Here is a 44194-nt window from a genome sequence, read left to right as displayed (position 1 = left end):
GCTCCTCTCACCGCCCCGTGACCCGGCCCGACACGCCGGATCACCTCTGCAGATCAACCCGTACGCACCTCTGCATCAGAGCCCGTACGCCGACACCTTCGGTGACGCCGCGGAATGCGGCGAGGGCCTCCCACTGGGTGCGGGTGGAGCCGTTGGCCCAGTAGGTGAGGGTGTCGGCGACGAGGATGCCGTGGTCGCCAGTGACGACGGTGGTCCGTTCCTTGAGCGGGGAGACCCAGTTGACCTGGTGGTGGGTGATGGTGCCGTCGGTCAGCTGGCCGAGGGCCGCGAGGAGGTCTTCGTGTGGCCGGCCGAGCCCTTGACCTTGCGGTCGAGCGCGTCGCCGAGGCCGGCGAGGTCCAGGGCGTCGTCCAGGGCAGGGGGTGGCCATGCCTGCCCGGTCGCCGACCACAGGAGCCGCAGGTTGGCCCGGCCGGTGAGGTGAGGCACGAAGGCCGGACCGTCGATGAGGACGCCGACGCGGCTCAGCACGGTCGCCCCCAGGCCGACCGGCTCGCCCAGGACGGTCACGCTACTGCCGTGACCGGAAACGATCACGGGGGTGGCGCTGATTGGCCTCGGGTCGGTTGGATGTGACGTCACGTCCGATTGGCGCGGGGAGACGGGATGGCGCAACCGGTCAGGGTCCGGAGACTGACTGAGCGGGAGGGGCAGAAGCTGCAACGGATTGTGCGGCGGGGCAGCACCAGCACGGTGCGGTGCCGGCGAGCGATGATGCTGCTGGCCTCGGCGGGCGGGGACAGCGTCCCGGTGGTTGCGCGCCTGGTGCAGGCCGACGAGGACACCGTCCGCGATGTGATCCACCGCTTCAACGAGATCGGCCTGGCCTGTCTGGACCCTCAGTGGGCGGGAGGCCGTCCCCACCTGCTCAGCGATGACGACGAGGACTTCGTCATCCAGACGGCCACCACGCGCCCGACCAAGCTCGGCAAGCCCTTCACCCGCTGGTCGATCCGGAAACTCGTCGACCACCTGCGGCGCAACGTCGCGCTCCCATACGCATCGGCCGCGAGGCCCTGCGCTCGCTGCTCGCCCGCCGCGGGATCACCTTCCAGCGCACCAAGACCTGGGAGGAGTCCACCGACCCGGACTTCGACGTCAAGCTCGACCGGATCGAGTACGCCATCAACGAGCGCCCCGACCGCACCTTCGCCTTCGACGAGTTCGGCCCGCCGGACATCCGCCCGACCGCCGGATCGTGCTGGGCGAAGCAGGGCAAGCCGGACCGGCTGTCGGCCACCTTCCACCGAACTCACGGAGTGCGCTACTTTCACGGCTGCTATTCGGTCGGCGACGACACGCTCTGGGGTGTCAACCGCCGCCGTAAGGGCACCGACCACAGTCTCGCCGCGCTCAAGAGCATCCGGACCGCCCGCCCGGACGGCGCCCCGGTCTACGTGATCCTGGACAACCTCTCCGCCCACAAGGGCCGCACGATCCTCCGGTGGGCGGCAAGGAACAAGGTCGAGCTCTGCTTCACACCGACCAACGCGTCCTGGGCGAACCCGATCGAGGCGCACTTCGGGCCGCTGCGGCAGTTCGCCCTGGCCAACTCCAACCACCCCAACCACACCGTCCAGCCCCGGGCCCTGCACGCTTATCTGTGCTGGCGCAACCAGAACGCCCGCCACCCCGATGTCCTGGCCGCCCAGCGGCGCGAACGCGCCCGCGTCCGCAGCGAGAGAGGCATCCGGTGGGGCGGGCGCTCCGCCGTCGTGTGACCGGTCAGTTCGGAAGGGACGGGCCGGTCAGCTGCACGAGCCGACTTCTTTCGGGCCGTAGAGGGCTGCGGCCTCTCCCGTGATCAAAGCCCAGTAGCGGTCCCCGAAAGACCAGTGCCACCATTCCGTGGGGTAGTTCACCATCCCCGCAGCCGTGAGCACCGTGCCCAGCAGCTTCCGGTTGGCGCGGGCCTCCTCGCTGATGTTGGCGGCATGGGTGTAGCAGGCGCCCGCGCTCTCCTCCGGGTCTGCGTTCATGCGTGTGCCCAGGTCCAGCTCGTGCCCATCGGCGCCGGCCAGGGTGAGGTCGACGGCCGCGCCGGCACTGTGCGGAGCGATCTCGGGTGGTGACACATACCGGCTCGCCGACGAGTGGATCTGCTCGGCGGACCAGTCGAAGTGGGCAGCTCGCAGCTGATCGGCGTACTCCTCGAAATACTCCCGCTGCAGGGAAGGAGGCCGGTACCCCTCAACGAACAGCAGCCGCAAGCCCTGCGGAAGCATCATCTGGGCCTTGAGCAGCCGTTCCACCACGCCTTCCCGCAAGTACGCGAAGGTATCTGCCGGGTCCTGCTTGCGCGTATCGACGAGCAACGAGTCGCCGAGGCGGACGTCCACAAGACGTTCACCGCACTCGGCAACAGGTATGGCAGCAACCTTCGGGTCCGACATCAACACGATCTCAGTCATGACGCGATCTTCCCGCAGGGCTCAACCCGGCGAACCTTCCCGGTCACAGCACTACCGATGTCCGGGGAGGACAGGCCGACCAGCATGCGCATCGTGGAGTCTTGCCCGCTCCGTTCGGGCCGAGCAGCGCGCAGATCTGGCCGGCTTCCACGGTGAAGCCGAGCCCGCTGACGGTCTGCCTGCGCCCGTACCGTTTGGACAGCTTATGGGCGCAGATCACCGGTGCTGCTTGTTCATGCATGGTGGACGGTTCCATCGTCACGCCTTTCACCGGTTCGTTCCCGGTCGTCGAAGGCGGACGCCGGCCGCGTCCGAGTGGTGGCGGCGCGGCCCGGAGGACCCTGGGGAAAGCGCGCGAGCAGGAGAGCCGCCGCGATCACAGACGTAGCCGCCCCAGCGCCCAGCGTGAGGGCGGCGAGGGCCGGTACGGATGTGAGTGTTCCTGTTCCGAGCACCGACCACAGGGCGTCGCGGAACGCCGTCGCCACGCTGATCGCGACGCATCCGGCGACCATCGCGGCCTCGGCGATGCGGCGGGTCCGGGTGCGCGGTGGCCGTGTGATGAACCCGGCGATCGCGTTGCTGATCACGCAGAACGCCAGGTCGGAGGTGGTCACGACGATCAGCATCCAGGTGATGAGGAGCGGATCCGTCCAGTGTTCGCCGATGGCCTGGGCGCCGGTGATGGCGGCCGCCGCCAGCGTGCTCACCACGACGAATACCGTCATCGCCCGGCGGCGCGCCCAGTCCACGGCATCCGCGTCGGCCCAGGCCCGTAGCACCGGGATACGCCGGCAGACGAACACGACGTCGCCGAGCCAGTCCTGTCGCCGGCTGCGGGACGAGCCGGGCCGCCGACGACACCGCACCAGCAACAGTACTGCCGGCACGGTGAGTACGGAGTTGACGACCAGCCCGCTGATCAGCACCGATGCCCATCCCGAGAACGAGGACGGCGTACGGGCGATGACCGCGACCCATTCGAACGCCAGCGTGAGCCCGACCAGTGTCGTCATCACCCCCGCCGCACGCATCGTCTGCCACGCCCGGTCGGCACCGCCCGGCGCCCGCCACGCGAGCAACCGAAGCGCGGTCACGAGAGCGAGCATCGGCACGGTGAACTGAGCCAGGGACACCATCACGTCGTACGGATCGTCCTGCCACGGGCTGGCCGCCCTGACCGTCTTGTCCTGGGTCTCCAGCACCGTCAACGCCTCGAACGCGGTGGCGGTGGCGAGGCTCACCCAGACCACGGCCGAGGACACCCGGCCGTTCTTTTCCATGGGTTCCATGAGGCGTCATAGTACGCGCCTCGTACTACGTGACAAGTAGTATCGCGGGTCGTAGTATGGGGTTGGGAGGCAAACAGACCCATGCACAGCAACGACGCCCAGATGCTCGTGCTCACCGTCCTCGCCGACGGCCCACTGCACGGCTACGCCATCAACGCCGCGATCGAGGAACTCGCCGGCCGCAAACTCGGCCCCGGCAGCCTCTACGGAGCACTCTCCCGACTGGAGGCACGCGAGCTGATCCGGCCCGCGGACGAGGCGGCCGAAGCCCAGGAACGCCACCGCACCATGCAGATCACCGACACCGGCCGCGACCAACTTCACACCGAGCTCCAGCAGATGGCCCGCATCTCCGCCGCCGGCCTGCGTGCCCTCGGGATCACTCCGGCATGAACGCGGCCACGCTCCTGACCCGCCTCTACCCACCGGCCGTTCGCGAGCGCTGGGGCGAGGACATCAGCCACGAGGTGTCCGCATCGGGAATCCGCTCCTGGCCCGACACCCTGGCCGGCGCCGCGCGACTCTGGCTCCACCCCGGCGACTGGCCCGAGTCCTTCACCGGCCAGACCCGCCGCGTCCTGACGGTCGCACTCTTCGCGCTCGCCGCGGCAACCGGGCTGCTACTGCGCTCCGCCGAACCCTCCAGCACACTGACGGCCGACGTCCACCACCCCGCCACCAGCCTGTGGCTCGCCCCGATCCTGCTGGGCATCTGCCTCGCCACACCGCTTCCCCCGCTCCGTGGCGACGTACTCCGCCCCCTGACCTCCGCGGCGGTCCGCACCCTGGCGGCCCCGACCGCCGCGTTCCTGGCCATGTGCCTGACGGCATGGAGCGGCGCCGCCGAACACGTCACAGGCGTCGCCGACACCACCATGGTCCTCTGCTACTGGTTCACGCTCGGATTCGCCGCGTTCCGACTGTGCACCCTCGTCGCCCACGTGGCCCGGACCGCCGCCCTGCCGACAACACGCCGCCTGTCCACGGCACTCCTGCTCATCGGCGCAGGACTGACCCTCGCCGCGAGTCAGAACCTGCTCGCCGCCGTCCGGACCGTTCCCCATCCGAGTTCCGTCGTCGAGACCCTGGCGCTGAGCGTCCTGGCCGCAGCGGCGATCAGCGTCGGCCACGATGTGAAGCGGACGAGGGCATAAGCCCCAGCAGAGGCACAGGGCCGGGCCTCCCGTCAATCATCCCGAACATGTCCCCGGACGACGTCGGAACGGCCCGCAACCTGCGCTCCGCGAACGCCGAATGACCGGCACCGGCTCTTCGGGGTGCGGATGCGAGGAGCGGCCTCCCTGACCAACCAGCCGCCGTGCTGCTGAACGTCACAGCTCCAGCGCATGCGTGAGCGATGCGTGAGCGGACAGTCCGGCACGAGGTGTCAGTCGCGGGATTGAGTAGGCAGCCAAGCGGTGCTGACCAGGCAGGACAGCACCACGTGGCAGCGCCGAGCACCACCCGGCAAGGATTCGATCCCACTTGTAAAGCGCAGGATGCAAGCCAGATACGTCATCCTCTGCCTGGCGGAGGCATCTACCTTCGCGCAAGCAATCCGCTCCCCAGCGACAGCAGTGCCCGTGGCAGGTACCACACCGGCGCCTGCAGAAAATCTTCTGGCCCGGGGCCGCATCGCCCCCCGTGCCGCTGTCGCGCCAGATGGACCGACCTTGCAAGTTTGGTCACCACACCGTCTGATGTGCCCCGCCCGGGTGACGACCTCAACGCACGAGGCTCAGTGCCTTTTTGGCCCTGTGATCGCTGGAGACTTCACCGCCGCCTTCGATCGCCGTCATGGTCAGCCCGAAGAGCAGTTTCTTCATCTCCTCTGATGTGACGCACAGTTGATCGGCGACGTCGCTCGGACGCACTCCCTTGGAACGAAGCGATTGGAAGACCTTTGTCAGGATCTGGGAGGTCTCTCGCTTCCTCAAGCCCTGGGACTCGTCGGTTCGGTATCCGCGTGCACTCAGGTCGGCACACGTAGAGCGGTACTGCCAGTCGGTGAGCAGGCCGAGGTCGTGCATCCGGTACGTCAACGCCATGGCCGAGACCTTCCAAATCCGCTTGCCTTCGAGGATCTGATCGACGCGGGCCCCTGCCGGCATGTGCCCCAGCACGCTGGCGGCTGGCATCAGAAAGGCGCTGGCGAAGTCATTCGCCTGGCGTTCGGCTTCCGGCCCCGTGCAAGGGCGCTCACCACTGGCATGCATGATCAGGTGGCCGAGTTCGTGGGCCGCGTCGAACCTGCTCCGTTCGACGGTCTTCAGCGTGTTCAGGAAGATGAAAGGGACGTCGCCCCGCCATACCGCGAAGGCGTCCACCTCCAGCGAGTCCGGCGGCAGGGAGAACATCCGGACGCCACGGGCCTCCAGCAGGTGCACCATGTTCGGTGCCGGCGCGTGCCCCAGGCCCCAGCGGGTGCGCACCATCTCCGCTGCTGTCTCAGGGTCCGGCTTGCCAAGGGAAGGGAGATCCGACTCAGGCAGGCGGAACCTTTCGTCGATCCAGTCGTACAACTGGGCAGCGAGAGTGCCTGCGGCCCTGGCCGAGTCCAGCACGCGAGGTGGCGTCTTGGTCCGGGCTCGCCAAGAAATCCCCTCAGCGGGCAGTTCGTCGACCTCAACCCCGGAGAAGAACGGCTCCGGGAAGTCGAGAGCGGCAGCGAGCCGTCGGATCGTGGGGGGACGTGGCGATGTGCGTCCCGTCTCGTAGTTCGACAGGCTCTGCAGCGACACCCCAGCGCGTTTGGAGAGCTCTGCGAGAGTCAGTCCCCGGCGCTTCCGGGCCAGCGTGATGCGGGATGGAGTCACCATGGTGGACTGCCTCGTATGTCGGTGGTACAGGGTGCGGCACTGACAGAACAGTGCCGCACCAGGACGGACGATCAGCGGAAATCGACGGGGATGTCGATCTCGCCTGGCCCATCTTCGTACGACGGTTCGACTCCGTCCATTTCGAGGGCGGGGAGAGGGATGCGCCGCTTCCACCTTGTGACGTAACCGTTCGCGACCTCGCCGGGTAGCGACAGCTCGTTGTGGATGTGGACCTTCTCGCCGACCTCGGCTCGATATGAGACCAGGAACCAGACCTGGAGCTGGTCGATCTCCTCGGCACTCAGGACGATCTCATCGCGGCGCACGGGGCGAGGGAAGAGTTCGAGCTGGTCGTTTGCGGCGGCAGCTCGCGCCGTGGCAGCACCGCGCTTGCGCAGGTTCCGAGGGAGGTTCGTACGTTCGCCCGTCGCCGCGTCTCCGACCATGACACCTATGGCGATGGTCTTCGCCGGGTTGCAGACCACCTCCAGGTGGTCGTGCAACAGCCGCTTCCAGCCCTCGTGCTGGATATGCATCTCGCGAATGATCCGAACGTGCTCCTGGTAGGCGCGAGTGCCGGCCGTGTTGGCCGGGTGGTTCGGGGTCGCGGAGCGGCGGGCGATCTCCCCCGCCCGCAAGGCCGGGTGCAGGTATTCCAGCTTGGTGCCGAGGGTTGCAAGCTGCGCACCATGGTCATCAGGCTCGGGCGCAGCGACGGAAAGGACTGTCATTCAGCCTCCGGGGCGGTAGACACGACGAGCTCTTATAAGAACGCTACCGCATGCGCGGTTCCATCCTTATAAGCGGCGCACCACAAGTCCGCGTTACACAAGGCAACTTGACCTTCCCCGCCACGGAACCCACATCGTCAGCTTGACCTTTCGTCCCGCCAGCACACGACGGACGACTGCCGCTGGAACCAACGCAACGGGGCGCCGATGGCTACGTCTTCAGTCGTGACCAACGCCCCGGCGACTGGCACCGCCCTCGATCACGTCGGCGACCGCCGCACGCACCTTCCGCTACCCGCCCTGCGCACAGCCGGCGTCAACGGAGACCTAAGCCTCGATCCACCGACGTGTTCTGAAGATGATCTTTTGATCGTTGTGCGAGCTGGTTTCGGTCGGTGGTCGTGGATGGGCAGGTTGTTTCTGCTGGTCTGCCCAGCTTTTCCACGGGTTCGGTTCCGGTCGGGCCCTGGCGGGCGGGTTATCAGGGGGTTCAGGCCGGTGCGGGTGGGTCGTGGACGGTGTCGAAGAGGTGTGTCCAGGCTTGCTGCCAGGGCCAGTTGTAGGGCAGGTGCAGGGTGATACGTCGTGCGGATCGCGCGATCCGGGCCGGGACCTGGACCAGGTGGGTGCGGAGGGTGGCGGTGGTGGCCTTGGTGTGGAAGGGCGAGGCCAGGGAACCTGCGGCCCGCAGCAGGTTGTAGGTCATCGCCCACAGGGTGAGCCAGGCCGCGTTGGCGTGGAAGTGCCCGGACGGCAGATGGGCCAGGGCACCGGCCGGCCTTGCTGTCCGCGATCACCTGCTCGACCACCGCATGGTGCCGGTGTTCCCGTTCGGCCCGCAGCGTTGCGGCAGGCTGATCGGTGAAGAAGGGGTGGTATCGCCAGACGGGAAACAGCTCGCCCTGCTCGCCCACGACGGCGGGTTTGGCCAGGTCACGGACCCGGCGCACGATCAGCCGCGCGGTGACCCGCTCCGCTTTCTTCCGGCTCGCGAACGCGGTGTATTGGGGTATCTCGGCGACTTCGGCGTCCGAGATGAGTTCACCGGTGGCGGGGTCGGGCACCGCGGTCGGGTAACTGATCTGCTGCCAGGCATCGTGGGGAATGCTGTGGACGGCCCGCTTGATGGAGGGGTTCATCCCGGTCGTGATCGAGAAGTGGGCTCCGGCCCGGCGACAGGCGGCGATCACCCCGGCGTTGTAGAACTGCGAGTCGGCCCGCAGGATCCGGGTCCCGGTGCAGCCGGCCTCGACAGCGGTGGCCAGGGCCTCGCTCACGAACTTCGGGGCGCCCCGGGAGTCTGCTGCCTTGCCGCGTCGCATCCGGACCCCGGCGATCACCGGCTGCGCGTGCGGGGTGCAGACCGTGGCGATCAGGGGGTGCAGGGTACGGATGCCCTTGAACCGGCCGTACTCCGCGCCCTGCTTGGCGCTCCCGTAAACGCGTTTGTGGGTGGAATCGACATCGATGAACGCCATCGTGCCGGCGCCGGGCAGCAGCGGGGTGTGGGCGGCCAGTTCGCCGAGGAACCTGCGGTGGACGGCGCGGAGCTGGAGTGCGTGGCCGTGGGTGAACGAACGGAGGAAGGTGCCCAGCGTGGACGGGGCACGGACCCCTCGGAACAGCGTCGCCATCGCCCCGTGCCGCAGCACGCGGAGGTCGTCGATACTGTCCGCGCCCGCCGCCATGCCGGCCACGATGCTGCTGACCTTGGCGTCCGCCGACGCACCCGCGCCGTTCGTCGTCCCAGTCAGCTTCACCTTCGCAGACACCAAGTCCGACAGCCCACACCGTTCGGCCAGCCGCATCACCGGTACCAGCCCGGCATGCGCAACCAGGTTCGGGTCATCGAACACAGCGGACACCGCACGTGACGGCGTGGAAGAATGCATCCCGGAGATGCACCTCCGAACTGGTTGAGTGGAAGCCTAGAGAACTCCTATTTTCCCAGGTCAGAGTGCATCTCCACTTTCATGTCCAGGCACTGGACGAACCATCACCCGGTGGATCGAGGCTAAGGCTGGTTCCGGCCATGCGGGGACCGAGTCGCGATTCCGATACGACAGTCGCCACGTATCGCCGATACGTTCGAGGAACAAGCTCACTTCCCGCACTTCACAATCGCCCGTCCAAAAATCGCTGGCTGCTGGCCACCGGGCGTTCACAGTCGTCGAGTTGGCCGTCCTGGATTGTCAGTGCCGGTCGCTACCGTCGAGTGTTGAGCCGAGGAACACCCGGCCCCGTCTGCGGGGTACTCCCCCCTTCACCGCCGAGGACCGCTCGTGACCTACGTACGCCCGCACTACCGCCGTGACGGCACCTACGTCAAAGGCCACAACCGTCGCAGCCGACCTCGCACTGCCCAGCCCTATACGGCATCCCGACGCACCAACCCGCGTCCCGTTCCCGTGTTGCGGCCGCGGCCAATTCCCACCGGTCCGACGACCCATGTCCGTCCCTACTACCGCTCAGACGGCACTCGCGTACGCGGGCATCACCGGTCCATCAGCCCTCGCGCCCTCGCCACGGCAGCGGGCACCGGAGGAGGCGGTCTCCTGCTGCTCCTGATACTGCTGGCCTTGGCCGACGGGCCGGGGACAGGCAGCAAGGCACCGGCCGGCACGACACCATCGCACTCGGCATCGGTCTCAGCAACGCACAACCCGTAGGCCAGGCCCACACGGCAGTAGGCCCCGCCAGATCTCACGGGGCCTACTGCCGACCGAGATCAGTCACGATGACGACCCGAACCCAAGCAAGAAGGAGCGCACCAGGAGGTCCTCCCCGCGCAGGCGACGTGGCCCGCAGCCGATGTGCCGCTTCTCGCTGACGTACCCGTTCTCCCCGTTGCAGGCGGGAGTCGTTCGAGGGGCGCACGCTGCCGTTCGTTCACAGGAGACCACCGATGCACGAGACCCGCCCACACCGCCCCCTCACCCTGCATAGAGCCGAAAGAGTGGCCGTCGGCACTGGGAGCCCCCTGGGACATTTCTGGGACTTCCGGCCGCATCAACGGGCATGACCGTGAAACAGCCGAAAGGCCATCAGCGCAGGTCAGCGCTCCAAAGCCACCCATCGCAGCAGGTCACAGCGCCCCCTGGTCTCTTCCGGGACATCTGACGGGTGGGTCCGCCGGGTCCCTTGACCTGCATCCATGCAGGTCGGGGAGGGGCCGGCGGTGTCCCTGGGGAAGTGCGAGGTGGCTGGGGGAGATCTCTCGGGGCGGGGCCTCTGCACATCCCGCGTCACCGGCTCGGAAAGGACCTCGGGAGGCTGACCCCTCGGGAGGCTGACCCCTCGGGTGGCCTCCGCCAGGGTCGTCCCCGAGTGGTTGGCCCGGCCGGGGCTTCACCGCAGGTCGAGCTCCGGAACGTCGGCCCCATTGCCGAGCAGCCCCCACACGCGGGCGAGAGGGAGTCGCGCCCGTTCACCGCGGTGCGGGGCGCTCCGGTCAGCGCTGGTGGCCGACGTCGCGGACGAGGTCCAGGCCGAGGACGCGGTCGAGATGGGCGAAGGTCTCGAACCTGGCGCCGGCCGGCACCTCGGACCGTCCCACCAGATCGGCCAGCAGATCCAGGACGGCGGCGACACCGAGGTCGTCGGCGAGCGCCGCGTGCGACTCCCGCAGCAGTTCGGCGGGGATCGGCCTGGACGGCTCCTGTGCCCAGTCCGCCACCTGTCGACGCCACCGCCGCAGGGTCTGCCGGGCGTCGGCCAGCGCTTCGCCGGTGACCGTCACCGGCGCGTCGTAGGGGCGGCCGAGCAACAGCAGACGTACCGCCAGTGGATCGGCGGCCTCCGGCGCGGACACGTCCGGGAGTTCCGGGGCGAGGAGGCGATCGGGGTCGAGGGCGCCCTCCTCCGGGAGGAGCGTGCCGACCTCCCCCACCTCCATCCGGACCCCGCCCGTGGCGTCGCCGGTGTCGGCGCCCCGGGCGGCCACGTGCACGTCGGCCGGGCCGCCGAGAGCCGCGTCGGGACGATGGGCTCCGACGACCACCGGCGGATGGATGCCGAGCACCGCCATCACACGGTCGAGCGCCTGCTTCTGATCATGCGTCAACTGCGGTGCGGTGAGGACCGTGACGACCTGCAGACCGTTCAGCTCCGCGGTACGCGCCAGTACGTCACCGATCAGCGGCACCCGCAGGTGCACCGGGCCGATCCCGGTACCGACGGCGGCCGGCAGATGGACGCAGCTGCGCAGGAGGCGGCGCGGTGCGGCAGGGACCTCCACGAGGTGACCGGTGCGGGTGTCGGTGATACGGAGCATGATGCGGAGGCTAGTCCGGGGTGCCACCGACACGTGGGACAAACCGGGCGGAGCGGTGGTGTCGCGGAACACGGAGCAGCGGGACGGGGCGGGGCGGCGGGCACGAAAGGTCTCAGTTCTCCTCGGTCAGCTGCTCGTCCAGTTCGTCGAAGAGCAGTTCGCTGTGGTCGATCTGCCCGGTCCGGTAGGCGGATCGCGCCACCAGGTGGGCGGCGACCGGACCGGTCATCATCTGGAAGAAGCCGATCAGCGCGAGGGTGGCGAGATCCATGCCGCTGCGCAGCCGCAGGGCCACCCCGCCGAGCACGAGGAGCATGCCGAGGGTCTGCGGCTTGGTGGCGGCATGGCTGCGGGACAGCACGTCCGGCAGCCTCAGCATCCCGATCACCCCGAGCAGACAGATGGCCGCGCCGACGAAGACCAGTACCGCACCGGCCGTGTCGAGGATCTGGAGCCAGAGCTTCACCGGCCTTCTCCCCCGGTGCCGGCGCGTCCGTCGTCCCTCCCGGTCGCCTCCGTGCCATGCCGCGATGCCGGCCGGTCGCGCACGGCGATGAATCGCGCGATGCCCACCGACCCCGTGAACCCGAGGAAGGCCAGCACCAGCATGATCGGAAAATAGAACGGGTCACGCGCGAAGGCGGACTTGGCGCCGAGGCCCGCGATGATGAGGGCGGCGCACACGTCCAGTGAGATGGCCCGGTCCAGCATGGAGGGGCCCCACCAGATCCGGGCGAGAAGCCCCGCTCCGGCGACGACGATCACCACGACGGCCGCGGTGAGCAGCACCCGGTCGATGGTCTCCGGCACGCTCATGCCCGCTCTCCTCTCTCGTGCCCGACCGATGGAGGCGGTTCGGCGACGCGGGCGATCTCGTCCGGGGTGCCGAAGGCTCGGACGGTCAGCCGTTCGAGCCGCCAGACGGAGCGCCGCGCCGCGTCGAGTGCGGCGGGTCTGTCCGCGTCGAGGACGTGCAGGAAGAGGGTGGCCGTGTAGCGGCGCACCTCGACGATTGATCCGCCGGGGACGTTCGACACGGCGACGGCGGTGGCCGCGAGCATCAGGTCGGATCGGCAGCGCAACGGTACGGCGATGACCGCGGCCCGGTGCGGATGGTCGACGAAGATCTGCCGGGTGACCCGTACGCCCGAGGTGTACATGTCGTAGAGCAGATAGCCGGCGAGCAGCAGGATGCCCCAGGGGTGCAGGCGGAGCCCGAGGTCGACCCGGGGCAGCGGGAAGGCCAGGCAGACGGCCACCGCGACGACCGCGCCGGTCAGTACGTTGGCCCAGTGGAGGCCGGACCAGAGCAGTACCCAGATGAACGTGAGCCAGGCGATCAGCGGGAGGTCCAGGACGCGTCGCCGCCGGCCGCCGAACTCACAGCTGAAGGGCGGCAGGTCCTTGTTCCGGAAGGACACTCTGATGCGGCGTTTCACCGGCCGAGCACCGCCTCGACATAGGGGGTACGTGCGATGAGTTCGGCGGCCGCGCGGTCGGTGTAGGAGGTGAGCGGTCCGCCGAGGACGGTGAAGGCGAGTCCGAGCGCGACGGCCGCCGCGGTGGCCGCGGTCATCAGCCGCGGGAGCTGCGTCGTGGTGGTGACGGCGTGTCCGTGCAGGGTGGCCGCCACCGCGCGCCCGGCGGGCTGATGGCGGGGGCGGACCCCTTCGTCGCCACTGCCGGGGATGTGGTCGGGGCCCTCGTCGACGTCGTCGTCCTCGTCGGAGTCGGACTCCAGGACGGTGCCGGCCGCGGTCTGACCGGGCGGCGCGGCCCGCCAGAACGCCAGGTTCCAGACCTTGGCCGTCACGTACAGGGTGAGGAGGCTGGTCACGGCCGATCCGATGACGAGGATCCACGCCCAGACACCGCCGTTGGCGACACCGGCCCGCATCAGCCCGAGCTTGCCGATGAAACCGGACAGCGGCGGGATGCCGGCCAGGTTCATGGCGGGCACGAAGAACAGGACGGCGAGCAGGGGTGATGCCTTGGCCAGTCCGCCGATCCGGGTGAGTTCGTTGGTGCCGCCCCGGCGCTCGATCAGCCCGGCCACCAGGAAGAGCGTGGTCTGGACGGTGATGTGGTGGGCGACGTACACGATCGCGCCCCCGTACGCGTCCCGGGTGGCGAGGCCGATGCCGAAGACCATGAAGCCGATGTGGCTGATGAGGGTGAAGGAGAGCAGCCGCTTCAGATCGGTCTGGGCGACGGCTCCGAGGATGCCGACCACCATCGAGGCGAGCGCGGCGGCCATCAGCAGGTCGCCGAGCCGGTTTCCCGGGAAGAGCAGGGTCTCCGTACGCAGCATGCAGTAGACACCGACCTTGGTGAGCAGGCCGGCGAAGACCGCGGTGACGGGGGCGGGCGCGGTCGGATAGGAGTCGGGGAGCCAGGCGGCGAGCGGGAAGACGGCGGCCTTGATGGCGAAGACGGTGAGCAGCATCGCCTGGATCAGGGTCTGTACCCCGGGCGGGAGTTCGGCGAGCCGGCCGGCCAGCTGGGCGAAGTTGGCGGTGCCGGTGGCCGCGTACGTCATGGCGATGGCGGTGAGGAACAGCATGGACGAGAACAGCGAGATGATCACGTAGGTGGAGCCCGCGCGGACGCGGGGTCCGGTGCCGCCGAGGGTGAGCAGGACGAAGCTGGCGACCAGCATGATCTCGAAGCCGACATAGAGGTTGACGAGGTCACCGGAGAGGAAGGTGCAGGAGACCCCGGCGACCAGGATCAGGTACGCGGGGTGGAAGACCGCCACGGGTGTCTCCTCGTCCCGGTCCGCCATGCCCTGGCCGAGGGAGTAGATCAGCACGCAGAGCGTGACGGCCGAGGAGACCGACAGCATCAGCCCGGACAGCCGGTCGGCGACCAGCGTGATGCCGAGCGGTGGGGCGAAGTCGCCGAGGTGGACGGTGAGCGGGCCGCGGATGTCGGCGACGACCATCAGCGTGAGGGAGAGTCCGAGCACGGCCGTGAGCACGGCGACGCTGACGAAGCGCTGGACCTGCTTGAGCCGGGTACCGACGGCGAGGCTCAGGCCGGTGGCGCAGAGCGGCAGCAGTACCGGCAGGGGGACGAGTGCGTTCATCCGGTGGCTCCCGGGTCGGCGTCGGCATGGTGGGCCTGCTTCTGTGCGTAGTCCTCGGGGTCCGCGCCCAGTACGTCGTGCCAGAGGTCCCCGGTGGCGTCCCTGCCGCGGGCCTGAAGGGCGCGGTCGGCGCGCAGCCTGGCTCGCAGGCGGCGGCGCTGCTCGCGGTAGCGGGCACGGTCCTCCTCCGTGACGTCGGAGGCGGCCCGGTAGCGCTCGCGCAGTTCGTCCCGCTCCCCCAGCACCTCGGAGCGCAGTGCGATGCGTCGGTCCTCGTCGTCGTCGTGGACCTCGTCGGTGCCGGTGAGCTGGTGACTGCGGTAGGCCATGGCGAGGAGGAACGCCGTGGTGGCGAGGGTGATGACGATCGCGGTGAGCGCGATGGCCTGTGGCAGGGGGTCGGTGACCCGGTGCAGCGGGACGCCGTAGAGCAGCGGTTCCCGGCCGGCCGACCCGGTCGCGGCGAGGACGAGCAGATTGATGCCGTTGCTCGCGATCACCGCGCCGAGCAGGATGCGGGTGAGGGGCCGGGTGAGCATGAGGATGCCGCCGACCGCGCACAGTACCGCGGCGGTTGCCAGGAGCGAGGCGCTGACGGTCATCCGGGTGTGCCTCCCGTCCCGGGTTCCGCTCCGGGTGGGGTGCGGGCGCTCGCCGCGGCGGCCTTTTCGAACGCCGCCCGCTCGATCTGCCGGTCGATCTTGGCGCCGAGCGCGCGCACGATGTCCAGCACCACGCCCAGGACCAGGAGATAGACCCCGAAGTCGAAGAGGATCGGGGTGCCCAGGTGGTATTCACCGATCAGCGGCAGTCGGCCGTGGTGGCTCCAGGCGTGCAGGACCGTTCCCTCGGAGAGGCCGAGCAGGGCGACGCCGGTGGAGATGAACAGCCCGAGTCCGGTGAAGAGTCCGGGCTGCAGGGGTGCGGCCTCGGCGAGTTCGAATCGGCCGCCCGCCAGGTAGCGGGTGATCAGGGCCAGCCCGGCGACGAGCCCGCCGACGAAGCCGCCGCCCGGCATGTTCTCGGCGCAGAACAGCAGATACACGGAGAGGACCAGGACCGGGTGGAACAGCAGCCGGGCCACGACCTCGAAGACGATCGAGCGGTGCTCGGGCGCGAGCGTCGAGCCTGCCGCGAGCCAGCCCCGCTCCGGCGCTCCTTCGTCACCGAGCGGCAGTCCCGTCATCTCGGGCGCCGCCAAGGACCACGCGGTACGTCCCCGGACCTCCTCCCGCAGCGACTCCCCCTCGGTGCGGCGGTGCAGATAGATCAGACTCGTCACGCCGATCGCCGCGGCGGCGAGCACGGCGGACTCCCCCATCGTGTCCCAGGCGCGCAGATCGACCAGGATGGTCGCCACCACGTCCTTGAGGCCGTGGTGGGAAACCTCCTCGACCATGGCCGCGCCGGCCGGTGGTGCCGTACGGGCGGCCGCCGCGACCCACACCACCACGCCGAGCGTCGCCGCCGCGGCCAGCGCCACCGGGATGCGCAGGGCACGCCGCCGGGTGCTGACCGACTCCTGGAAGCGCACCGGCATCCGCCGCAGCACCAGCACGAACACGATCATCGACACGGTCTCGACACAGAACTGGGTGAGCGCCAGGTCCGGGCCGCCCTGGACGACGAAGAGCAGCGCGGCCCCGTATCCGGTCAGTCCCGCCAGGACCACGGCCTTCATGCGGCGACTGACGGTGAGACAGAGCAGGGCGGCCGTGCACGTCAGCACGGCGACGGCGCCCTGCAGCGGGACGTCCCAGGCTCGCGGGACGACGGCACCGCGCCAGGGCTGGTCCACCCCCAGGACGGTCAGCTGACCGACGAGCATGACGAGGAGAGTGGTGGCGAGGTAGACGGAGAGCGAGCCGCGCTGGACGAAGCCGGTGAGCTGGAGGGAGAGCCGCTCAAGGCCGAGCAGCAGGTGTCCGAAGACGCTGTCGGCGGTCGGCCACGCGATCCGTCGGGAGAGCCGGGTCACGGTGGCGCGCCCGGCGAAGAGCACCGCACCACCCGCCAGGGCGACGGCCGAGAGCAGCAGGGCGGTACCGAATCCGTGCCAGAGCGACAGGTGGTACGGATGCGCGGACGGGGGGAACGTGTCGGCGTACGCGCTGAGCAGCCGGTCGACCCGTCCGACGCCCGGTCCGAGCACCAGCCCGCAGACCGCGAGCACGGCGGGCGGCGCCAGGAACGCCGCGCCGACCCGGTGCACGGGGGTGTCCTCGACCCCGGGTTTGCGGGCGAAGGCGCCCCAGACGAACCGTACGGTGTACGCGACGGTCAGCGCGGACCCGGCGGCCGTGACGCCCAGTGCCCAGCGGTCCGCGGTGTCGCCCTGCAGCAGCGCCTCGAACGCGGCCTCCTTGGCGGCGAATCCGAGCAGTGGGGGCAGGGCGGCCATGGACGCCGCGGCGAGCACCGCGACCGTGCAGACGTACGGCAGTGCCCGGCCGACGCCGGAGAGTCTGCGCAGGTCCCGGGTGCCGGCCGCGTGGTCGACGATGCCGGTGACGAGGAACAACGGGGCCTTGAACAGGGCGTGAGAGAGAATCATGACCGCAGCGGCCAGTGCCGTGTCCCGGTTGCCGACCCCGGCGAGCAGGGTGAGGAAGCCGAGCTGACTGACGGTGCCGTAGGCGAGGACCAGCTTGAGGTCGTTGAGGCGCAGCGCGCGCCAGCCGCCGAGCAGCATGGTCGCGGCGCCGAGGACGATCACGACGGGCCGCCAGACCGGCACGTCGGCGAAGGCCGGGGCGAGCCGGGCGACCAGATAGACACCGGCCTTGACCATCGCGGCGGCGTGCAGGTAGGCACTGACGGGGGTGGGCGCGGCCATGGCGTTCGGCAGCCAGAGGCTGAACGGCCAGATCGCCGACTTCGACAGGGCGCCGCACAGGATCAGCACCACCGCGACCGAGACGGCGAGGCTCGCCGCGGGCGGGTCGGCGAGGATGGCGGAGATCCGGTAGGTGCCCGCCGACCGACCGATGATCAGGAAGCCGACGAACATCGCCAGGCCGCCGAGGGTGGTCACGGTGAGGGCCTGGAGCGCGGAGCGGCGGCTGTGCTTCCGCTCGCTGTCGTACCCGATCAGCAGGTACGAGAAGACCGTGGTCAGCTCCCAGAACACATAGAGCGAGATCAGGTCGTCGGCCAGGACCAGGGCGAGCATGGCGCCCGCGAACGCGAGGAGGTTCCCGGCGAAGCCGGCCAGTTGCGGGGTCTGGTCGGTGAAGTACGAGGCGCAGTACAGCAGGACCAGCGTGCCGATTCCGGCCGCGAGCAGCACCATCAGCTCGGCGAGCGCGTCGAGCCGCAGATCGACGGTGACGTCGTACGCGGGCATCCACTGCCACGACCAGGTGACCGAGCCGCCGGACGCGGCGGTGTTCCACTGGGTGGCCGCCCACACGGTTGCGGCGGCCGGTGGCAGCGCGAGCACGACGAAGGCGCGCCTGCCCAGGGCCCGTACCAGCGGGCGCGCACAGGCGGCCAGGACGAAATGGCAGACGATGAGCGCGGTCATACGGGCCCGGAGGGCGTCCCGCGCCTGCCCCGGGAGGGCATCGCGGGCCTGGATGATGCATCACGGGCAAAGGGCACCAAATACAGATATATCCCCGAACGCTCTTCACCCGTACGGCGCGCCGCGCCCGGCCCGGCGCGGTGGGTTCGCCCGTGCCCGCCGCGGGCACGGGACGGCCCTCCCGTGCTCGCCGCGGACACCGGGACGGCCCTCCCGTGCCCACCGCGGACACCGGGACGGCCCTCCCCGTGCCCGCCGGGGACACCGTGGCACGCTCGGCCCCGCTCACCCGCGAACAGTTCCGGGGCAGTGAGCCGCTCGGGCAGCGGTTCCTGAGTGTGACTGCGCACGGACACCGCCCACGTCCCCCGCGACCACCCGGCCCGCCACGCGAACCAGTCCGGAATGGGCGATTCCGGATTTCGAATGGCGGAGATGTGCGTGATCAGTGATGCACTTGTGAGCCCACTTTCTTTTCATTTTTGCAGTGTGACTAATATCCATGTGTCGAAGTTCTCAACGGATTTGACCAGTCGTGAGGCTGGCAACATCGTCAAGGAGCACGCCCTGCGCACGCGCGCCTCACGGCGGACCAAATCGACCACCATGTCGCTGCGGACGGCCCTGCTCGTACTGGCCATCGTTCCCGGCGTCGCTCTGGCCGCCCTCTGGGCCGTCACCAGTGGTCAGACCCTGCTCGACTTCCAACGCCAGGCAGCCCAGGGGAAGTTGGCCCAGAAGGCGGGCCAGCCGTCCAACATCGTGTACTACAACCTGCAGGCGGAGCGCCGGCTCAGCGCCGAGGCGCTCGCCCGGCACGAGGGCGCAACCGACGCGCTGCAGCGGCAGCGGAAGCTGACCGACGACGCGATCAAGAGCTTCCGGTCGCTCTCCGACGTGGCGACCGACGACGCCCCCGGCGAGGTCCGCGACGCGGTCCGCAAGGCGCGCGAGGCGATCAACCAACTGCCCGCCCAGCGCGCCCTCGTCGACGACGGCGGCAAGGACCAGCAGAAGGCCGTGTACGGCTACTACACCGATCTGATCGCGGTCGACCTCGAACTCTTCACGGCGCTCAGCCATGTCGACAACGGCAGGATCACCACGCTCTCGCAGCCGCTCGTCGACCTGTTCTGGACCAAGGAGATGATCTCCCGTTCCGACGCGTTGCTGACCCGCGGCTGGTCCAGGGGGAAGCTGAGCGGCGAGGACCTGCGGCAGGTCAGGGAGGCGGTTTCCGGTCAGGCGCTCCAGTACTCCACCAAGGTCGTTCCCTATCTGCCGTCGGACGAGAAGGCCATGTGGGAGGAGATCACCCACAGCCCGGCCTGGAAGACCAAGACACGGGTGGAGAACGAGGTACTGCGTCCGGCCGATGCCGACGCCGCGGGCTTCGTCCGTGTCGGCGCCGAGGAGAAGACCTGGCGCGGCGCGATGGACGAACTCGATCCGCAGATCGAGAAGCTGCTGGAGCACCGCACCGCCCTCGTGGTCGAGGAGGGCAAGGGCAGCGTGATGTCGCTGCTGTTCAAGATGGTCCTGACCACGGTGGTCGGTCTGGTCGCCGTGATCGCGGTCATCTGGACCACCTGGCGCCTCACCCGTAACCTCCGCCGCCGGATCGGCAGCCTGCAGGAACGCGCCGAGGAGCTGGAGAGGGCCCTGCCCGATGTCGTCGAACGGCTGGGCCGGGGAGAGCGCATCGATGTCGAGTCCGAGGCCCGCGCCATCGAGCACGACAACGGGGACGGCGGGTCCGACGAGCTGAGCCGGCTCGGCGACGCACTCAATCTGGCACGTACGAGTGCCCTGGCGGCTGCGGTCCGACAGGCCGACCAGCACCGGGGTTTCGAGCGGCTGCTCCAGCGCATCGCGCGCCGCACCCAGCAGTTGATCGGCCAGCAGCTGAAGAAGCTGGACGAGCTGGAGCGCAAGCACGAGGACCCCGAGGTGCTGGACGGCCTCTTCGACCTCGACCACCTCACCGCCCGACTGCGGCGGTACGAGGAGAACCTGGTGATCCTCGCGGGCGGTTCCCCGCACCGGCGCTGGCGCAAGCCGGTCCCGCTGCTGGACGTGATGCGTTCCGCCCAGGGCGAGGTGCAGGACTACCGGCGTGTGGTGCTGGACCTCGACGGCAGCCCCTGGCTGTCGGAGCGGGCCGTCGGCCCCGTCTCCCACGTGCTCGCCGAGCTCATCGAGAACGCGCTCAGCTTCTCCCGCCCACCGAGCCCGGTCGAGGTCAGGGCCGCCAAGGTGAGCCGTGGTCTGGCCATCGAGGTCGAGGACCGGGGCCTGGGAATGGAGGAGGACCAGCTGGCCGCGGCCAACGAGCTGATGGTCCGGCCGCCCCGCATGGACGTGCTCGCCCACTCCGACGACATCCGGCTCGGCCTGTATGTCATCGCGAGGCTCGCGGACCAGCACAACCTGCGGGTGGAATTCCGTTCCTCGGCGTACGGCGGCACCCGGGTGGTCGTGCTCGTCCCCGACGAACTCACCGTTCCCGAAGCGCACTCCGGTCCGGTCGGCGTACCGTCCCCGGCGCCCGACGCCCCCGCAGCCGCGCCCGCCGCCACGACGGCCGCCGGTGAGCCGCTGCCCACCCGCGTCCAGGGTCAGGCACTGGCCGGGGTCACCGCGCTGAACACGGCGGGCGCTCCCCGCGCCACCGCCGAACAGCCGTACACCGTGGCCGAGCAGCCGTACCAGCCGGCGGAGAACGCGTTCCCGGTCGGCCGGGAACAGCCCGGCCCGGCACCGGAGAACACGGTCCCGGTGCAGCACGAGCCGTACGGGACGCCCACGGGCCCGTACGCCGCACCGGCCGTGCCGTACGGCACGCACGAGGCCCCGTACGACACGGCGGAGCAGCCGTACATGACGGCCGCCGGCCAGTACCCCGTGGACCGGCCGTCGTACCCGGCGCCCGAGGAGACGTACACCGCTCCGCCGCAGGAGCCGTACGCCACTGCGTACCCCTCCGGGGCCGGGGCGGGCGGTCCCGGTCTCCCGATCCCGGGGCCGCGGCACTCCGACAGCGCGCGCCCCGCGCAGCTGCCGGTCTCCGTGCCGGACCACCCGGCGCCGCCGGAGCCGGAAGCCATCCGCCAGGAGAACGGATCCGCACTGCCCGTCCTGCCCGCGCCCGGAGCGGAACCCCCGCTGCCACGCCGGGTGCGGCAGGCCAGCCTGGTGGACGAACTGCGGGTCGCCCCGGCCACCCGGACCGCCGAGCCCGGTCCGCCGAGCCCGAACGGGAACGCGCCGCTGCGACCGGCCCCGCACCGGGCCGGAGCCGCGATCGGAGCGTTCCAGCGCCGGTCCCGTGCCGCCCGGGCGAGCGACGAGACGCCCACGCGGCCGGCACCGCCCGCCACCCCCCTCCCCACGAGAGAAGAACGGTCATGACACGCACAACCGCCACCCACCAGGATCTCGACTGGCTGCTCGACGGCCTGGTCGACTCGGTGGCCGAGACCCTGAACGCCGTGCTGCTCTCCGACGACGGTCTGGTGGTGAGCCACTCGCGCACCATCGACCGTGCCGACGCCGAGCGGCTGGCCGCCATCTGCACCGGTCAGCAGAGCCTCGCCCGCGGTGTCGGGCAGCTCTTCGACGGCGGCGGCGTGCACCAGGTGATCGTCGAGCTGGCGGACCTCTGGCTGTTCATCATCTCGGCCGGCCAGGGCACCCACCTGGCCGTGATCGCCTCCCAGGAGGTGGACGCCGAGATCATGTCGCTCGCCATGCACAACCTGGTGCAGCAGGTCGGCCAGAAGCTCAGCACCCCGGCCCGCGACGACTTCGACGCCTTCGGCACCGGGGGCGGGCAGCGCACGTGACCCCGTACTGGGAGGAGGAGGCCGAGGAGGACGGGGCGGGCACGATGGTGCGCCCGTACACCATCACCCGGGGCCGGACCGCTCCCGAGCGGGACGACTTCAGCCTCATCACCGTGCTGACGACCACACAGGACCCGCGGGACGAGCACGGTGCACCGATCCTGCCGGGGCGGCTCCAGCCGGAGCACCGGCTGATCCTGGAGCGCTGCCGCCGCCCGTCCGCGGTCGCCGAGGTCGCGTCCGGCCTCGGGCTCCCGGTGTCGGTGACCAAGATCCTGCTGGCCGACCTCGTCGCCCAGGGCCTGCTGCTGGCCCGTGCCCCGCTGTCGGTGGCGCGGGCGGCAGGCGGGGCCGACATGGGCCTGCTGGCCGCCGTTCGTGACGGACTCCGGAGACTCTGAACCAACATGACAAGCAGACAGGCGGCGCCCGCCGCCGTCAAGATCCTCGTCGCCGGAGGTTTCGGCGTCGGCAAGACCACCCTGGTGGGCGCGGTCAGTGAGGTCACCCCGCTGCGCACCGAGGAGTATCTGACCCAGGCCAGCGTCGGTGTCGACGACCTGGCCGGTGTCGGCCAGAAGGACACGACCACCGTGGCCCTGGACTTCGGCCGGATCACGGTCAGTCCCGAGCTGGTGGTCTACCTCTTCGGCACCCCCGGCCAGGAACGCTTCTGGTTCATGTGGAACGACCTCGTCAACGGGGCGCTCGGCGGTGTCGTGATCGCCGACACGCGCAGGCTGGAGACGAGCTTCGCCTCGATCGACTTCTACGAGAGCCGGGACATCCCGTTCGTGGTCGCGATCAACTGCTTCCATGGCCACAACACCCGTACGCCGGAGGAGATCAGGGCCGCTCTCGACCTCGATCCCCATGTGCCGCTGCTGATCGGCGACGTCCGCGAGCGGCCGTTCGGCCGGGACGTGCTGCTGGCCCTGGTGGACCATCTGATGAGCCTGCCCGTAGCGGCCGGCTGACCCCCCGTACCCCCCTTACTTTTCTCGCTCTGGAGAGATCTGAGATGGCATCACCTCTGCGCGTCCTGGTTCACGGCGGCGGCATCGGCGGGCTCACGCTCGCCACCGCGCTGGCCCGGCGCGGCCACACCGTCGAGGTCGCCGAGCTCCGCGACGAGCTGGAGGCGCTCGGCGTCGGCATCATCCAGCCGTCCAACGCCCTCCATGTCATGCGGGAGATCGGGGTCCTCGACGACTGCCTCAAGGCGGGCTTCGAGTGGGAGGTCCTGACCATCGCCGACCCGGCCGGCGCCACACTCGCCGAGATACCGCAGCCCCGTATGGGCGACGCCCCCTCCAACAACGGCATCCCGCGTCCCGCCCTGGCCCGGCTGCTGAACGACGCCGCCGGGGCCGTGGTCCGCTTCGGGACCACCATCACCGAGCTGGCCGACGACGGCTCGGGGGTGGACGTCACCCTCTCCGACGGCTCCACGGGCCGCTGGGACCTGGTGGTCGGCTTCGACGGCATCGGTTCGCCGTTGCGCACCCGCCTGTACGGGGACCGCTACACCCCCGAGTACACCGGCTTCGCCAACTGGCGGGTGACCGTGCCCCGGCAGTCCCGGGTAAGGGGAGTCGTGATGGGCACGGCGGGCAAGGAAGCCAAGGCGTTGCTCACCCCGATCACCGAGGAACTGATGTACCTGGGCGCGGTGTTCGCGGAGCAGGAGGACTTCCGGCCGGACCCGGAGCGGGCCCATGAGCAGCTCACGGAGCGGCTGGCGATGTTCTCCGGGCCGGTCGCCGAGGCACTCGCCACCGTCACCGACCCGGCCGCGGTGGTCTACTCGCGGATCTCCCAGGTGACGGTCGAGGAGCCGTGGCACGTGGGCCGGGTCGTGCTGGCCGGTGACGCCGCGCACGCCTCCACGCCGCACATCGCGCAGGGGGCGGCGATGGCCGTCGAGGACGCGCTGGTGCTCGCCGAGTCGCTGGACGCCGAGGCCGACGTGGCCGAGGCCCTCCAAGCGTGGGAGGCCCGCCGCCGCCCGCGCGCCATGTGGGTGCAGGCCATGTCGCGTGCGGTGCTCAAGCAGGAGACGGGCATCGAAACCACGCCCGAGGAGGACGAACTGCTGAAGGTCGGCATTCCGGGCGCGGCGCATGTGCTGGTGAAGCCCTACTGATCCGCGAGAAGCCGACGTGCCGGGCACGGCGTGCCCGGCACGTCCGGCCGCGTTCACGGCAGTACCGCCACCCCGTCGATCTCGACCAGCGCCTGCTCGTCCCAGAGCCTCGCCACCCCGATGACCGCCATCGCCGGATAGTCGCGGCCCGCCAGCCGCCGCCAGATCCGGCCCAGTTCACCGGCCCGGGTCCGGTAGTCGGCCACATCGGTGGCGTACACGGTGACGCGGACCAGGTCCGCCGGGGCGCCGCCCGCCGCACGCAGGGCGGTGATCAGATTGGTGAGCGCCGTCGCGAACTGCTCGGGCAGTCCGTCGCCGACGACTTTGCCGTCCGGGTCGAGGGCGGTCTGCCCTGCTAGGAAGACCAGTTGGCCGCCGGTGGCCGTGACGGCGTGCGAGAAGCCCGTGGGCGGTGAGAGTTCGGCGGGGTTGATGCGGTGGACCGGACTCATGCGGACGCCTCCCGATTCGCGTACAGCTCCTTGGCGATGATCGTGCGCTGAACCTCGCTGGCGCCCTCGTAGATCCGCGGGGCGCGGACTTCCCGGTAGAGGTGCTCCAGGAGGTGGCCGCGGCGCAGGGCACGGGCGCCGTGCAGTTGGACGGCGGTGTCGACGACGTACTGCGCGGTCTCGGTCGCGTACAGCTTCGCCATGGCCGCACGGCGCGGTACGCCGGGCTCGCCCGCGTCGTAGGCCGCGGCGGCCGCGTACACCAGCAGCCGGGCGGCCTCGGTGCGGGTGGCCATCTCGGCGACCTGGTGGGAGACGGCCTGAAGGTCCTTCAGCGGGCCGCCGAACGCGGTGCGTCCGGCGGTGTGCACCACGGTGGCGTCAAGGGCGGCGCGGGCCATGCCGACGGCGAAGGCGCCGACGCTGGGACGGAAGAGATTGAGGGTGTCCATGGCGACCCGGAAGCCCCGGTCCGGTTCGCCGAGCACATCCTCGGGCGTGACCGGGACACCGTCGAACTCCAGGGCCCCGATGGGGTGCGGCGAGAGCATGTCGATGGCGGTGCCGGTCAGCCCGGGGCGGTCGGCGGGCAGCAGGAACGCGGTGACGCCGCGGGAGCCGGCGCCCTGAGTCGTACGGGCGAAGACGGTGTAGAAGTCGGCCTCCGGTGCGTTGGAGATCCAGGCTTTCCGTCCGGTCAGCCGCCATCCGTCGGGGACGGGTTCGGCGTTCAGGGCGAGGGCCGCCGCGTCGGAGCCCGCACCCGGTTCGCTGAGCGCGAAGGCGGCGACGGCGCGGCCGGCCCGCACCTCGGGGAGCCAGCGTTCGCGATGGGCCGGGGTCCCCGCGCGGACCACGGGGTGGGTGCCGAGTCCCTGGAGGGCGAGCGCGGTCTCGGCCTCCGTGCAGCCGCGGGCCAGGGACTCGCGGAGCAGACAGAGGTCGAGGGCGCCGGAGTTCAGCATCCGGTCGAGGAGGCCCGACTCGCCGAGTGCGGTGATCAGGGGGCGGTTGACGTGGCCCGGGTCGCCCTTTTCGGCGAGGGGGCGCAATTGCTGCTCGGCAAGGACTCTCAGCTCCTCGCACCAGGCGGTTTGTGCCGGATCGAGCGAGAATGCCGTCATACCGGCGCCTCTCTTGTCGGTGTCCGAGGCGCCCGGCGGGCGCATCTTGTCTTTCTCGTCTTATCGCGGACCGTTGACTACCGTCACCCAAACGATACGCTCCGGAGGCGACAAGGGGGCGATCCGTCATGGAACCGAAGACCTCAGCGCACCTCGACAGCTTCGCCAGGGAGCACCTGCCACCTCCGGACCAGTGGCCGGAACTGCTCTTCGACCTGCCCGAACTGAACTACCCGGCCCGCCTCAACTGCGCGGTGGAGCTGCTGGACCGTACGGTCGACCGCCTCGGCCCCGAGCGCCCCGCCTTCCGTACTCCCGACGGCGGGGTCTGGAGCTACGGGGAGCTGCGGGAGCGGGTGGACCGGATCGCCCACGTCCTCACGTCGGATCTGGGGGTCGTCCCCGGCAACCGCGTCCTGTTGCGCGGCCCCACCACACCCCACCTGGCCGCCTGCTGGCTCGCGGTGCTGAAGGCGGGCGCGATCGCCGTCACGGTGCTGGACCGGCAGCGGTCCGCCGAGCTCACCACCATCTGCTCGATCGCCCGGGTGAGCCACGCGCTGTGCGACATCCGGGCGATCGACGACCTGGTGAAGGCTCAGGTGCCGGGGCTGCGGATCACGACGTACGGGGGTGACGCCCCGGACGATCTGCTGCGGCTGGCCGAGGCCGAGAGGGGGCCGTACCGTCCGGTGGACACGGCGGCGGATGATGTCGCGCTGATCGCGTTCACCTCGGGCACCACCGGGCGGCCCAAGGGCTGTATGCACTTCCACCGGGACGTGCTCGCCATCGCCGACACGTTCTCGCGCCATGTCCTGCGCCCGACGCCCGACGACGTGTTCACGGGCAGTCCGCCGCTCGGCTTCACCTTCGGGCTCGGCGGTCTGGTGGTCTTCCCGCTGCGGGCCGGTGCCAGTTCCCTGCTGCTCGAACAGTCCGGCCCGGTGCAGCTGTTGCCCGCGCTCGCCGCCCACCGGGTGTCGGTGCTGTTCACCGCGCCGACCGCGTACCGCGTGATGCTCGACCACGTCGACGAGCACGATCTGACCGCGCTGCGGCGCTGTGTCTCGGCCGGCGAGAACCTCCCGGTCGCCACCTGGCGGTCCTGGTACGAGCGGACAGGTCTGCGCATCATCAACGGCATCGGTGCCACCGAACTGCTGCACATCTTCATCTCCGCCGCCGACGACGCGATCCGCCCCGGCACCACCGGAGTTGCCGTGCCCGGCTGGCAGGCCCGGGTGGTGGACGGCGAAGGCCGACAGGTGCCGGACGGCGAGCCCGGACTCCTCGCCGTACGCGGCCCGATCGGCTGCCGCTATCTCGCCGATGAACGCCAGCGGGACTACGTGGCGCACGGCTGGAACATCACCGGTGACACGTATGTGCGCGACCCGGACGGCTACTTCCGTTACGTCGCCCGCGCCGACGACATGATCATTTCCTCCGGCTACAACATCGCGGGCCCCGAGGTCGAGGACGCCCTGCTGCACCACCCCGCGGTGACCGAGGCCGCGGTGGTGGGACGGGCGGACGAGCTGCGCGGCCAGATCGTGGTGGCGTACGTGGTGCTGCGCGAGGGCGCGGAACTGGACGCCGACGAGCTGCGCACGTACATGAAGAGCGAACTGGCCCCGCACAAGTGCCCACGCGTCATCGAGTTCCTGCCCGCACTCCCTCGCACCGCCACCGGGAAGCTGCAGCGTTTTCGGCTGCGGGACGACTGAACCGGAAATGCGCGTGCCTCACTCCACGCACACCCGGCAGGATGAGGCATGACCTGGACCTTCACCGATGACGTCGATGTCTTTCTCGACGCGGCCGGCGCCTCGCTGGCCGCCCGGCCCGTCGAGAACACCCTGGTGCTGACCGTCACCGCGACCCTGCGGCGCAACGGCCCGCACGCCTACGGTGACGCCGACCCGCTGCTGGGCTGGTGGCGCGGGGCGGACGGCGAGGTCGCGGGGACGCTGGTTCAGACCCCGCCGTATCCGCCGGTACTGACAGCCGTCGCCCCGGAGGCGGTCGCTCCGCTCGCCGCCTCGCTCCCCCTGACGGCGGTCAACGCGGACCGGGCCATCGCCGAGGCGCTGGCCGCCACCTGGCCCGGCCACCGGGTCGACCAGGAGCAGCGGCTCTACCGGCTGGGGACGCTGATCCCGGGAGGTGCTGCTCTTCACCGACCTCGCGAACCCGACCAGCAACGGCGTGTACCGGCGCATCGGCTTCCGGAGGGTCTCGGACCGGCTGCTGATCAGTGCGGCGGCGGAGCCCGTCACCCCAGGGTGAGCCGGGGCTTCGGTGCGTCCGTGCGGCCCGTCGGCGGGATGCGGCTGCCGGCGCGGTACGGGAGCGGCCAGGGCGCGCCCGGACCGCTGTACCCCTGCTCGGCCGCCGCGTGCAGCGTCCAGTGCGGGTCGTAGAGATGCGGACGGGCCAGGGCGCAGAGGTCGGCCCGGCCCGCGAGCAGCAGTGAATTGACGTCGTCCCAGGAGGAGATCGCCCCGACCGCGACAACGGGCACGCACAGCGTGTTGCGGATGCGGTCCGCGTACGGGGTCTGGTAGGAGCGGCCGTACTCGGGGTGCTCGTCGGGGACGACCTGACCAGTGGAGACATCGATGGCATCGGCCCCGTGGGCGACGAAGGCGCGGGCGATCTCGACGGCGTCCTCGGCAGTGGTGCCGCCCTCGGCCCAGTCCGTGGCGGAGATGCGGACGGTCATGGGGCGGTCGTCGGGCCAGTCGGCGCGGACCGCGTCGAAGACTTCCAGGGGGAAGCGGAGCCGGTTGCCCAGCGACCCGCCGTACTTGTCGGTGCGGTGGTTGGTGAGGGGCGAGAGGAAGCCGGACAGCAGATAGCCGTGGGCGCAGTGGAGTTCCAGCAGGTCGAAGCCGCAGCGGTCGGCGCGCCGGGCCGCCGCAGCGAACTGTTCGCGTACGGCGTCGAGTCCGGCCCGGTCCAGGGCGTGCGGAACCTGGTTGACGCCGTCGGCGTACGGGATCGGGGAAGCGGCGGTGAGCGGCCAGTTGCCGTGGTCGAGGGGCTGGTCGATGCCCTCCCACATGAGTTTCGTGGAGCCCTTGCGTCCACAGTGGCCGAGCTGGACGCCGATGGCCGTACCGGGGGCGCTCGCATGGACGAAATCGGTGATCCTGGTCCAGGCGGCGGCCTGTTCGGGGGTGTAGAGCCCGGTGCAGCCGGGTGTGATGCGGCCCTCGGCGCTGACGCAGACCATCTCCGTCATGACGAGCCCGGCGCCACCGAGTGCGCGGGCGCCCAGGTGGACGAGGTGGAAGTCGCCGGGGACTCCGTCGACGGCCGAGTACATGTCCATGGCCGAGACGACGACGCGATTGCGGAGTTCGAGGCCGCGCAGCCGCAGCGGGGTGAACATCGGCGGGGTGCCGGGGGCACAGCCGAACTCCTCCTCGACGGCGGCGGTGAAGGAGGCGTCGCGCAGCCGCAGATTGTCGTGGGTGACACGGCGGCTGCGGGTGAGGAGGTTGAAGGCGAACTGGCGGGGTGGCTGGTCGACGTAGGTGCCGAGTTCCTCGAACCAGCGCAGGCTCGCCGCGGCGGCCCGCTGGGTCGATTCGACGACGGGCCGCCGCTCGGTCTCGTAGGCGGACAGCGCGCTCGGCAGATCGGGCTGCTCCTCGATGCAGGCGGCGAGCGCGAGGGCGTCCTCGACGGCGAGTTTGGTGCCGGAGCCGATGGAGAAGTGCGCGGTGTGGGCGGCGTCACCGATCAGGACCGTGTTGCCGTGCGACCAGCGGGCGTTGACGACGGTACGGAAGGTGAGCCAGGAGGAGTTGTTGGAGCGCAGCGGACGGCCGCCGAGCGCCTCGGTGAAGATCTTGGCGCAGCGCAGCGACGAGTGCTCCACGTCGCAGGTGTCGAGTCCGGCGGCGCGCCAGACCTCCTCCCGCATCTCGACGATGACGGTGGAGGCGTCGGCCGAGAAGGGGTAGCCGTGGAGCTGCATCACCCCGTACGCGGTCTCGGCGATCTCGAAACGGAAGGCGTCGAGGGCGAAGTCGGCGGCGAGCCAGATGTATCGGCAGCGGTGGGTGGTGAGACGGGGGCCGAAGGTCTCGGCGTGGGCGGCGCGGGTGAGGCTGTGCACTCCGTCGGCGGCGATCACGAGGTCGTACGCGTCGGCCAGTTCCGCGGCCGGCGGGGCCTCGGTGCGGAAGCGGAGCCGTACGCCGAGGGATGCGCAGCGTTCGTGCAGGATCTCCAGGAGCCGGCGCCTGCCCAGGGCCGCGAAGCCGTGGCCGCCGGAGGTCTGGGTCACGCCGCGGTGGACGATGTCGATGTCGTCCCACCGTACGAATTCCTCCTGGAGCGCCCGGTACACGACGGGGTCGGCGTGTTCGATGCCGCCGAGGGTCTCGTCGGAGAGCACGACGCCGAAGCCGAAGGTGTCGTCGGGTGCGTTGCGCTCCCAGACGGTGATGTCGCGTTCCGGATCGAGGCGCTTGAGCAGGGCCGCGGCGTAGAGCCCACCGGGTCCGCCGCCGATGACCGCGATCCGTTTCACGCCGGTCGGCTTCGTGGGGGAGGGAGGGGCGCCCGGCGCCGTCGCGGCGGTCGGCGCGGAGCCGGTGGCGCTGATGTCGGACGGCATCGCGCTACCGGCCTTGCCACTTCGGTGGCCGCTTCTCGGTGAAGGCGGCGTGGAATTCGGCGTAGTCGTCGCCGTGCATCAGCAGGGCCTGGGTGGCGGCGTCCATTTCGACCGCGGCGGCGAGCGGCATGTCGAGTTCGGCGGTGAGCAGCGCCTTGGTCTGGGCGAGGGCGAGGGCCGGTCCGTCGGCCAGGCGGCGGGCGAGCGCTGCCGCACGTGCGTCGGCCTGGCCTTCTTCGGTCAGCTCGCTGATCAGGCCGATCCGTTCCGCTTCGGGGGCGCGGACCGGTTCGCCGAGCATCAGCAGCCGGGTGGCATGGCCGAGGCCGACGACGCGCGGCAGCAGGTAGGCGGCGCCCATGTCGCCGCCGGAGAGGCCGACCTTGGTGAAGAGGAAGGCGAAGCGGGCGGACGGATCGGCGATCCGGAAGTCGGCGGCCAGTGCGAGAACCGCACCCGCGCCCGCGGCCACGCCGTGTACGGCGGCGATGACGGGGAAGGGGGTTTCACGTAGGGCCCGGACCACCTGCCCGGTCATGCGGTTGAAATCCAGGAGCTGGGCGGTGTCCATGGCGAGTGTCGCGCCGATGATGTCGTCGACATCTCCGCCGGAACAGAATCCGCGGCCCTGACCCGCGAGCACCAGCGCGCGCACGGAACGTTCGCGGGACAGTTCGGCAAGCAGGTCGCGCAGGTCGGCGTAGGCGCCGAAGGTGAGCGCGTTGAGTTTCTCCGGCCGGGCGAGGGTGACGGTGGCAACGCCGTCGTCCGTCGTCAGCCGCAGGTGACGCCAGTCATCCGTATGGGGGGCGGAGCTGGGAAACGGGCTCATGGAGGGGGCTCCCCTTCAGCCGTCGGGCTGCTACCTGCAGCCGAACTTATCACTCGTACGTGACTTCCGTCACGAGCACGCAATAGGTGGAGCGTGAGAGCGTATGCCGAACGTCCCCTTCGTACCGGTCGACAGACCCTTGTCTCTGTTGTTGCACTTCGTAAGGTTGAATCCCGGAAGTACTGCCTTCCAGAAAGCCCACGATCTCCGGAACGGAAACCATGCTGTGCCCACCGATGTCCCCCTTCCCGCCTCCTGGCGGATCGCGCTACCGCACACGACGGCGGCCGTACCGGTGGCCCGCGCCCTGATCCGTACGGCCCTGGCGGACATCGAAGCACCCGCGGATTCGGACACCGCCGAGCTTCTCACCGCCGAACTGGTCGCCAACGCGGTGGAGCACACCCGCAGCGACGAGCCCATCGAGCTGGTGGTGGAGCTGCTGCCGACCGGCTGCCAGGTGGAGGTGCACGACCGCGACCCGGCCCCGCCGGGCGATCTCTCCCACCCGGAGCCGGGCAGCGTGCCGGACCCCTGGCAGGAGCACGGCCGGGGTCTGCTGCTGATCCGTACCCTCAGCTCGTCCTGCGGTCACCGCACGACGGAGCAGGGCAAGGCGGTGTGGTTCACCCTGCCGTCCCGCACGCCTCAGAGCTGACCGGCCCCGTCCCGGCCCGTCCCCGCGGCGGCCAGCCGGGAGCGATTGCGGCCGTAGCAGGTGTACACCCCGGCGCCGACGATCAGGAAGACGGCGAACTGCACCCAGGTCGTCCAGCCCGTCCCGTACATCAGATAGAGGCAGAAGCCGACGCCCAGGACCGGGCCCAGTGGATGGAGCGGCGCCCGGAACGAGCCCCTGACCTCCGGGTTGCGGCGGCGCAGCACGATCACCGCGATGTTCACCGCGACCATGGTGGCGAGCGTGCCGATGGTCGTCAGGTTCACCACCACGTCGAGCGACGAGAAGGCCGCCGGGACCGCGAAGACGACCGCCACGATCCAGGTGTTGGCGACGGGGGTCGCCGTCCGCGGCGAGACCCGCTCGAAGACCCGCGGGATCAGACCGTCGCGGCTCATCGACATCAGGATGCGGGTCTGGCCGTACATCACCGCGAGCACGACGGACGCGATCGCGACGACCGCCCCGAAGGCGATGACCCCGCCGCCGACGGTCGAGCCGGTCACCTGGTTGACGACGATGGAGAGCGCGGCCGGCTTGTCGGCGACGGCCCCCGGGCCGATGGCGCCGATGGCCGCGAGCGCGACGGCGCAGTACAGCAGGGTGACCAGGCCGATGCAGATCATGATCGCGATCGGAACGTTCCGTCGCGGATTCTTGACCTCCTCGCCCGCGGTGGTGATGGCGTCGAAACCGATGTACGAGAAGAACGCCAGCGAGGCACCGGCAGTGACCCCGCCCGCGCCGTGGGCGGCGAACGGCGTGAGATTCCCGTGCTCGAAGGCGGTGAAGGCGATGCCGCAGAACAGCATCAGAATGGTGATCTTGAGAACCGCCATCGCGGCGGTGGCCCCCGCGCTCTCCCGGACGCCGCGCACCAGCAGGGTCGCGGCCATCATGACCACCACGACGGCGGGCAGATTGATCACGCCGCCGTCGCCCGGGCCGGCCGAGAGGGCGAGGGGCAGTTGGAAGCCGAAGAGGCTGTTCAGCAACTCGTTGACGTACTGACTCCAGCCGACGGCGACCGCGGAGACCGAGACGCCGTACTCCAGCAGCAGACACCAGCCGACGAGGAACGCGACGCGCTCACCGAGCGTCGCGTAGGCGAAGGAGTACGAACTGCCGGACACCGGGATGGCGCTGCCCAGCTCGGCGAAGGAGAGCGCGGTGAAGATGCAGGTGACCGCTGCGAGCACGAAGGACAGCACGACGGCGGGGCCCGCCTCGGCGACGCTGTCGGAGAGACCGACGAAGATGCCGGTGCCGACGACGGCGCCGACACCGAAGCACACCAGCTGGAAGAGCCCCATGGTGCGCTTGAGGCCATGCCCCTCCAGGTCGGCGCCGGACTCGGCGATCAGCTGGTGGGGGTTCTTGATGCGTGGGCCGGACGAGCGCGGGGGGCTCGATGGGCGGAGCGGACTCACGGGACGGTCTCTTCTCTGGTGGAGCATGTGGGGGGCGCGTGCCCAGGGCCTGTGGGGGACTCCGGGCGCCGGTGACGCACACGAAAATGGGGTTCGAGCGTGCGAGCTCGAACCCCACCGAGAGGCAACATATTAGTCGCCTCAGCGCATGTTCACCCAATCAGGTGCATGATCATGCAGTGGTCAGCCCGTGGTCGCCGGAGTGGCCAGGGTTGCCACCAGAACGGCCTTGATCGTGTGCATCCGGTTCTCCGCCTCGTCGAAGACGACCGAGTGCGCGGACTCGAAGACCTCGTCGGTGACTTCCAGCTCCGTCAGCCCGTGGGCGGCCTCGATCTCCCGCCCGACCTTGGTGCCGAGGTCGTGGAAGGCCGGGAGGCAGTGCAGGAACTTCACGCCGCCGTTGCCGGTGGCGCGCAGGACGTCCATGGTCACGGCGTACGGCGCGAGGGCCTCGATGCGCTCGCCCCAGACCTCCTTGGGTTCCCCCATGGAGACCCAGACGTCCGTGGCGACGAAGTCCGCGCCCCGCACGCCCTCGGTGATGTCCTCGGTGAGCGTGACGGTCGCTCCGCTCGCCCCGGCCAGCCGACGGGCCTCGGTGACGATCTCCTCGGCCGGCCAGTACGCCTTCGGCGCGACGATCCGCACGTCCATACCCAGCAGTGCGCCCGTGACCAGGTAGGAGTTGCCCATGTTGAAGCGGGCGTCGCCGAGGTAGGCGAAGGCGATCCGCTCCAGCGGCTTCTCGCTGTGCTCGGTCATGGTGAGGACGTCGGCGAGCATCTGGGTCGGGTGCCAGTCGTCGGTGAGTCCGTTGAACACCGGGACGCCGCCGTAGGCCGCCAGTTCCTCGACGGCCGCCTGGCTGTCGCCGCGGTACTCGATACCGTCGAACATCCGGCCGAGGACGCGAGCGGTGTCCTTCACCGATTCCTTGTGCCCCATCTGCGAGCCGGAGGGGTCGAGGTAGGTCGTGGAGGCACCCTGGTCGGCCGCGGCCACCTCGAAGGCGCAGCGGGTGCGGGTCGAGGTCTTCTCGAAGATCAGCGCGATGTTCCTGCCGCGCAGCCGCTGCACTTCGGTCCCCGACTTCTTGGCGGCCTTGAGTTCGGCCGCGAGGTCGATCAGGCCGCGGAACTCCTCGGCCGTGAAGTCCAGCTCCTTGAGGAAGTGGCGGCCTGCGAGGTCTATGGCCATGGGACTGCTCCTGGGTAGGGCGGGGATCGCACGTACGGTAACCCTGGAAGTCTATACGACACCATGCATCGCTATACGAAGCATTCCCCCTGCGCGGGTGCATGCGTCCCGGTCACCGGACCGGGTCGCGCACCACGGGGCAGCTCATGCAGCGGGGGCCGCCCCGGCCACGACCGAGCTCGCTGCCGGGGATCTCGATGACCTCGATGCCCTCTTTGCGTAGATAGGTGTTGGTGGTGGCGTTGCGCTCGTACGCGACGACGACACCCGTCTCGACCGCCAGCACGTTGCAGCCGTCGTCCCACTGCTCGCGCTGGGCCGAGTGCACGTCCTGCGTCGCGGTCAGAACCCGGATGGAGTCCAGCCCGAGGGCGTGCGCGATCGCGTGGTGCATGTGCTCGGGCCGATGGTCGGTGACCTTCAGGTCCCTCGGACCGTCACCGGGTTCGATGGTGTACGAGCGGAGCATGCCCAGACCCGCGTACTGGGTGAAGGTGTCGCCGTCGATCATGGTCATGACCGTGTCGAGATGCATGAACGCCCGGCGCTTGGGCATGTCGAGCGCCACGATCGTGTGTGCCGATCCGGCGTCGAACAGTCCGCGGGCCAGCATCTCCACCGCCTGCGGGGTGGTGCGCTCGCTCATCCCGATGAGTACCGCGCCCCGGCCGATGACCAGGACGTCGCCGCCCTCGATGGTGGAGGGGTAGTCGTCCTGCCCCTCCGACCAGTGGTGGAAGGCACCCGCGTCGGGGCCGGTGAACAGGGGGTGGTGGCGGTAGATCGCCTCGAAGTGGACGGTCTCGCGCTGGCGGGCCGGCCAGCGCATCGCGTTGATGGACACCCCGTCGTATATCCAGGCCGAGGTGTCCCGGGTGAAGAGATGGTTCGGCAGCGGACCCAGCAGGAAGTCGTCCAGGTCCATCACATGGAAGCGGACGGAGGTCGGCTCACTGTGCCGTTCCAGGAACTCCCGCTTGGTCATCCCGCCGACCAGGGCCTCGGCCAGTTCCCCGCTCGGCAACTCCTCGAAGGCGGCCCGCAGATGCTCCGTGGCGAGCGGGCCGTACTCCTTCTCCGCGAAGACCCGGTCCAGGACGAGCCGTCTGGCCACGGGGATCTCCAGCGACTCGCGGAGCAGATCACCGAAGAGGTGCACCTCCACGCCTCGGTCGCGCAGCACGTCCGCGAAGCCGTCGTGTTCCTGGCGGGCGCGGCGCACCCAGAGCACGTCGTCGAACAGGAGCGCGTCCTTGTTGCCGGGGGTGAGCCGCTTCAGTTCCAGATCGGGGCGGTGCAGGATGACGCGGCGCAGCCGCCCGGCCTCGGAGTCGACATGGAATCCCATGACTCCATCCTCACCGTGCGGAGCGCCGTTCACCCGGCGAATCGCCAGCGGGTTTTCCGATGATCGCACCGAAACCCCCGCCGACGACACGACCTACAACCGCGGGTCGACCGGCTCCGACTCCAGGGCCAGCACCGCGAACACCGCCTCGTGGACCCGCCACAGCGGCTCCCCGTCGGCCAGCCGGTCCAGGGCTTCGAGCCCCAGCGCGTACTCCCGGAGCGCCAACGACCGCTTGTGGCCGAGGAACCGGCCGCGCAGCCGCTCCAGATTCTCCGGGCGGGTGTACTCGGGGCCGTAGATGATCCGGAGGTACTCCCGGCCGCGCACCTTGATGCCCGGCTGGACCAGCCTGCCCCTGTCGTCGCGTACGAGCGCGGCGAGCGGCTTGACCACCATGCCTTCGCCGCCGCGTCCGGTCATCTCCAGCCACCAGTCGATACCGGAACGCACCGAGGCCTCGTCACCGGTGTCGACGACGAGCCGGCGGGTGACCTGGAGCAGCCCGGTCGGATCGTGCTCGACCAGCCGGTCGAGCCAGGCCAGCTGCTCGTCGTGCGGGACGGCGGCCAGCGAGCGGCCTCGCACGGCGAGGATCTGGAACGGCGCGAGTCGCACCCCCTCCAGTTCCCGGGTGCTCCAGCAGTAGCGGCGGTAGGCCTCGGTGAAGGCGGCCGCGTCCTCGGCCCGGCCTCGCTGGCGGTCCGCGAGAGCGCCCACCTCCACGCCGCGGGCCGCCGCTGCCGCGAGGGCCGCGCCGGCCGCCGGGAAGACGGCTCCGGATGCCGCGCCGACCGCGGCGTACTGCGAGCGCAGCAGCCCGGCCGCCTTGAGGGACCACGGCATCAGCTCGGCGTCGAGCAGGACCCAGTCGGTGTCCCAATCCTCCCAGAGTCCGGCGGCGGTGACGGCGGTGCGCAGCCTGCCGAGGATCACCTCGGTGAGTGCGGCGTCGTCGAGGAACGGCCGACCGGTGCGGGTGTACAGCGCCCCGGTCGGGCTGCCCGCACCTCCGGAGGCGTCGGAGGAGTCCCCCACCCCGAACCGCTCACGGGCGGCGTCCGCGTCCCGGCAGACCAGCGCCACCGCGCGCGAGCCCATGTGCTTCTCCTCGCACACGACCTCGGTCACGCCGTCCGCCCGGTACTGGGCGAAGGCCTCGGCCGGATGCTCCAGATAACCGTCCACGTGCGAGGTGGCGGTGGGCGCCATGGTCGGCGGGAGGTAGCCCAGCAGCCGCGGGTCGACGGCGAACCGGCTCATGACTTCGAGCGCCGCCGCGGCGTTCTCCTCACGGACCGAGACACGGCCCATGTGCCGGGTCTCCACGATCCGGCGGCCGTGCACGTCCGCGATGTCCAGCGGCCGGCCCTCCCGGCCACCGGGTGCCTCCTGGTGGAGCGGCTTGACCGGCTCGTACCAGACCCGCTCGGCGGGTACGTCGACGAGCTCGCGCTCCGGCCAGCGCAGCGCGGTCATCTTCCCGCCGAAGACCACACCGGTGTCCAGGCAGATGGTGTTGTTGAGCCAGGAGGTGCTGGGCACCGGGGTGTGACCGTAGACCACGGCGGCACGGCCGCGGTACTCCTCGGCCCACGGGTAGCGCACCGGCAGTCCGAACTCGTCGGTCTCGCCGGTGGTGTCCCCGTACAGCGCGTGCGAACGGACCCGCCCGGAGGTGCGCCCGTGGTATTTCTCGGGCAGTCCGGCGTGGCAGACGACGAGTCCTCCCCCGTCGAGCACGTAGTGGCTGACGAGCCCGTCGATGAACTCCCGCACCCGCTCGCGGAAGGCGGGGTCCTTCTCGTCCTGCCGCTCCAGCTGCTCGATCGTCTCGGCGAGTCCATGGGTGTGCTGGACCTTGCGGCCCTTGAGGTAGCGCCCGAGCTTGTTCTCGTGGTTGCCCGGTACGCACAGGGCGTTGCCCGCCGACACCATGGACATGACGCGGCGCAGTACCCCGGGGCTGTCGGGGCCGCGGTCCACGAGGTCGCCGACGAAGACCGCCGTACGCCCTTCGGGGTGCGCGCCGTCGACGTAGCCGAGCTTGCCGAGCAGGGCTTCCAGCTCGGAGCTGCAGCCGTGGATGTCGCCGATGATGTCGAACGGGCCGGTGAGGTGGCGCAGGTCGTTGTAACGGCGCTCCAGCACCACTTCGGCTTGCTCCACCTCCTCCTCGCTCCGCAGGATGTGCACCTTGCGGAAGCCCTCGCGCTCCAGACCGCGCAGCGAGCGCCGCAGTTCGCGGCAGTGGCGCTGGATGACGTGGCGCGGCATGTCTGCTCGGTCGGGGCGGGTCGCGTTGCGTGCGACACAGACCTCTTCGGGCAGGTCGAGGACGATCGCGATCGGCAGCACGTCGTGGCTTCGGGCCAGTTGGACGAGCTGTCTGCGGCTCTCGGACTGGACGCTGGTGGCGTCCACGACGGTCAGCCGTCCGGCGGCGAGCCGCTTGCCGGCGATGTAGTGCAGGACGTCGAAGGCGTCACGGCTGGCGCCCTGGTCGTTCTCGTCGTCGGCGACGAGGCCGCGGCAGAAGTCCGAGGAGATGATCTCCGTGGGCTTGAAGTGCGCACGGGCGAAGGTGGACTTGCCGGAGCCGCTGGCTCCGATGAGGACCACGAGGGAGAGGTCGGTCACCGGCAGTTTGCGCGAAGTACTGGTCATGCGGCTTTCGCCTCCTTCCCGGTCTCGTTCATGGACTCGTTCGTGCTCGGATTCCCGGACCCGTCCCTGCTGCGGCTCGGGGACCCGTCGGCTGCGGTCATCGTGAACACAGCCATCTGTGTGGGCGGCCCCACCTCGGGGTCGTCGGGCCCCACGGGGACGAATTCGGCCCCGTACCCATGTCGCTGCGCCACCTCCCGGGCCCAGGCACGGAACTCGGCCCTGGTCCACTCGAACCGATGGTCGCCGTGGCGCACATGCCCGGCCGGGAGGCTCTCCCAGCGCACGTTGTACTCGACGTTCGGCGTCGTCACGAGCACGGTCCGCGGCCGGGCCGAACCGAACACGGCGTACTCCAGCGCGGGCAGCCTCGGCAGGTCGAGATGTTCGATGACCTCGCTGAGCACGGCCGCGTCGTACCCCTTGAGCCGCTTGTCGGTGTAGGTGAGCGAGCCCTGCTGAAGCGTGACCCGTCCGGCCTGCCGCTCCCCCATCCGGTCCAGCTTCAGCCGCCGCGAGGCGATGGTGAGCGCGCGCATGGAGACATCGACGCCCACGATCTGTGTGAAGCCCGCGTCCTTGAGCAGTGCCTGCACCAACTGGCCCTGGCCGCAGCCCAGGTCGAGGACCCGGTTCGCGCCGGCGGCGCGCAGTGCGTCGAGGATCGCGGTGCGCCGCTGCTCGGCGAGCGGCAGTGGCTGCTCCTCAGTGTCGGTCGTCTCGTCCACGGCGTTGTCGATGCTCTCGACGTCGAGGTCGTCCGACTCGGCGAGCCGCACCAGTTCGAGCCGCTGCATCGCCTGCCGGGTCAGTCCCCAGCGCCGGGACAGATAGCGGCTGGTGATCAGCTTCTGCTCGGGGTGGGCGGCCAGCCAGCCCTCACCGGCCCGCAGCAGCTTGTCCACCTCGTCCGGAGCGACCCAGTAGTGCTTGGCGTCGTCGAGCACCGGCAGCAGGACGTACAGCTGCCGCAACGCGTCCGCCAGTCGCAACTCGCCTTCCAGGACCAGCCGTACGTACCGTGAGTCCCCCCACTCCGGGAACCGCTCGTCCAGCGGCACGGCCACGGCGTCCACGCTCGTCCAGCCGAGCGGCCCGAAGAGCTTGCGTACCAGTTCCGCTCCGCCGCGCGCCGGCAGTGCGGGTACCTCGATTCGCAGCGGAAGCGCCGCCTGCGCACGTTCGGGCCGTGCACGGCACACACCGTTCAACGCGGACTTGAAGACGGCGCTCATCGCCACGGAAAGCAGCGAGGAGGCCGCGTACGGGCGATCGTTGACGTACTGCGCGAGTGCCGCGTCGGGGGCGCCGCCCCGGCCCTTGCCCTTGCCGCGCCGCACCAGCGCCACGGGATCCACCTCCAGCAGGAGCGCCGCGGTGCAGCGCTCGGCGGATGCCTCGGGATAGAAGACATGCGCGGTGCCGTGGGAGGTGGAGAACGTCTGCGCCTTCTCGGGGTGCTTGTGCAGCAGAAAGCCGAGGTCGGTCGCGGGACGCTCCGGATTGCCGGTGGTACTGATCGTCAGGAACACACGTCCGAGTATGGTCCGGTTCACTCGCCCCCCACCAGGTATTTTCGCGTGTCTACGGCTCGGTCGTCCCTCCTCTCCCGTCGCCCTCCGTCGCTCCGCCGAGCAGCCCGGCCAGCTCCGCGACGGTCTCCGGGCCGACTCGGCAGCAGCCGCCCACCAGCCGGGCGCCGGCGTGCTGCCAGGCCCGTACTCTCCCGGGATCGAACGTGGGGTCGCCGACCCACCTCCGGCCCCCGGCATCCCACCGTTCACCGCTGTTCGGATAGACGACGACCGGTTTGCCGGCCACCTCCGCCGCCTGCCGCACCGCCTCGTCCGCATCCGCCGGGTCACAGCAGTTCACCCCGACGGCCAGCACCCGGTCGCGTCCCGTGGCGACGGCGAAAGCCGTCTCCAGCGGCTGCCCCGCCCTGGTCCGGTCCCCCGACACGCTGTACGAGAGCCAGACGGGCAGCCCGCACGCTTCGACGGCCCGCAGCAACGCCTCGGCCTCGTCGATGTCCGGCACCGTCTCCAGCGCCAGCACATCGGGCCCGGCGGCGGCCAATGCCTCGACCCGGGGCCGGTGGAACCGCTCCAGCTCCCGGACGGAGAGCCCGTAGCGGCCCCGGTATTCGCTGCCGTCCGCCAGCACCGCCCCATAGGGCCCCACCGAGGCGGCGACCCAGACCTCCCGCGCCACCCCGCCTGCGGCCCGCCGCGCCAGCCGCACACTGCGGGCGAACAGTTCAGCGGCCCCGGCACGCCCGATGCCCCTTCGCTCGAACCCCTCGAAGCTCGCCTGGTAACTGGCCGTGATGAGCACCTGTGCGCCCGCCCGCACATAGGCCCTGTGAGCCGCCTCGATCTGCTCCGGTCCGTCGGCCAGCAGCCGGGCCGACCACAGGGCGTCGGACAGATCGCAGCCCTGCGCCTCCAACTGGTTGGAGAGACCGCCGTCGAGCAGCACCACCCCCTCGGACAGGGCACGGTCGAGCGCACGGGCAGGCGGGCCATCGGTCGGCGAGACGGGCTCCATGGCCGACTCCCTCCCGAGCCTGGTGTTGAACCGGCTCGCGTGTGCGGCGTGCGGTGGCCGGTCTCCCGGCCCACCGGCTCAGGTGAGCTGGGACTGGACCTGCGAGGAGATCAGCTCCAGGTGTTCCAGGTCGTCCAGGTCCAGGATCTGGAGGTAGATCCGGGACGACCCGATCGCGCCGTAGCGGCCGATCTTGTCGACCACCTCGGCCGGCGAGCCCGCGAGGCCGTTCGCCTTCAGTTCCTCCACTTCACGGCCGATGGCGGAGGCCCGGCGCGCCACCTCGGCGTCGTTCCTGCCCACGCAGACCACCAGGGCATTGGAGTACACCAGGTCGTCCGGTCCGCGGCCGGCCGCCTTGGCCGCCTCCCTGACCCGGCCGAACTGCTTCTCGCTGTCCCTCAGCGACGCGAACGGGATGTTGAACTCGTCCGCGTACCGTGCCGCCAGCCGCGGTGTACGCGTCGCACCGTGGCCGCCGATCAGGACCGGCATCCTGGCCTGCGCCGGCTTGGGCAGCGCGGGTGAATCGGTCAGCTGGTAGTACGTGCCGTCGAAGCTGAACGTCTCGCCGATCCCGGTCCCCCACAGCCCGGTGATGATTTCCAGCTGCTCCTCCAGCCTGCCGAACTTCTCCTTGGGGAACGGAATGCCGTAGGCCTTGTGCTCCTCCTCGAACCAGCCCGCGCCGAGGCCGAGCTCGACACGTCCGCCGGACATCCGGTCGACCTGCGCGACCTGGATGGCGAGCACGCCGGGGAGCCGGAAGGTCCCCGCGGTCATCAACGTGCCGAGCCGGATCCGCTTGGTCTCGCGCGCCAGCCCGGCCAGAGTGATCCATGCGTCGGTCGGGCCCGGCAGCCCGTCCCCGGGTCCCATGCGGAGGTAGTGGTCGGACCGGTAGAAGGCGTCGAAGCCGAGGTCCTCGGTCGCCTTGGCGACGGTGAGCAGGGTGTCGTAGTCGGCCCCTTGCTGGGGCTCGGTGAAGATTCGAAGATCCATGCATCCATCCTGCACCTCCGAACGCCGCTCGCTCCGCCCCTCCCTCCCACCCGCCGCCACCGTGGAAGTCCCGCACGGTCACGCCCCTCCGGTCCGAGACGTCTCGCCCCCGCCCCTGCCGTCGTCGCTTCCGCGGTCCCGCGCCGTCACGGCCGGCCCGCCGCCGAGCCCGCCGGTCCACGGACCGTGTCGTACGGGCCGTCGCGCCCCCGGCCGCGCTCCAGATCCTGCTGCCGTTCCCGGTCCTGCTCGTCGAGACGACGGAGCATTCCGTGCACCCGGTCCATGGACTCGTCGGCCGCGTCGATCGCCTCCATGCACTGCCAGTAGAGCCCCTGCTCGTCGGTCTCGCAGGCCACCCCGACCAGGGCCATCCCCACCTCCCCGAGCAAGGCGCCCAGCCCCGTCAGTGTCGCCCGTGGTTCGACGAGCTCGGAAAGCTGCGCGGCCCGCGCCACCCCGGCCCGCGCCGCCGGGTGGTCCAGCGCGCCACCGCACCTCCCGCCGATCTCGCTGAGTCCCCGTGCCTCGCCCCGTAACTCCTTGGGGCCGTCGGCCGCCAGTCGGCTGCCGATCGCCTGAGCGAGCGCCTGGGCCTGCCATGCCTCCGCGATGATGTCCGGCGTACCCCGGCTCTGCGCCAGAGCGCGCCGACTGACCCCTACAAGCCGCTCCGCTTCCATGCGTTGCCCCCGTCCGTACGAAAAGCCGCTCAACTCATTCATTACCCACAGTGAGGGCGTCGGTACCGAAAAGCCAGGGGAATTCGGAAATCTGTGGACACGAAGCCAACTGTGAATAAGTTGATCACTCCGAAGAGTGACGATCCTCGGATTCACGAGGCTCCGAGCGCTCCGAAACCGGGAATCTGGCCTCATTCCGGTCGATCTTCTCCGACAGCGCCGCCAGCACGTCGATCCCCAACACCTCGCAGAACTGCAGCAGATACGCGAGGACATCCGCGACCTCGTCCGCCACCCGGTGCGCCGTCTCGGGCCTCTCCATCACCCTTGCCGACTGCTCGGGCGTCAACCACTGGAAGATTTCGACCAGTTCGGACGCCTCGACGCTCAGTGCCGCCGCAAGGTTCTTCGGGGTGTGGTACTGCCCCCAGTCCCGTGCGGCCGCGAACGCGGCGAGCCGCTGCTGCAGGGCCCGTACATCAAGTTCTGTCACGGTTCCAGGTCTACCACCGTCACCCCGGGCGTCTCCCGGGCCCGTACCGCACCCGGTTCCGTGATCGTCCCCACCAGCCTGAGGTGCCCGGCCGCCCCGACCGGTACCGCCAGAGCCAGCAGTTCGCGCAACTGCCGTCCGTCCAGGTCACGATCGAGCCCGTCGGCCAGCACGGTGAGGGTCTGCATGGCCGCCGGCACCTCGCCCGCCGCATCCACCGCCAGCACCTCGGGGCCGTTGAGCAGCACCAGGGCCAGTGCGAGATATCTCAACTCGCTGTCGCCGAGCCGGCCGACCGGTGTGACGCCTCCGTCGCCGCGCCCCACCGTCGCGCGCAGCAATCCGTCGGCGAGCCGCTCGACGCCCAGTGCGGTGACCGGCCGCGCACATCCGGCCTGAGCGGCCGCGACCAGCCGGGCATGGCGTTGGCCGCACTGCGTGTACGTACGCTCCAGCACCGCCGCGAGGTTGTCGCAGCTCCGACGCAGCCGGCCGTCGCCCGCAGGGACCGGGGCCCGCATCCGCGGCGGCTGCGGTTCACAGGCGAAGACCGACCGCAGGGCCACGACCATCTGTTCAGCGGCGGCCAGGACCTGTAATTGCCCCTCGGTCCTGCCCGCCACCCGCAGCGGGAGCAGGGACGTTCCGAGGCGGTCGTCCGGCAGCGGGGCGCGTGTCACCGGGACCGCCCCCGCGGTGTACCAGGCCGCCTGGACCATCGAGCGCCCCGGATCGCGCAGGGCGGTCGACAGCAGGGTCTCGCCGCCGCCGGTGAGACGTTCTCCGACGATTCGGAGCGTGGGCTCCGCCTGGACGGCGACATCGAGCCGCACCGGGCCCGCCGGACCGTCCGCCGTGCAGCCGATCCGGAATCCGCGACGGCCCTGCGCATCGGCCGTGGCGCCTTCCGGCACACACCCCGCAGGGTCGGGGAACACCTCGT

The 44194-nt window shown here is 70.3% G+C and carries 35 protein-coding genes and 3 pseudogenes (1 of these 38 only partly in view); 10 read left to right on the top strand and 28 right to left on the bottom strand.

The genetic code is table 11. The features are described 5' to 3' along the window. Positions 1-82: 82 nt before the first annotated feature. A pseudogene (locus ACF1B9_RS23005) lies at positions 83-313 on the bottom strand (gfo/Idh/MocA family oxidoreductase); the annotation flags it as partial. Beyond that, a complete protein-coding gene (locus ACF1B9_RS23000) occupies positions 271-531 on the bottom strand; it encodes a hypothetical protein (protein ID WP_391743402.1) in 261 nt (86 codons plus the stop codon). The pseudogene ACF1B9_RS23005 and the gene ACF1B9_RS23000, both read right to left, overlap by 43 nt. Before the next feature lie 96 nt (positions 532-627). On the opposite strand from ACF1B9_RS23000, the pseudogene ACF1B9_RS22995 reads away from it, so the two are divergent. Beyond that, positions 628-1742: pseudogene (locus ACF1B9_RS22995) on the top strand (IS630 family transposase). Positions 1743-1769: 27 nt separating this feature from the next. On the opposite strand, the gene ACF1B9_RS22990 reads toward ACF1B9_RS22995, so the two are convergent. Both ACF1B9_RS22990 and ACF1B9_RS22985 read right to left on the bottom strand, forming a co-directional pair. Beyond that, positions 1770-2432: a M15 family metallopeptidase gene (locus tag ACF1B9_RS22990; protein ID WP_391743400.1), complete on the bottom strand. Its 663-nt coding sequence runs from the start codon at positions 2430-2432 to the stop codon at positions 1770-1772. 233 nt (positions 2433-2665) lie between these two features. After that, entirely contained in the window at positions 2666-3724 is a 1059-nt protein-coding gene (locus ACF1B9_RS22985) for a hypothetical protein (RefSeq protein ID WP_391743398.1), read from the bottom strand. 81 nt (positions 3725-3805) lie between these two features. Between ACF1B9_RS22985 and ACF1B9_RS22980 the strand changes: the two genes are divergently transcribed. Together ACF1B9_RS22980 and ACF1B9_RS22975 are read left to right on the top strand one after the other, a co-directional pair. Continuing rightward, on the top strand, positions 3806-4117 hold the full coding sequence (locus ACF1B9_RS22980; RefSeq protein WP_100607637.1) for a PadR family transcriptional regulator: 312 nt from the start codon (positions 3806-3808) through the stop codon (positions 4115-4117). After that, positions 4114-4878 carry a hypothetical protein gene (locus ACF1B9_RS22975; protein WP_391743396.1) on the top strand — a complete coding sequence of 255 codons (765 nt, stop codon included), beginning with the start codon at positions 4114-4116 and terminating at the stop codon, positions 4876-4878. Before ACF1B9_RS22980 ends, ACF1B9_RS22975 begins: the two co-directional genes overlap by 4 nt. Positions 4879-5448: 570 nt before the next feature. Here the strand turns inward: ACF1B9_RS22975 and ACF1B9_RS22970 are convergent. From ACF1B9_RS22970 to ACF1B9_RS22925, 10 genes and pseudogenes are all read right to left on the bottom strand, one after another. Next, positions 5449-6543: a helix-turn-helix domain-containing protein gene (locus ACF1B9_RS22970; RefSeq protein WP_391743394.1), complete on the bottom strand. Its 1095-nt coding sequence runs from the start codon at positions 6541-6543 to the stop codon at positions 5449-5451. Positions 6544-6614: 71 nt separating this feature from the next. Next, positions 6615-7274 carry a hypothetical protein gene (locus ACF1B9_RS22965; RefSeq protein WP_391743392.1) on the bottom strand — a complete coding sequence of 220 codons (660 nt, stop codon included), beginning with the start codon at positions 7272-7274 and terminating at the stop codon, positions 6615-6617. Between the two features lie 490 nt (positions 7275-7764). Next, positions 7765-9166, bottom strand: a pseudogene (locus tag ACF1B9_RS22960) (IS1380 family transposase). Positions 9167-10725: 1559 nt separating this feature from the next. Next, positions 10726-11547: a hypothetical protein gene (locus ACF1B9_RS22955; protein WP_391743390.1), complete on the bottom strand. Its 822-nt coding sequence runs from the start codon at positions 11545-11547 to the stop codon at positions 10726-10728. Positions 11548-11659: 112 nt separating this feature from the next. Beyond that, positions 11660-12013, bottom strand: coding sequence for a monovalent cation/H(+) antiporter subunit G (gene mnhG / locus ACF1B9_RS22950; protein WP_391743388.1), 354 nt, complete (start codon positions 12011-12013; stop codon positions 11660-11662). After that, complete coding sequence (locus ACF1B9_RS22945) at positions 12010-12363, bottom strand: monovalent cation/H+ antiporter complex subunit F (RefSeq protein WP_391743386.1); 354 nt, start codon at positions 12361-12363, stop codon at positions 12010-12012. The genes mnhG and ACF1B9_RS22945 overlap by 4 nt, the downstream gene beginning before the upstream one ends. Next, the gene (locus ACF1B9_RS22940; RefSeq protein ID WP_391743384.1) at positions 12360-12986 is read right to left on the bottom strand and encodes a Na+/H+ antiporter subunit E; all 627 of its coding nucleotides are present in this window, start codon (positions 12984-12986) and stop codon (positions 12360-12362) included. The genes ACF1B9_RS22945 and ACF1B9_RS22940 overlap by 4 nt, the downstream gene beginning before the upstream one ends. Beyond that, positions 12983-14635, bottom strand: coding sequence for a Na+/H+ antiporter subunit D (locus ACF1B9_RS22935; RefSeq protein WP_391743382.1), 1653 nt, complete (start codon positions 14633-14635; stop codon positions 12983-12985). The genes ACF1B9_RS22940 and ACF1B9_RS22935 overlap by 4 nt, the downstream gene beginning before the upstream one ends. Beyond that, positions 14632-15237, bottom strand: coding sequence for a Na(+)/H(+) antiporter subunit C (locus ACF1B9_RS22930; protein ID WP_391743381.1), 606 nt, complete (start codon positions 15235-15237; stop codon positions 14632-14634). The genes ACF1B9_RS22935 and ACF1B9_RS22930 overlap by 4 nt, the downstream gene beginning before the upstream one ends. Beyond that, complete coding sequence (locus ACF1B9_RS22925) at positions 15234-18161, bottom strand: Na+/H+ antiporter subunit A (RefSeq protein WP_391743380.1); 2928 nt, start codon at positions 18159-18161, stop codon at positions 15234-15236. The genes ACF1B9_RS22930 and ACF1B9_RS22925 overlap by 4 nt, the downstream gene beginning before the upstream one ends. 525 nt (positions 18162-18686) lie before the next feature. Between ACF1B9_RS22925 and ACF1B9_RS22920 the strand changes: the two genes are divergently transcribed. The 5 genes from ACF1B9_RS22920 to ACF1B9_RS22900 are packed head-to-tail and all read left to right on the top strand — an operon-like array spanning position 18687 to position 24152. Next, positions 18687-21572 carry a nitrate- and nitrite sensing domain-containing protein gene (locus tag ACF1B9_RS22920; RefSeq protein WP_391743379.1) on the top strand — a complete coding sequence of 962 codons (2886 nt, stop codon included), beginning with the start codon at positions 18687-18689 and terminating at the stop codon, positions 21570-21572. After that, a complete protein-coding gene (locus ACF1B9_RS22915; RefSeq protein WP_391743378.1) occupies positions 21569-22006 on the top strand; it encodes a roadblock/LC7 domain-containing protein in 438 nt (145 codons plus the stop codon). Before ACF1B9_RS22920 ends, ACF1B9_RS22915 begins: the two co-directional genes overlap by 4 nt. Beyond that, positions 22003-22407 carry a DUF742 domain-containing protein gene (locus tag ACF1B9_RS22910; RefSeq protein WP_376273998.1) on the top strand — a complete coding sequence of 135 codons (405 nt, stop codon included), beginning with the start codon at positions 22003-22005 and terminating at the stop codon, positions 22405-22407. Before ACF1B9_RS22915 ends, ACF1B9_RS22910 begins: the two co-directional genes overlap by 4 nt. A 6-nt stretch (positions 22408-22413) precedes the next feature. Then, positions 22414-22983 (top strand): ATP/GTP-binding protein, encoded by a 570-nt coding sequence (locus ACF1B9_RS22905; RefSeq protein ID WP_391743377.1) that lies wholly within the window; start codon positions 22414-22416, stop codon positions 22981-22983. Between the two features lie 44 nt (positions 22984-23027). After that, the gene (locus tag ACF1B9_RS22900; protein WP_391743376.1) at positions 23028-24152 is read left to right on the top strand and encodes an FAD-dependent monooxygenase; all 1125 of its coding nucleotides are present in this window, start codon (positions 23028-23030) and stop codon (positions 24150-24152) included. Positions 24153-24205: 53 nt separating this feature from the next. Here ACF1B9_RS22900 and ACF1B9_RS22895 read toward each other — a convergent pair whose 3' ends face one another. Continuing rightward, positions 24206-24607 (bottom strand): RidA family protein, encoded by a 402-nt coding sequence (locus tag ACF1B9_RS22895; protein ID WP_391743375.1) that lies wholly within the window; start codon positions 24605-24607, stop codon positions 24206-24208. Next, positions 24604-25731, bottom strand: a complete 1128-nt coding sequence (locus ACF1B9_RS22890) for an acyl-CoA dehydrogenase family protein (protein ID WP_391743374.1) — start codon at positions 25729-25731, stop codon at positions 24604-24606. Before ACF1B9_RS22890 ends, ACF1B9_RS22895 begins: the two co-directional genes overlap by 4 nt. Positions 25732-25859: 128 nt before the next feature. On the opposite strand from ACF1B9_RS22890, the gene ACF1B9_RS22885 reads away from it, so the two are divergent. Further along, entirely contained in the window at positions 25860-27461 is a 1602-nt protein-coding gene (locus tag ACF1B9_RS22885; protein WP_391743373.1) for an AMP-binding protein, read from the top strand. Between the two features lie 548 nt (positions 27462-28009). Here the strand turns inward: ACF1B9_RS22885 and ACF1B9_RS22880 are convergent. Continuing rightward, positions 28010-30367 (bottom strand): bifunctional salicylyl-CoA 5-hydroxylase/oxidoreductase, encoded by a 2358-nt coding sequence (locus ACF1B9_RS22880; protein ID WP_391743371.1) that lies wholly within the window; start codon positions 30365-30367, stop codon positions 28010-28012. A 4-nt stretch (positions 30368-30371) separates the two neighbouring features. Further along, on the bottom strand, positions 30372-31199 hold the full coding sequence (locus ACF1B9_RS22875) for an enoyl-CoA hydratase family protein (protein WP_376209943.1): 828 nt from the start codon (positions 31197-31199) through the stop codon (positions 30372-30374). A gap of 226 nt (positions 31200-31425) precedes the next feature. Between ACF1B9_RS22875 and ACF1B9_RS22870 the strand changes: the two genes are divergently transcribed. Continuing rightward, positions 31426-31857, top strand: coding sequence for an ATP-binding protein (locus ACF1B9_RS22870; RefSeq protein WP_365693067.1), 432 nt, complete (start codon positions 31426-31428; stop codon positions 31855-31857). Here the strand turns inward: ACF1B9_RS22870 and ACF1B9_RS22865 are convergent. The 10 genes from ACF1B9_RS22865 to ACF1B9_RS22820 all read right to left on the bottom strand — a co-directional run. After that, entirely contained in the window at positions 31848-33335 is a 1488-nt protein-coding gene (locus ACF1B9_RS22865; RefSeq protein ID WP_391743369.1) for an amino acid permease, read from the bottom strand. The genes ACF1B9_RS22870 and ACF1B9_RS22865 overlap by 10 nt on opposite strands. A 156-nt stretch (positions 33336-33491) precedes the next feature. After that, on the bottom strand, positions 33492-34508 hold the full coding sequence (gene argF / locus ACF1B9_RS22860) for an ornithine carbamoyltransferase (protein WP_391743367.1): 1017 nt from the start codon (positions 34506-34508) through the stop codon (positions 33492-33494). Between the two features lie 112 nt (positions 34509-34620). Further along, positions 34621-35856 carry an arginine deiminase gene (locus ACF1B9_RS22855; protein ID WP_391743365.1) on the bottom strand — a complete coding sequence of 412 codons (1236 nt, stop codon included), beginning with the start codon at positions 35854-35856 and terminating at the stop codon, positions 34621-34623. Positions 35857-35949: 93 nt separating this feature from the next. Continuing rightward, on the bottom strand, positions 35950-38523 hold the full coding sequence (locus ACF1B9_RS22850) for a polynucleotide kinase-phosphatase (protein ID WP_391743364.1): 2574 nt from the start codon (positions 38521-38523) through the stop codon (positions 35950-35952). Further along, a complete protein-coding gene (locus ACF1B9_RS22845; RefSeq protein ID WP_391743363.1) occupies positions 38520-40055 on the bottom strand; it encodes a 3' terminal RNA ribose 2'-O-methyltransferase Hen1 in 1536 nt (511 codons plus the stop codon). The genes ACF1B9_RS22850 and ACF1B9_RS22845 overlap by 4 nt, the downstream gene beginning before the upstream one ends. A 52-nt stretch (positions 40056-40107) precedes the next feature. Continuing rightward, positions 40108-41073: a homocysteine S-methyltransferase gene (gene mmuM, locus ACF1B9_RS22840; RefSeq protein WP_391743362.1), complete on the bottom strand. Its 966-nt coding sequence runs from the start codon at positions 41071-41073 to the stop codon at positions 40108-40110. 78 nt (positions 41074-41151) lie between these two features. Continuing rightward, complete coding sequence (locus tag ACF1B9_RS22835; RefSeq protein ID WP_391743360.1) at positions 41152-42075, bottom strand: LLM class F420-dependent oxidoreductase; 924 nt, start codon at positions 42073-42075, stop codon at positions 41152-41154. 146 nt (positions 42076-42221) lie between these two features. Continuing rightward, positions 42222-42758, bottom strand: a complete 537-nt coding sequence (locus ACF1B9_RS22830; protein ID WP_351075045.1) for a DUF6099 family protein — start codon at positions 42756-42758, stop codon at positions 42222-42224. 124 nt (positions 42759-42882) lie between these two features. After that, a complete protein-coding gene (locus ACF1B9_RS22825; protein ID WP_391743359.1) occupies positions 42883-43251 on the bottom strand; it encodes a nucleotide pyrophosphohydrolase in 369 nt (122 codons plus the stop codon). After that, positions 43248-44194, bottom strand: partial view of an ATP-binding protein gene (locus ACF1B9_RS22820; RefSeq protein WP_391743358.1) — the 3' portion only. It continues 340 nt past the right edge of the window; 947 of the gene's 1287 nt are visible here — the last part of the coding sequence; its start codon lies beyond the right edge, outside the window — the gene reads right to left on this strand; it ends in the stop codon at positions 43248-43250. The genes ACF1B9_RS22825 and ACF1B9_RS22820 overlap by 4 nt, the downstream gene beginning before the upstream one ends.

This window comes from Streptomyces sp. NPDC014727 (assembly GCF_043083485.1).
Lineage (GTDB): Bacteria > Actinomycetota > Actinomycetes > Streptomycetales > Streptomycetaceae > Streptomyces.
This window is presented reverse-complemented; position numbering and strand designations above follow the sequence as displayed.

What these genes read in the sequence shown, in the direction of transcription:
- ACF1B9_RS22875 (WP_376209943.1), bottom strand. Translation starts at nt 31,199, where the DNA reads ATGAGCCCGTTTCCCAGCTCCGCCCCCCATACGGATGACTGGCGTCAC.
- ACF1B9_RS22880 (WP_391743371.1), bottom strand. Translation starts at nt 30,367, where the DNA reads ATGCCGTCCGACATCAGCGCCACCGGCTCCGCGCCGACCGCCGCGACG.
- ACF1B9_RS22980 (WP_100607637.1), top strand. Translation starts at nt 3,806, where the DNA reads ATGCACAGCAACGACGCCCAGATGCTCGTGCTCACCGTCCTCGCCGAC.
- ACF1B9_RS22990 (WP_391743400.1), bottom strand. Translation starts at nt 2,432, where the DNA reads ATGACTGAGATCGTGTTGATGTCGGACCCGAAGGTTGCTGCCATACCT.
- ACF1B9_RS22835 (WP_391743360.1), bottom strand. Translation starts at nt 42,075, where the DNA reads ATGGATCTTCGAATCTTCACCGAGCCCCAGCAAGGGGCCGACTACGAC.
- ACF1B9_RS22890 (WP_391743374.1), bottom strand. Translation starts at nt 25,731, where the DNA reads ATGACGGCATTCTCGCTCGATCCGGCACAAACCGCCTGGTGCGAGGAG.
- ACF1B9_RS22970 (WP_391743394.1), bottom strand. Translation starts at nt 6,543, where the DNA reads ATGGTGACTCCATCCCGCATCACGCTGGCCCGGAAGCGCCGGGGACTG.
- ACF1B9_RS22965 (WP_391743392.1), bottom strand. Translation starts at nt 7,274, where the DNA reads ATGACAGTCCTTTCCGTCGCTGCGCCCGAGCCTGATGACCATGGTGCG.
- ACF1B9_RS22915 (WP_391743378.1), top strand. Translation starts at nt 21,569, where the DNA reads ATGACACGCACAACCGCCACCCACCAGGATCTCGACTGGCTGCTCGAC.
- ACF1B9_RS22935 (WP_391743382.1), bottom strand. Translation starts at nt 14,635, where the DNA reads ATGAACGCACTCGTCCCCCTGCCGGTACTGCTGCCGCTCTGCGCCACC.
- ACF1B9_RS22865 (WP_391743369.1), bottom strand. Translation starts at nt 33,335, where the DNA reads ATGCTCCACCAGAGAAGAGACCGTCCCGTGAGTCCGCTCCGCCCATCG.
- ACF1B9_RS22985 (WP_391743398.1), bottom strand. Translation starts at nt 3,724, where the DNA reads ATGGAACCCATGGAAAAGAACGGCCGGGTGTCCTCGGCCGTGGTCTGG.
- ACF1B9_RS22895 (WP_391743375.1), bottom strand. Translation starts at nt 24,607, where the DNA reads ATGAGTCCGGTCCACCGCATCAACCCCGCCGAACTCTCACCGCCCACG.
- ACF1B9_RS22945 (WP_391743386.1), bottom strand. Translation starts at nt 12,363, where the DNA reads ATGAGCGTGCCGGAGACCATCGACCGGGTGCTGCTCACCGCGGCCGTC.
- ACF1B9_RS22855 (WP_391743365.1), bottom strand. Translation starts at nt 35,856, where the DNA reads ATGGGATTCCATGTCGACTCCGAGGCCGGGCGGCTGCGCCGCGTCATC.
- ACF1B9_RS22905 (WP_391743377.1), top strand. Translation starts at nt 22,414, where the DNA reads ATGACAAGCAGACAGGCGGCGCCCGCCGCCGTCAAGATCCTCGTCGCC.
- ACF1B9_RS22955 (WP_391743390.1), bottom strand. Translation starts at nt 11,547, where the DNA reads ATGCTCCGTATCACCGACACCCGCACCGGTCACCTCGTGGAGGTCCCT.
- ACF1B9_RS22885 (WP_391743373.1), top strand. Translation starts at nt 25,860, where the DNA reads ATGGAACCGAAGACCTCAGCGCACCTCGACAGCTTCGCCAGGGAGCAC.
- argF (WP_391743367.1), bottom strand. Translation starts at nt 34,508, where the DNA reads ATGGCCATAGACCTCGCAGGCCGCCACTTCCTCAAGGAGCTGGACTTC.
- ACF1B9_RS22925 (WP_391743380.1), bottom strand. Translation starts at nt 18,161, where the DNA reads ATGACCGCGCTCATCGTCTGCCATTTCGTCCTGGCCGCCTGTGCGCGC.
- mmuM (WP_391743362.1), bottom strand. Translation starts at nt 41,073, where the DNA reads ATGGAGCCCGTCTCGCCGACCGATGGCCCGCCTGCCCGTGCGCTCGAC.
- ACF1B9_RS22975 (WP_391743396.1), top strand. Translation starts at nt 4,114, where the DNA reads ATGAACGCGGCCACGCTCCTGACCCGCCTCTACCCACCGGCCGTTCGC.
- ACF1B9_RS22930 (WP_391743381.1), bottom strand. Translation starts at nt 15,237, where the DNA reads ATGACCGTCAGCGCCTCGCTCCTGGCAACCGCCGCGGTACTGTGCGCG.
- ACF1B9_RS22830 (WP_351075045.1), bottom strand. Translation starts at nt 42,758, where the DNA reads ATGGAAGCGGAGCGGCTTGTAGGGGTCAGTCGGCGCGCTCTGGCGCAG.
- ACF1B9_RS22850 (WP_391743364.1), bottom strand. Translation starts at nt 38,523, where the DNA reads ATGACCAGTACTTCGCGCAAACTGCCGGTGACCGACCTCTCCCTCGTG.
- ACF1B9_RS22900 (WP_391743376.1), top strand. Translation starts at nt 23,028, where the DNA reads ATGGCATCACCTCTGCGCGTCCTGGTTCACGGCGGCGGCATCGGCGGG.